This window comes from Janthinobacterium sp. PSPC1-1 (assembly GCF_049897625.1).
Classification (GTDB): Bacteria; Pseudomonadota; Gammaproteobacteria; order Burkholderiales; family Burkholderiaceae_D; genus Janthinobacterium; species Janthinobacterium tructae.
Genome location: NZ_JAFCWP010000013.1, coordinates 1 through 57,671, shown reverse-complemented (window position 1 = coordinate 57,671; position 57,671 = coordinate 1). Strand labels below are relative to the sequence as shown.

General features: G+C 61.1%; 46 protein-coding genes and 1 pseudogene (1 of these 47 running past the window's edge). 20 read left to right on the top strand and 27 right to left on the bottom strand.

What is annotated here, in order from left to right; genetic code table 11:
* A protein-coding gene (locus tag ACP7EG_RS26740) for an allantoate amidohydrolase (protein ID WP_426090099.1) crosses the window boundary here: on the top strand, positions 1 to 333 show its final stretch. The gene continues 1,428 nt to the left of window position 1, outside the view; 333 of the gene's 1,761 nt are visible here — the last part of the coding sequence; its start codon lies beyond the left edge, outside the window; the stop codon is at positions 331 to 333.
* On the opposite strand, the gene ACP7EG_RS26735 is transcribed toward ACP7EG_RS26740, so the two are convergent.
* Entirely contained in the window at positions 330 to 1,736 is a 1,407-nt protein-coding gene (locus ACP7EG_RS26735; protein ID WP_426090098.1) for a tetratricopeptide repeat protein, read from the bottom strand. The genes ACP7EG_RS26740 and ACP7EG_RS26735 overlap by 4 nt on opposite strands.
* A gap of 586 nt (positions 1,737 to 2,322) precedes the next feature.
* On the opposite strand from ACP7EG_RS26735, the gene ACP7EG_RS26730 reads away from it, so the two are divergent.
* The 4 genes from ACP7EG_RS26730 (at position 2,323) to ACP7EG_RS26715 (ending at position 6,490) form a co-directional block, all read left to right on the top strand.
* Positions 2,323 to 3,051: a hypothetical protein gene (locus ACP7EG_RS26730; protein ID WP_426090097.1), complete on the top strand. Its 729-nt coding sequence runs from the start codon at positions 2,323 to 2,325 to the stop codon at positions 3,049 to 3,051.
* Between the two features lie 280 nt (positions 3,052 to 3,331).
* On the top strand, positions 3,332 to 3,535 hold the full coding sequence (locus ACP7EG_RS26725) for a hypothetical protein (protein WP_426090096.1): 204 nt from the start codon (positions 3,332 to 3,334) through the stop codon (positions 3,533 to 3,535).
* Complete coding sequence (locus ACP7EG_RS26720; protein WP_426090095.1) at positions 3,535 to 5,082, top strand: sulfatase-like hydrolase/transferase; 1,548 nt, start codon at positions 3,535 to 3,537, stop codon at positions 5,080 to 5,082. Before ACP7EG_RS26725 ends, ACP7EG_RS26720 begins: the two co-directional genes overlap by 1 nt.
* Positions 5,066 to 6,490, top strand: a complete 1,425-nt coding sequence (locus ACP7EG_RS26715) for a class I SAM-dependent methyltransferase (RefSeq protein WP_426090094.1) — start codon at positions 5,066 to 5,068, stop codon at positions 6,488 to 6,490. The genes ACP7EG_RS26720 and ACP7EG_RS26715 overlap by 17 nt, the downstream gene beginning before the upstream one ends.
* A 68-nt stretch (positions 6,491 to 6,558) precedes the next feature.
* Here the strand turns inward: ACP7EG_RS26715 and ACP7EG_RS26710 are convergent, their stop codons facing one another.
* From ACP7EG_RS26710 to ACP7EG_RS26675, 8 genes are all read right to left on the bottom strand, one after another.
* Positions 6,559 to 6,843, bottom strand: coding sequence for a helix-turn-helix domain-containing protein (locus ACP7EG_RS26710; RefSeq protein WP_426090093.1), 285 nt, complete (start codon positions 6,841 to 6,843; stop codon positions 6,559 to 6,561).
* 148 nt (positions 6,844 to 6,991) lie between these two features.
* Positions 6,992 to 8,227 carry a Zn-dependent hydrolase gene (locus ACP7EG_RS26705; protein WP_426090092.1) on the bottom strand — a complete coding sequence of 412 codons (1,236 nt, stop codon included), beginning with the start codon at positions 8,225 to 8,227 and terminating at the stop codon, positions 6,992 to 6,994.
* Between the two features lie 15 nt (positions 8,228 to 8,242).
* Positions 8,243 to 9,634, bottom strand: a complete 1,392-nt coding sequence (hydA, locus tag ACP7EG_RS26700) for a dihydropyrimidinase (RefSeq protein ID WP_426090091.1) — start codon at positions 9,632 to 9,634, stop codon at positions 8,243 to 8,245.
* Positions 9,635 to 9,655: 21 nt separating this feature from the next.
* Positions 9,656 to 11,140, bottom strand: coding sequence for an NCS1 family nucleobase:cation symporter-1 (locus tag ACP7EG_RS26695; RefSeq protein ID WP_426090090.1), 1,485 nt, complete (start codon positions 11,138 to 11,140; stop codon positions 9,656 to 9,658).
* A gap of 134 nt (positions 11,141 to 11,274) precedes the next feature.
* Complete coding sequence (preA, locus tag ACP7EG_RS26690; RefSeq protein WP_426090089.1) at positions 11,275 to 12,555, bottom strand: NAD-dependent dihydropyrimidine dehydrogenase subunit PreA; 1,281 nt, start codon at positions 12,553 to 12,555, stop codon at positions 11,275 to 11,277.
* Entirely contained in the window at positions 12,555 to 13,922 is a 1,368-nt protein-coding gene (locus ACP7EG_RS26685) for an NAD(P)-dependent oxidoreductase (protein ID WP_426090088.1), read from the bottom strand. Before ACP7EG_RS26685 ends, preA begins: the two co-directional genes overlap by 1 nt.
* Positions 13,923 to 13,969: 47 nt before the next feature.
* Complete coding sequence (locus ACP7EG_RS26680; protein ID WP_426090087.1) at positions 13,970 to 15,472, bottom strand: CoA-acylating methylmalonate-semialdehyde dehydrogenase; 1,503 nt, start codon at positions 15,470 to 15,472, stop codon at positions 13,970 to 13,972.
* Between the two features lie 74 nt (positions 15,473 to 15,546).
* Entirely contained in the window at positions 15,547 to 16,863 is a 1,317-nt protein-coding gene (locus ACP7EG_RS26675; RefSeq protein WP_426090086.1) for an aspartate aminotransferase family protein, read from the bottom strand.
* 199 nt (positions 16,864 to 17,062) lie between these two features.
* On the opposite strand from ACP7EG_RS26675, the gene ACP7EG_RS26670 reads away from it, so the two are divergent.
* The 6 genes from ACP7EG_RS26670 to ACP7EG_RS26645 all read left to right on the top strand — a co-directional run bounded on the left by ACP7EG_RS26670 (position 17,063) and on the right by ACP7EG_RS26645 (position 21,992).
* The gene (locus ACP7EG_RS26670) at positions 17,063 to 18,532 is read left to right on the top strand and encodes a PLP-dependent aminotransferase family protein (RefSeq protein ID WP_426090085.1); all 1,470 of its coding nucleotides are present in this window, start codon (positions 17,063 to 17,065) and stop codon (positions 18,530 to 18,532) included.
* Positions 18,533 to 18,542: 10 nt separating this feature from the next.
* Positions 18,543 to 19,220, top strand: a complete 678-nt coding sequence (locus ACP7EG_RS26665) for a TetR/AcrR family transcriptional regulator (protein ID WP_426090084.1) — start codon at positions 18,543 to 18,545, stop codon at positions 19,218 to 19,220.
* A gap of 91 nt (positions 19,221 to 19,311) precedes the next feature.
* On the top strand, positions 19,312 to 19,827 hold the full coding sequence (locus ACP7EG_RS26660; protein ID WP_426090083.1) for a hypothetical protein: 516 nt from the start codon (positions 19,312 to 19,314) through the stop codon (positions 19,825 to 19,827).
* A gap of 137 nt (positions 19,828 to 19,964) precedes the next feature.
* Complete coding sequence (locus ACP7EG_RS26655; protein WP_426090082.1) at positions 19,965 to 20,234, top strand: hypothetical protein; 270 nt, start codon at positions 19,965 to 19,967, stop codon at positions 20,232 to 20,234.
* Positions 20,235 to 20,394: 160 nt separating this feature from the next.
* Positions 20,395 to 20,817 carry a VOC family protein gene (locus tag ACP7EG_RS26650; protein ID WP_100875702.1) on the top strand — a complete coding sequence of 141 codons (423 nt, stop codon included), beginning with the start codon at positions 20,395 to 20,397 and terminating at the stop codon, positions 20,815 to 20,817.
* 11 nt (positions 20,818 to 20,828) lie between these two features.
* The gene (locus ACP7EG_RS26645) at positions 20,829 to 21,992 is read left to right on the top strand and encodes a dipeptidase (RefSeq protein ID WP_426090081.1); all 1,164 of its coding nucleotides are present in this window, start codon (positions 20,829 to 20,831) and stop codon (positions 21,990 to 21,992) included.
* Here ACP7EG_RS26645 and ACP7EG_RS26640 read toward each other — a convergent pair.
* The 7 genes from ACP7EG_RS26640 to xapA form a co-directional block, all read right to left on the bottom strand.
* On the bottom strand, positions 21,989 to 23,200 hold the full coding sequence (locus ACP7EG_RS26640; RefSeq protein WP_426090080.1) for a nucleoside deaminase: 1,212 nt from the start codon (positions 23,198 to 23,200) through the stop codon (positions 21,989 to 21,991). The genes ACP7EG_RS26645 and ACP7EG_RS26640 overlap by 4 nt on opposite strands.
* Positions 23,201 to 23,210: 10 nt before the next feature.
* Complete coding sequence (locus ACP7EG_RS26635) at positions 23,211 to 23,618, bottom strand: cytidine deaminase (protein ID WP_071079271.1); 408 nt, start codon at positions 23,616 to 23,618, stop codon at positions 23,211 to 23,213.
* Positions 23,619 to 23,700: 82 nt separating this feature from the next.
* Complete coding sequence (gene deoA / locus ACP7EG_RS26630) at positions 23,701 to 25,023, bottom strand: thymidine phosphorylase (protein ID WP_426090079.1); 1,323 nt, start codon at positions 25,021 to 25,023, stop codon at positions 23,701 to 23,703.
* A 75-nt stretch (positions 25,024 to 25,098) separates the two neighbouring features.
* Positions 25,099 to 27,480: an aldehyde dehydrogenase family protein gene (locus tag ACP7EG_RS26625; protein WP_426090078.1), complete on the bottom strand. Its 2,382-nt coding sequence runs from the start codon at positions 27,478 to 27,480 to the stop codon at positions 25,099 to 25,101.
* Between the two features lie 12 nt (positions 27,481 to 27,492).
* Complete coding sequence (gene deoC, locus ACP7EG_RS26620) at positions 27,493 to 28,452, bottom strand: deoxyribose-phosphate aldolase (RefSeq protein WP_426090077.1); 960 nt, start codon at positions 28,450 to 28,452, stop codon at positions 27,493 to 27,495.
* Positions 28,449 to 29,642, bottom strand: a complete 1,194-nt coding sequence (locus ACP7EG_RS26615) for a phosphopentomutase (RefSeq protein WP_426090076.1) — start codon at positions 29,640 to 29,642, stop codon at positions 28,449 to 28,451. The genes deoC and ACP7EG_RS26615 overlap by 4 nt, the downstream gene beginning before the upstream one ends.
* A 118-nt stretch (positions 29,643 to 29,760) precedes the next feature.
* The gene (xapA, locus tag ACP7EG_RS26610; protein ID WP_426090075.1) at positions 29,761 to 30,600 is read right to left on the bottom strand and encodes a xanthosine phosphorylase; all 840 of its coding nucleotides are present in this window, start codon (positions 30,598 to 30,600) and stop codon (positions 29,761 to 29,763) included.
* Between the two features lie 368 nt (positions 30,601 to 30,968).
* On the opposite strand from xapA, the gene ACP7EG_RS26605 reads away from it, so the two are divergent.
* From ACP7EG_RS26605 to ACP7EG_RS26575, 7 genes are all read left to right on the top strand, one after another.
* The gene (locus ACP7EG_RS26605; protein ID WP_426090074.1) at positions 30,969 to 32,126 is read left to right on the top strand and encodes a PfkB family carbohydrate kinase; all 1,158 of its coding nucleotides are present in this window, start codon (positions 30,969 to 30,971) and stop codon (positions 32,124 to 32,126) included.
* A 3-nt stretch (positions 32,127 to 32,129) separates the two neighbouring features.
* The gene (locus ACP7EG_RS26600; protein ID WP_426090073.1) at positions 32,130 to 33,059 is read left to right on the top strand and encodes a pseudouridine-5'-phosphate glycosidase; all 930 of its coding nucleotides are present in this window, start codon (positions 32,130 to 32,132) and stop codon (positions 33,057 to 33,059) included.
* Positions 33,060 to 33,142: 83 nt separating this feature from the next.
* Positions 33,143 to 34,045, top strand: a complete 903-nt coding sequence (locus tag ACP7EG_RS26595) for a LysR family transcriptional regulator (RefSeq protein WP_219132978.1) — start codon at positions 33,143 to 33,145, stop codon at positions 34,043 to 34,045.
* A gap of 479 nt (positions 34,046 to 34,524) precedes the next feature.
* On the top strand, positions 34,525 to 35,520 hold the full coding sequence (locus ACP7EG_RS26590; RefSeq protein WP_096233951.1) for a BMP family lipoprotein: 996 nt from the start codon (positions 34,525 to 34,527) through the stop codon (positions 35,518 to 35,520).
* An 81-nt stretch (positions 35,521 to 35,601) separates the two neighbouring features.
* Positions 35,602 to 37,131, top strand: coding sequence for an ABC transporter ATP-binding protein (locus ACP7EG_RS26585; RefSeq protein ID WP_426090072.1), 1,530 nt, complete (start codon positions 35,602 to 35,604; stop codon positions 37,129 to 37,131).
* On the top strand, positions 37,128 to 38,207 hold the full coding sequence (locus tag ACP7EG_RS26580) for an ABC transporter permease (protein WP_426090071.1): 1,080 nt from the start codon (positions 37,128 to 37,130) through the stop codon (positions 38,205 to 38,207). The genes ACP7EG_RS26585 and ACP7EG_RS26580 overlap by 4 nt, the downstream gene beginning before the upstream one ends.
* 4 nt (positions 38,208 to 38,211) lie before the next feature.
* On the top strand, positions 38,212 to 39,183 hold the full coding sequence (locus ACP7EG_RS26575; RefSeq protein ID WP_086145100.1) for an ABC transporter permease: 972 nt from the start codon (positions 38,212 to 38,214) through the stop codon (positions 39,181 to 39,183).
* A gap of 423 nt (positions 39,184 to 39,606) precedes the next feature.
* Here the strand turns inward: ACP7EG_RS26575 and ACP7EG_RS26570 are convergent.
* Positions 39,607 to 40,191, bottom strand: a pseudogene (locus tag ACP7EG_RS26570) (NUDIX domain-containing protein); the annotation flags it as partial.
* Positions 40,192 to 40,276: 85 nt separating this feature from the next.
* Between ACP7EG_RS26570 and ACP7EG_RS26565 the strand changes: the two are divergent.
* The gene (locus tag ACP7EG_RS26565) at positions 40,277 to 41,041 is read left to right on the top strand and encodes a DeoR/GlpR family DNA-binding transcription regulator (RefSeq protein ID WP_426090070.1); all 765 of its coding nucleotides are present in this window, start codon (positions 40,277 to 40,279) and stop codon (positions 41,039 to 41,041) included.
* 35 nt (positions 41,042 to 41,076) lie between these two features.
* On the opposite strand, the gene ACP7EG_RS26560 is transcribed toward ACP7EG_RS26565, so the two are convergent.
* The 10 genes from ACP7EG_RS26560 to puuE all read right to left on the bottom strand — a co-directional run bounded on the left by ACP7EG_RS26560 (position 41,077) and on the right by puuE (position 56,959).
* On the bottom strand, positions 41,077 to 42,144 hold the full coding sequence (locus ACP7EG_RS26560; RefSeq protein ID WP_426090069.1) for a S1/P1 nuclease: 1,068 nt from the start codon (positions 42,142 to 42,144) through the stop codon (positions 41,077 to 41,079).
* 8 nt (positions 42,145 to 42,152) lie between these two features.
* Entirely contained in the window at positions 42,153 to 43,382 is a 1,230-nt protein-coding gene (locus ACP7EG_RS26555) for a phospholipase D-like domain-containing protein (RefSeq protein WP_426090068.1), read from the bottom strand.
* A gap of 16 nt (positions 43,383 to 43,398) precedes the next feature.
* The gene (locus ACP7EG_RS26550) at positions 43,399 to 45,084 is read right to left on the bottom strand and encodes a bifunctional metallophosphatase/5'-nucleotidase (RefSeq protein WP_426090067.1); all 1,686 of its coding nucleotides are present in this window, start codon (positions 45,082 to 45,084) and stop codon (positions 43,399 to 43,401) included.
* 159 nt (positions 45,085 to 45,243) lie between these two features.
* Positions 45,244 to 47,463 carry a TonB-dependent receptor gene (locus ACP7EG_RS26545; protein ID WP_426090066.1) on the bottom strand — a complete coding sequence of 740 codons (2,220 nt, stop codon included), beginning with the start codon at positions 47,461 to 47,463 and terminating at the stop codon, positions 45,244 to 45,246.
* 673 nt (positions 47,464 to 48,136) lie between these two features.
* Complete coding sequence (locus ACP7EG_RS26540; RefSeq protein ID WP_426090065.1) at positions 48,137 to 49,624, bottom strand: adenosine deaminase family protein; 1,488 nt, start codon at positions 49,622 to 49,624, stop codon at positions 48,137 to 48,139.
* Between the two features lie 43 nt (positions 49,625 to 49,667).
* On the bottom strand, positions 49,668 to 50,984 hold the full coding sequence (gene guaD, locus ACP7EG_RS26535; RefSeq protein ID WP_426090064.1) for a guanine deaminase: 1,317 nt from the start codon (positions 50,982 to 50,984) through the stop codon (positions 49,668 to 49,670).
* A 9-nt stretch (positions 50,985 to 50,993) separates the two neighbouring features.
* Complete coding sequence (xdhC, locus tag ACP7EG_RS26530; protein WP_426090141.1) at positions 50,994 to 52,073, bottom strand: xanthine dehydrogenase accessory protein XdhC; 1,080 nt, start codon at positions 52,071 to 52,073, stop codon at positions 50,994 to 50,996.
* 10 nt (positions 52,074 to 52,083) lie between these two features.
* Positions 52,084 to 54,429 (bottom strand): xanthine dehydrogenase molybdopterin binding subunit, encoded by a 2,346-nt coding sequence (xdhB, locus tag ACP7EG_RS26525; RefSeq protein WP_426090063.1) that lies wholly within the window; start codon positions 54,427 to 54,429, stop codon positions 52,084 to 52,086.
* Between the two features lie 10 nt (positions 54,430 to 54,439).
* Entirely contained in the window at positions 54,440 to 55,906 is a 1,467-nt protein-coding gene (gene xdhA / locus ACP7EG_RS26520) for a xanthine dehydrogenase small subunit (RefSeq protein ID WP_426090062.1), read from the bottom strand.
* 99 nt (positions 55,907 to 56,005) lie between these two features.
* Complete coding sequence (gene puuE / locus ACP7EG_RS26515) at positions 56,006 to 56,959, bottom strand: allantoinase PuuE (protein WP_426090061.1); 954 nt, start codon at positions 56,957 to 56,959, stop codon at positions 56,006 to 56,008.
* Between the two features lie 121 nt (positions 56,960 to 57,080).
* On the opposite strand from puuE, the gene uraH reads away from it, so the two are divergent.
* Entirely contained in the window at positions 57,081 to 57,434 is a 354-nt protein-coding gene (gene uraH / locus ACP7EG_RS26510; RefSeq protein WP_071079294.1) for a hydroxyisourate hydrolase, read from the top strand.
* The last annotated feature ends 237 nt before the right edge of the window (positions 57,435 to 57,671 follow it).

The window sequence follows — 57,671 nt, the reverse complement described above, 5'->3', positions numbered from 1 at the left end:
GGCATCGCCGCCATCTGCGCGCGGCGCCAGATCGACTACCAGCTGGAACTGCTGCTGTCGGCGCGTGCCGCGCCATGCGCGCCATGGCTGATGGCGCAGCTGGCACAAGCCGTGGAATCGGTCGGTATCGAACCATACGCGCTGCTGTCGGGCGCCGGCCACGACGCCATGGCCATGGCAGCCATCACCGACGTGGCCATGCTGTTTACGCGCTGCGGCAATGGCGGCATCAGCCACAACCCGCTGGAAACCATGACGGCCGACGACGCCGACATCGCGGCGCGCGCGCTGCTGGCGTTCCTGCGCGATTTCCAGCCCAAGCCCAAAGACTAAGAGTCACTCCCGGCAGGGAGCGTCTTCTGGCGCCAGTGCATCAGTTGCTCGGCCACCTGCGCGATCAGCGGTGCCCAACCGCCTGGCGCAGGCTGGTGGAACAGGCGCATCGCACGATACCAGGGACTATCGCTGCGCCCCGCCAGCCAGCGCCAGTCGGGCCGGTAGTGCGGCAGCAGCAGCCAGCACGGCGTCCCCAACGCGCCCGCCAGGTGCGCCACGGCCGTATCGACGCTGATCACCAGGTCCAGGTTGGCGATCAGCGCCGCCGTATCGGCCATGTCGCCCAGCGCTGCGCCGCCGCCGACCAGGGCCAGTGACGCCGAAGTATCATCCTCGCCGGCGCCCTTCTGCAAGCTGACAAACTGCACGCCGGCCACCGCTCCCAGCGGCGCCAGCGTGTCGAGCGCCGCCAGCGAACGCTCGCCATCGTTTTCAAATGCGGGATTGCCTTTCCAGACCAGGCCCACGCGCAGCGGCGCTGGCGGCAAGCGCGCGGCCCAGGCGGCCACGGCGCGCGCATCCGCGTGCAGATACGGCACGTTCGACGGTATCGTTTCCAGGACCGTACCGCACAGGCCGGGAATGCTCAGCAGGGCGACCCAATAATCGCGTCCGCCCTGCGCGACCGCCTCGCCGATGGCCAGCACCTCGTCGATGCCAGGCACGGTCCGCAGCAGCGCCTTGAGCGGCGCATGGCACAGTAGCGACACGCTGGCCGCGCCCAAATCGCGCAGCAATGGCACGTAGCGGCACAGCAGCAGCATATCGCCCATGCCCGCTTCGGGGCAGATCAGCAGCGACTTGCCGGCCAGCGACTCTCCCTGCCAGCGCGGGAAGTGGAAGTAGTCGCCAAACGCGGACGGTTGCGGCCGCGCTTCGAGCATTTGCCAGCCTTCCGCCAGGCGGCCCTGGCGCAGCAGCAAGTAGGCGAGGTTGTAGCGCGCGTTCGCGTAGGCCGGATCGAGTTCCATGGCACGGCGGTAACAGCGCTCGGCCTGTGTTTCGCGCTGCAGGCTGGCCTGCAACACGCCCAGGTTCGACCAGGCGGAAGACCGTTCAGGCTCCAGCGCCAGTACGCGGCGCAAAATTTGCTCGGCTTCGTCCATGCGACGCATGCGCAGCAGCAGCGCGCCCAGGTTTTGCAGCAGATGCGCGTCGTCCGGCATGTGCGCCAGTGCGCGCACGTACAAGGCCACGGCCTGTTCCAGCGCACCCTCCTGCTCCCGCATCCAGGCCAGGTTGGCCAGGGCAAACACGTTGTCGGGGTCAAGTACCAGCGCCTGCTGGAAACACGCCTGCGCACCCGCCACGTCGCCCATGGACAGCAGTTCGCCGCCACGCGCGGCATGCAGCGCGGCCGGACGCCGCCGGGTATCGGTATCGGTATCGGAAATGCTCATCGCTGGGCCGCCTGTTGTCGCAAGGCGCCCAGCATAGCACCGCCGCGCAGCGGCAGCTAACGGCAGTTTGTTAAGTGCGGAGATACAGGTTAATGCCCTGGCCGCTCGCCAGCGTCTTGAGCAGTTTGGCAAGTCGGGCTGGCGGAGGCGTGTCGGAGAACACGTTCCAGCAGCGTGTCAGCCAATATGCCGGCACCAGCCACGCCCTCACGGCACGCAGCGCACGCGGCCAGCAAGAGGTAACTAGGTGCTTGCCCGTGCCGATTTTTTTTTCGCACAGGCGTAGCCGCTTGCCTGGATGCGTTGACACTGACCGCAGCCCGGTATGTCTCATGCCATCAGCAAAACGTCCATGCGCACAGCACCAGCGGCCGCAACAGCCCGCTCAGATCCGTGCGGAAACCCTGTCGTTGCGCCAGCGTCTTGAAGAGCGGATCAAATTGCGCCGCATGGATTTCCAATGGCCCTGCGCTGGAGGGCACGAAAGACGAGTGGCCATGATGTGAAACCTCCCATGTTTTAGACAGGCAGGTTCAATTGTGGTTCAACAAACTACCGCTAAGTAACCCCCAATTCGATGGCGACCATGGCGCTGCTTAAGTGTCCTTCTTCGAGGCGCACGCTGGCGCCGGACAGTGCCGAAATCTGGGCCAACATAGCTTTTTTGAAGGAACGCAGCGACTTGCTGGCCGAAGCCGAAGCTTGTTACCGTCACGCTTTGCTAATGCTGCCCGACAACCAGAAAATCCTGCAAAACCTCGGCTTGCTGTTGTTGAAAATGCGGCGCTTCGGCGAAGCCGAGTTGCTGTGCCGCCTGGCGGTGGAACTGGCCAGAGCCTGGTCCAACCTCGGTGTGCTGTTCGTTGGCACCAAGCGCGAAACGGAGGCCGAGTGCTGTTGCCGCGACACCATCGCTGTTGACCCCACCTATGCGAAGGCGCATTTCAACATGTCTTATTTGCTGTTGCGCCAGGGGCGGATGGAAGAGGGCTGGGCGATGCTCGAATACCGTGCCAATTCGCCAACACTGGCCGAGTATTTCACTTGCCCGCGCTGGTCGGGCGAAGCGCTCGATGGCCGGTCGCTGGTGATCGTCCTTGAAGCGGGCCATGGAGGCCTGATCCATTTTTGCCGCTATGTGCCACTGCTGAAGTCCGTCTGTAGCACACTGATTTGTCATCCAGTATTGAAAACCCTGCTGGCCATGCTGTCTGGCGTTGACCGTTTATATGCGCTCAACGAAGTCATCGGTGCGGTGGCGGCATCGCTGCAGAGGACAAGCGGAAATCATATGTCTGGCGATTACAAATATTAAATGGCGCGCATACTTGCGAGGACATGGTCAGGAGACGGCAGTTGACGTCGCGGCAGCATAACCGGAAAATCGCAGTGTTGCATTAACGCCATCCCTTGTGATGCCGAAGAGCATTCGGGGAGGAGGCGGAATCAGCCCAGTTGCGTATATAATAGTCAATCAGCAGGAAGAAGTCGCAGCCTCGCTTGAATCAAGCGCCACTCCACATTATTCATATTTGAATTTAATTTCATTGATTGAAATTTTTATTTAATGGGATAACCTCCGACAAGGTAATACCATGCTTGACAAAAAATCAATTTTGATGGCCACTTTTATTCTCCTTTTCCCCGGCACTGCATTCGCCTATGTCGATCCGGGAACCGGGGCCTATCTGCTGCAGCTGTTGATCACCGTCTTCGGCGCGGTGATGTTTTATATTTCACGCCCTGGCCAATTATTCAAGTTGATCCGGAATTTTTTTTCAAGAAAAAATAAAAAATAATGACGCGTCTGAATACGGCAACAGGTTTGTCCCTACTTTATGCATCGGCTTATTTTCTGAATTTTTTAAATCCGTTGACGCTTTATTTTGTGCCATCGTTTTTTGATTATATTGTTTATCCCTCGCTGGTCACCGTTTTTTGCCTGGTACCGGTTATTTTGCTGGCGACCAGTTCCCTGCCAAGTGCCGGCATCAAGCGCAAGTTGATGTTTTTTGGTACTGCGGCGTTCACACTGGTGGCGATAAAAAGCGCTTTTAATGCGGCGGATTATCCATGGGGTAATCTCGTACAACTCATCATGCCATCGGTTTTTGAATCGACGAATCGATTTGGCATCGGAAAAATCATGCTGGTCGGCGCTACGCTGGCGATTATCTTCGGATGTTTATATCTGACCCGAAACAACTTGTCAAAGTGGATACGCGCTCTGTCAACGATGGGGTATGCCTTTGTCTTTCTTGCGCTGTATCGTTGTATCGCTCTTGACTTCTTTTTTCAACCCGCGGCACCTGCGGCGGTCACGCCGGATCACGCGGTGACTACCGTCGATCGACGCGTGGTATGGGTTATTTTTGATGAAATGGACTATGCACTGAGCTTGAAGCCGGGTTCCGGCATGGCCGCTGCCATGCCAAACTTTTCGGCGTTGACGGCGCGTGCGATCAGTGCAGACCAGGCGTTTTCACCTGGCCAGGACACGTCATATTCCATCCCTGCGTTATTGACGGGCACAGCGCTATCGGGGGTCACGATCAGATCCCAAAACAGACTCGATTTGGTGGATCAGCAGCACAAGATGGTACGTTTTGGCCCGGATAGCGCCATATTTTCGCAATTGCCCGGCGGGCCACAGGCCGCAACAGTGCTGGGTTTTTATCACCCCTATTGCAAGATGTTCCCGTCATTGCAATCTTGCAATAGCACCTATGCAGTCAATGCGGGCAGATGGTTTGACGGCCTGACTTTTTTCAGCACAGCACTGATTTCAGCGATCAAGAATATCAAAGGGGCCACCCGAATTTTGCCGGAGTTCGTGTTATATCATTTTGATCATATGTACCGTGCGTCCGATAACGTGCTGTCTCACCTCGACGCAACACTTGCCAACCAGCGCAGTTCATTCGATTTCATCCATATGAATTTGCCGCATTTGCCCAATATCTATGTGCAGCGCCTGTTGAAGCAGCCGGTAGAAAATGATACCGATGCCTACAGACAAAATTTGATCGGCGCCGACATGGTGCTTGGACGTGTCGTCAAAGATCTGCAAGCGCTTGCCGACAAACAAAATATTCTCCTTGTCGTTTCTTCCGATCATTGGTTGAGGACACATTCCAAGCAGCCGGCCGCGATTCCCTTTGTCGTCTGGAAGGTGGGCGCCAGTGAACCCATTGTCTTGCCGGACCGCATCAGCACTGTCCATAGCAAGCAATTGGCGCTGGATTTTTTGTCCGGAAAACTCGATACCCAGCCTGAATTGGCCGATGCGTTGCGGCGTACACCTTATTATGAAACCTGGAGCGCGCCGGATGGCTACAAATTTTGAAATTCTGAAAAAAGTTTCCTGGCGCGACCCGTCCGGTTTTGTCGCAAAAAAAAATGGCCGGATTTTTCGCGCCGTCAGTACGCAAAAAGTCGATGATGTAGAAACGTTAATCAACGCGCCCTGGTATCGACAAGGAGTCGCCGATGGTTGGTTCCCGCAGTCCGAGTGGGTCGCCGGCCGCGTCGAATCTGTCACTGATACGGAGCATTTACGCTGGCTGGAACACCGCGCTGTCGATTTCCCATGCTATCCGCATGAAATTACCGCTTTGCAGTTGTATGACGCGGCAAAAATGACACTGCAAATCGCCAGGACAGCTTTGGCACACGGCTGGATCATCAAGGATGCATCGGCGTGGAATATCCTGTTCGAACATGGCAAGCCGAGGTTTTGCGATATCCTGTCATTCGAGCGCATGGATGAGTCTGGCGTTTGGATCGCGTATGCACAGTTTTGCCGGCATTTTCTGATCCCCTTGTTGCTTTATCGCCACACCGGCATGCAGACGTCCGCTCTGTTTGTCCAGTACCGCGATGGCGTGCAGCCCGAGCAGGCCAGACGCATTATCGGTGGCTGGCGCGCCTATGTGCAGCCGGCGTTGGAAGCGGTGACCTTGCCGACGTTTTTCGGCGGAATGGGCCAATCGCGTACCAGCGGCGGCGCCAGCGCGCCGAAAGCCAGGTCAGCCGAACTGGCGATGTTCTTGTTGGCGCGTACCTTGAAGCGGCTGGAGAAACATGTCGATGCGCTCAAGCCCGCCGCGTCGGCCAAACCGTCCAAATGGGAAAATTACGAGGCTGACCGGGACCACTACAGCGCGCCCGACGTCGTGGTGAAAACTGCTTTCGTGCGCGCTGCAGTGGACCGGCCCGACATCGCCACAGTGCTCGATCTTGGTTGCAACGCTGGCGAGTTCAGCAAGGTTGCGGCCAGTGCCGGAAAAACAGTGGTGGCGGCCGATTACGATCATGGTGCGTTGTCGCGGCTGTACCAGCAATTGCGCGGCGTGGCGTTGCCGATTTCCCCGATCCTGCTCGACATCGGACGCCCCACGCCGGCGGTGGGCTGGATGAACCAGGAGGTGGATAGTTTCATGGCGCGGGCTGCGGGCAAGTTCGATTGCATCATGGCATTGGGTCTGGTGCATCACTTGCTCGTTTCCGAACGCGCCAGTCTGCCGATGATCCTGGAATTTTTCCTGTCGCTAGCGCCGCGCTTCCTGGTATTGGAATGGATAGAACCGCAAGACCGGCGTTTTGCCGAAATCGCCGGCATCAATGAAGAACTGTATGCGGGGATGTCGATCGACAGTTTTGAACGCGTATTTTGCGAAAAATACACCATCGAGAAAAAACAGCCACTCGTCGCCGGCAACCGGACACTGTACTTTCTTGAAAAGAAGAATTGACGACATGCCGCCCTGAGCGTGACCTGGAGCAAGTTCCAGCTACGCGATAGCGGCGGCCGGGAATTAATCTAGCCTCCATAAGCGGCGCGCTGCTGTGCAGCTGTCCACTTGCGCTTGCGCCCAGTGTGACGTCCTTGGTACAGGCCCATCAGGCCTTGCTTGTTCCAGCGCTGCCGCCACGCTTCGATGCTGTTCAGATGGACATGGAATTCGTTCGCGGTTTGTGGCAACGTCAATCCTTGGCTCAGCCGAACTATCGCTTGGGCGCGTATGCGTACACGTGGGTGGGGATGAAAAATACCCATCTCGCGCAATGTCTGCTGTTCAACCTGCCACAATATCAGTAGTTTCATCACATCAACTCCTGCGTCGTTGCCTATCAGGCTTTGACAGCAAAAATTGACGAACTACTTAGCAGTGCCTGCACTGCGTCGCGGCGGGCGCCTTGCATCGCATCCGCTTCTGTTCGCTATAAATTCACAATAATTCCCCGAGGATTACTTAGACGGCCACGGCCCGCTCCAGCATCGCGTGCAGCAGCACATTGCAGCCCGCTGCCAGGTGCTCGGGCTTGGCATCCTCGATTTCATTGTGGCTGATGCCGTCCTTGCAGGGCACGAAGATCATGCCAGCCGGCGCCAGCCGGGCCGCGTAGATGGCGTCGTGACCGGCGCCGGACACCACGTCCATCACGGAATAACCCAGCTTTGCGGTGGCATTGCGCACGGCGCCCACGCAATCGGGGTGGAACGGGCATGGCGGGTAATAGGACACCCTTTCCAGTGAAATGCCCAAGCCTGTTTTTTCGCGCGTGGCGTCGATGAAGGCCGTGATCTCGCCATGCATGGTGTTGAGCAGTTCGTCGTTCACATTGCGCAGGTCGATGCTGAATGTCACTTCCCCGGGGATCACGTTGCGGCTGTTCGGGAACACCTGCACCATGCCCACCGTGCCGCGCCCATACGGCGGGTAGCGGTTGGCAATGGCGACGACTTCCTGCATGATGACAGTGGCCACCTGCAGCGCGTCCTTGCGCAAGCCCATGGGCGTCGGTCCCGCATGCGCTTCCATGCCCGTCACCACGCAGTCGTACCAGGACAGTCCCATCACGGCAGGCACCACGCCGATGACTTTATCGGCGTCTTCCAGCACAGGACCCTGCTCGATATGCGTTTCGAAATAGGCGCCGATCGGATGGTCGCCCGGCACCTGGTCTCCACGATAGCCGATGCGCGCCAGCTCCTCGCCCACCGTTTTGCCTTCCGTGTCTTTCGCCGCATACGCGGTTTCGAGCGAGAAAGCGCCGCAAAATACGCCGGAACCCATCATCACGGGCACGAAGCGCGAGCCTTCCTCGTTGGTCCAGAATGCCACCTCGATGGGTGCCCGCGTCTTGATCTGTAAATCGTTCAGGGTGCGCACCACTTCCAGTCCGGCCAGCACGCCGTAATTGCCATCGAACTTGCCGCCCGTGGGCTGCGTGTCGATATGGCTGCCCGTCATCACGGGCGGCAGGGTATTGTCCGTGCCGTCGCGGCGCATGAAGACATTGCCGATCTGGTCGATGGTAATGCTCATGCCAGCCTCGCGGCCCCAGCGCACCACCAGGTCGCGCCCCTGTTTGTCGAGGTCCGTCAGGGCCAGGCGCTTGACGCCGCCCTTCACTGTCGCGCCGATCTGCGCCAGTTCCATCAGGGCTACCCACAGCCGTTCGCCATTGATGCGTAGATCATCCATTATTGTCTCCTGACTTCATGCTGTGGTGGCGGCAAACGCCGGGCGCTCGATATAGCGCCCGGCCCCTTCGACGGCCGTCAGCTCGCCCTGGTGAAACACCACCTTGCCGGCGGCAATCGTGGTGTGGGGGATGCCGCGCACGGTGCGCCCTTCGAAGACGTTGAAGCCCCCTTTGGCGAACTGCGTGGCGGCGGAAATGGTACGCGTGCCCTGCGGGTCCCACAGCACGATGTCGGCATCGCTGCCTGCGGCGATGAGGCCCTTGCGCGGATACATATTGAAGATCTGCGCCGCATTGGTCGACGAGACCTTGACGAATTCGGAGGGCGTGAGCATGCCGGAATTGACGCCCGCATCCCACACCACGGCCATGCGTTCCTCGACGCCGCCGCAGCCGTTCGGGATGCGCGTGAAGTCGTCCTTGCCGGCCGCCTTCTGCTCGGCGCAAAAGGTGCAGTGGTCGGTGGCCGTCGTGTGCAGGTTGCCGCTTTGCAGGCCGTGCCACAAGGCCGTTTGATGGTGCTTGCCGCGAAACGGCGGGCTCATGACGTGGCCCGCCACATAATCGAAATCATCGCTCTGGTAGACGCTGTCGTCGATCACCAGGTGGCCCGCCAGCGCTTCGCCATACACGCGCTGGCCGTTGGCGCGCGCCCGCGTAATGGCGTCGAGCGACTCCGCGCACGAGACGTGCACGATGTACACGGGGGTATTGAGCACATTGGCAATCGCAATGGCGCGGTTGGCCGCCTCCGCCTCCACGGCGGGAGGACGCGACAAGGGGTGCGCCTGCGGTCCGGTAATCCCCTTTTTCAGCAAGGCTTGCTGCAATTGAAAAACCAGCTCGCCGTTTTCCGCATGCACGGTGGGCAATGCCCCCAGCTCCAGCGAACGGGTAAAGCTTTTCACCAGCGTTTCATCGTCGGCCATGATGGCGTTTTTGTAGGCCATGAAGTGCTTGAAGCTGTTCACGCCATGCTCGCGCACCAGCACTCCCATTTCTTCATGAACCTGCTCGCTCCACCAGGTGATGGCCACGTGGAAGGTGTAGTCGCCGGCCGCCTTGGCCGACCATGCGCGCCACTGGTGATACGCCTCGATCAGCGACTGCTTCGGGGCAGGAATGACGAAGTCCATAATGGTGGTGGTACCGCCCGCCAGTCCCGCCGCCGTGCCCGTGAAAAAATCGTCCGACGTCACGGTGCCCATGAAGGGTAAATTCATGTGCGTGTGGGTGTCGATCCCGCCCGGCATCACGTACAGGCCGCCCGCGTCGATCACGGTGGCGCCCACCGGCACCGGCAAGTTCTCGCCAACGGCGGCAATCGTGTCGCCCTCGATCAGCACATCGGCGCGAAACGCGCGGTCGGCGTTGACGACGGTACCGCCACGTATCAATGTAGTCATCTTGTCTCCTTCTCGAAAAGATCAGGACTGCGGCACCTGCTGCACGCGTGCCGCCACCTTGCCCTTCATCATGACGCCGTATACGACTGCGGCGATGGCCACGCCCACGAACCAGGCGTAGGTGTAAATGGTTTTAAAGCCTTCGGCCACGCCGGGAAACGCCGTGGGAAAAGCCGCGTTCAGAAAGCCCGGGATATTCGGCAGCACGGCGATGACAAAGGCGATCAGCGCCGCCATGTTCCAGCCATTGCCATACGAGTAGATGCCGTCATCGCGGTACAACTGCCTGACGTCGAGCTGCGTCTTGCGCACAAAATAATAGTCGACGATGAGGATGCCGGCGATGGGGCCCAGCAGGGCCGAGTAGCCGATCAGCCACGTGAAGATATAGCCCTGCGTCGACTCGAGCACTTTCCACGGCATCATGACGATGGCGATGAAGGCCGTGATGTAGCCGCCCATCTTGTACGAAATCTGCTTCGGCGCCAGCGAGGAAAAGTCATACGCCGGGCCCACCAGGTTGGCCGCCAGGTTGACGCTGACCGTGTCGATCAGCAGGATGATCAGGGCGACCAGCACGGCGGCGCCCGTCATGCGGCTGGCCAGGTCGACGGGGTCCCAGATGGCCTTGCCGTACATGACTACGGAACCGGCAGTGACGATCACGGCCAGCATGGCCAGCAACCCCATGGGCACGGGCAAGCCGACGGACTGGCCGATCACCTGGTCGCGCTGCGTCTTGGCGAAGCGCGTGAAGTCGGGAATGTTCAGTGCCAGGGTGGCCCAGAAACCCACCATGGCCGTCAACGATGGCCAGAAGACGCTCCAGAACTGGCCCGCCTTCTTGCCGCCGGGGATGAATTGCGATGGCTGGTCCAGCAGCGCGCCCACGCCGCCGGCCTTGCTGTGCACCCAGTACAGCAGCACGAAGCAGATGAGGATTTTCAGCGGCGCCGTATAGGTTTCGAGTTTGCGGATCGACTCCATGCCATGCAGGATGTAATAGAACTGGATGGCCCAGAAAGCCAGGAAGCACAGCAACTGGCTGCCGTTGATGCCCAGGCCCGCGATCTTCTCGCCGCCCAGTTCATGCCCCATCAAGACGCCCATCAGGGTATAGATCATCTGGCCGCCGAACCAGGTCTGGATGCCGTACCAGCCGCAGGCGACGATGGCGCGCATCAGCGCTGGCAGTCGCGCACCCATGGTGCCGAACGAGGCGCGCGCCAGCACCGCATACGGGATGCCGTATTTGGTGCCCGCATGGCCGATCAGCAGCATGGGCAGGAGCACGATGGCGTTGGCGAGAAATACCGTGAGCACGGCCTGGTAGCCGGACATGCCGCTGTCGATCAGGCTGGCCGACAGCGTGTAGGCGGGAATGCACATCACCATGCCGACCCACAGCGCGGCAAAGTGATACCAGCGCCAGGTACGCTGCGCCGCCGTGGTGGGCGCCAGGTCTTCATTCCACAGCTGCGTATTGCCTGAATAGTCGTGGTTCACAGGTATTCTCCATCGGTTAGGCCGCCGGCATCTTGAATGACGCCAGGGATACGGCATTGTGTAAACTGCGGCAGTCTAGCTTACTGCAAAGACAGGCTACAGTTTATAAAATAAACGTACGCAAAAAACGTGCCCTACACCGTTTCCACCAATGCCCGAGGATTCCTGGGATCCTGCGTCCAGTTCATGTATGGCTTGCCCGTGGCCTGCGGCACCATCGTGATGCAGCCCTGCACCGGACAGGTGATTTCGCACAGGTTGCAGCCCACGCATTCCTCCTTGATCACCTCATACGTGCGCATGCCGGCGGCGTCGATCAGTTGCGCAATCGACTGGTGCGACGTGTCTTCGCAGGCCACATAGCACTTGCCGCACTTGATGCAGTCATCCTGGTTGATGTGCGCGATGACCTGGTAATTCATGTCCAGGTATTTCCAGTCCGTCGTGTTGGCCACGGCCTTGCCGGAAAAATCGCTGATGCTTTCATAGCCCTTCTCATCCATCCAGCGTGACAGGCCATCCTTCATCTCTTCGACAATGCGGAAACCATGCAGCATGGCGGCCGTGCACACCTGCACGCAGCCGGCGCCCAGGGCGATGAATTCGGCCGCGTCGCGCCAGTTGCCGATGCCGCCGATGCCGGAAATGGGCAAGCCGCGCGTCTGCGGATCGCGGGCGATTTCCGCCACCATGTTCAGGGCGATAGGCTTGACGGCAGACCCGCAATAGCCGCCATGGGTGCTGGCGCCGCCCACGATGGGCAAGGCCACCATGCGGTCCAGGTCCAGCGAGGTGATGGAATTGATGGTGTTGATCAGCGAGACGGCGTCCGCGCCGCCCGCCTTGGCCGCGCGCGCCGGCATGCGCACGTCCGTGATGTTCGGCGTGAGCTTGACGATGACGGGTAGCTTGCTGTGCTTCTTGCACCAGGCGGTGACCATCTGCACATACTCGGGCACCTGGCCCACGGCCGCACCCATGCCCCGCTCCGGCATGCCGTGCGGGCAGCCGAAATTGAGTTCGATACCATCCGCTCCTGTCGCCTCCACCTTCGGCAAAATGTCGGCCCAGTAGTGCTCTTCGCACGGCAGCATCAGCGAGACGATCATGGCGCGGTCGGGCCAGTCCTTTTTCACCTGCGTGATTTCGCGCAGATTGATCTCCAGCGAGCGGTCGGTGATCAGTTCGATGTTATTGAAGCCCACCACTTCGCGGTTCTTGCCATACAGGGCGGAATAGCGCGACGATACGTTGACGGCGGCCGGGTCTTCACCCAGGGTTTTCCACACCACGCCGCCCCACCCCGCCTCGAAGGCACGCACCACGTTATAGGCCTTGTCGGTGGGTGGCGCGGACGCCAGCCAGAAGGGATTCGGCGCCTTGATGCCGCAAAATTCGATGCTGAGATCAGCCATTATGCAGCCTCCACTTTATTCAATAAATCGGAATGGATGGCCAGTGCGGCCAGCTTGCCATGCTGGACGGCTTGCACCGTCAAGTCCTGCCCCGGCGCCACGCAGTCGCCGCCCGCATAGATCCCCGGCAGCACCGTGCGAAAGCCTGCATCGACGGCGATCTTGTCGCCTTCGCGCTGCAGCAGCGACGCCATCGGATCAATCAGCACGCCGGTGTCGAGATTCTGGCCGATGGCCTTGAAGATGACGTCGGCCGCCACGTCGAACGTTTCCCCCGTCCCTGCCAGACGCGTGCCCTGCATGCGCGTTTTCTCGAAACGCATGCCGGCGACATGGCCAGCCGCGTCGAGCAGCACCTGTTGCGGCTGGGCCCACGTCAGCATGCGCACCTGGTTGGCCTTGGCGATTTCCTGCTCATGGTGGGTGGCCGTCATGGCGTCGAAGCCGCGCCGGTAGACCAGGGTGACTTCCTCGGCGCCCAGGCGCTGGATCTGCACGGCCATGTCGATGGCCGTATTGCCGGCGCCAATCACGATGGCGCGTTTCGGCACGGGCAGCGCGGCCAGGTCGTCCGCCTGGCGCAGCGCGGCGATGTAATCGACGGCGGCCAAGAGACCCGGCGCATCTTCGCCCGTCAGGCCCAGCTTGCGGCTGGCGCCCAGGCCCAGGCCGAGGAAGACGGCATCGTACTGCGCGTGCAAGTCGCGCAGCTGCAGGTTCTCGCCCAGCACCCGGCGACATCGGATCTCAATGCCGCCGATGCCCAGCAGGAAGTCGATTTCCTTTTGCGCGAAGTCGTCCGTCAGCTTGTACTTGGCGATACCGTATTCGTTCAAGCCGCCCGCCTTGCCTTCCTTTTCAAAGATCACCACGTCGTGGCCCAGCATGGCCAGACGGTGCGCGCACGACAGGCCGGCCGGGCCCGCGCCGACGATGGCGATGGTCTTGCCCGTGGCGGCCGCGCGCTGGAACGGGTGCGCCGCAAAATGCATATGGTCGACGGCGTAGCGCTGCAACAGGCCGATTTTCACAGGCTGGCCTTCCGCGTCGTGGTTGCGCACGCAGACGTCCTCGCACAGGATTTCCGTGGGGCAGACGCGGGCGCAACTGCCGCCCAGGATGTTCTGTTTCAGGATACCGGCGGCGGCGCCGTTGATGTTCTTGTCGTGGATGTTGCGGATGAAGCTGGCCACGTCGATTTCCGACGGACAGATGCGGCTGCACGGCGCGTCGTAGCAGTACAGGCAGCGGGCGCTTTCGATGGCCGCCTGGCGCGCCGTCAGGGGCGGCGCCAGGTCCGTGAAATGGCCCGCCAGTTCCTCATTGGGCAGGGCGGGATGCGGCAAATAGTTCAGGGACTCGATCATCGCGTTTTCCTTCGTTGATCCTGCGGTGGACTTTTAGTTTTAAACCGTCACTTCATCTGGGGAAAAGCAAATTCCACACCAGCGCTTGCCGTGTTCGGCCAGCGCTGCATCACGGCCTTGTGGCGCGTGTAGAAACGCACGCCTTCGGGTCCATACGCGTGGTGGTCGCCGAACATGCTGCGCTTCCAGCCGCCAAAGCTGTTGAAGGCCATCGGCACGGGCAAGGGGATGTTGACGCCCACCATGCCGACCTGGATCTGGCGCACGAATTCGCGCGCCACGCCGCCATCGCGCGTGTAGATGGCCACGCCGTTGCCATACTCGTTGGCGTTGATCAGCTCCACCGCATGCACCACGTCAGGACACCGGAGCACGCACAGCACGGGGCCGAAAATCTCTTCCTTGTAGATGCTCATGTCGCGCGTGACGTGGTCAAATAACGTACCGCCGACAAAGAAGCCGTTCTCGCGTCCCGCCACCACATGGTTGCGGCCATCGACCACCAAAGTCGCGCCCTGCTCCACGCCCGAGGCGATGAGTTTTTCGATCCGCTGCTTGGCGGCCAGCGAGACGACCGGTCCCATTTCCGCACCATCTTCCATGCCGTCGCGCACTTTCAGTGCGGCCGTGCGCGTTGCCAGTGCGTCGATCAATTTGTCGCCTGCGTCGCCCACGGCCACCACCACCGAGATGGCCATGCAGCGTTCGCCCGCCGAACCATAGGCCGCGCCGATCAGCGCGTCGACCGTCATGTCCATGTCCGCGTCGGGCATCACCACCATGTGGTTCTTCGCGCCGCCCAGCGCCTGCACGCGCTTGCCGCTGGCGCTACCGCGCGCATAGATGTATTCGGCAATCGGCGTCGAACCGACAAAGCTGATCGCCTGCACCACGGGGTGGTCGAGCAAGGCATCAACGGTGACTTTATCGCCCTGCACCACGTTGAAGACGCCGTCGGGCAAGCCCGCTTCCTTCAGCAATTTCGCGTGCAGCAGGGAGGCCGACGGATCGCGCTCGGACGGTTTCAAGACGAAGGTATTGCCGCAGGCGATGGCGACGGGGAACATCCACATCGGCACCATCACAGGGAAGTTGAATGGCGTGATGCCGGCCACCACGCCCAGCGCCTGGCGCATGGACCAGGCATCGATGCCGCGCGAAATCTGGTCCGTGAATTCGCCCTTTAACAACTGCGGGATGCCGACGGCAAATTCCACCATCTCGATGCCGCGCGCCACTTCGCCCTGGGCATCGGCAAAGGTCTTGCCATGTTCGCGCGTGAGCATGGCGGCAAATTCATCCGTGTGCTGCTGACACAGCTGCAGGTAGCGAAACAGCACGCGCGCGCGCGTCAATGGCGGCGTGGCCGACCACGAGGGAAAGGCGGCGGCGGCTGCCTGTACGGCAGCGTCGACATCTTCCACGGTACCGAGCGCCACGCGGGCCACGGGTACTCCCAGTGCGGGGTTGTAGACGTCGCCGTAGCGGCCACTTTGCGTGTCGACCTTGGCGCCGTTGATGTAGTGGGTGATGGTGTCGAGATCAGTCATTGGTATTCCTCTTTATAAACCCAAAAAAATGCTGGGGTCAGACCCAACGGGTCTGACCCCGGGTTGACGCCGTCTCAATCGAGATTCTTTAAAACCTTCGCCAGCTTGCCAAACAGCTCGTCGACATGCTGTTTTTCCAGCACCAGCGGCGGCGACAGGGCGATGATGTCGCCTGTCGTGCGTATCAGCACGCCGTCGGCGAAAGCCTGCTTGAAGGCGCTGAAGGCGCGCGTGCCCGGCTTGCCGGCGATGGGATCGAGTTCGATGCCGGCGATCAGGCCGATGCTGCGCAGGTCGATCACGTGCGGCAAGCCTTTCAGCGAGTGCACGGCGTCGCTCCAATACGCCTGCATCGCTTTGGCGTGGCCCAGGATGTCCTGCTCCTCGAACACTTGCAAGGTCGCCAGCGAGGCGGCGCAGGCCAGCGGGTGGCCGGAATACGTGTAGCCGTGGAACAGTTCGATGCCCGGTGGCGCATCCATGAAGGCGTCGTGGATGTACTTTTTGCTGAAGACGGCGCCCATCGGCACCATGCCGTTGGTCAGGCCCTTGGCCGTCGTCATCAGGTCCGGCTCGACGTCGAAATAGTCAAAGGCGAACGGCGTCGTCATGCGGCCGAAACCCGTGATCACTTCATCGAAGATGAGCAGGATGCCGTGTTTGGTACACAGCTCGCGCAAGCGTTTCAGATAACCTTTCGGCGGAATCAGCACGCCCGTGGAGCCGGCCACCGGCTCGACGATGACGGCCGCAATCGTCGAGGCGTCATGCAGGGCGACGATGCGTTCCAGTTCATCGGCCAGGTGGGTGCCGTATTCGGGTTCGCCCACCGTATAGGCGTTCTGGTCCAGGTTGTGCGTGTGCGGCAGATGGTCCACGCCTGGCAGCAAGGGGCCGAAGGTCTTGCGGTTGCCGCCGATGCCACCCACGGAAATGCCGCCGAAGCCCACGCCGTGATAACCGCGTTCGCGGCCGATCAGGCGCGTGCGTGCGCCCTCGCCGCGCACGCGGTGATAGGCCAGCGCGATTTTTAACGCCGTGTCGACGGCTTCGGAACCGGAGTTCGTGTAGAAGACGTGGCCAAATTTATGCCCCGTGTAGTCCATCAGTTTTTCCGCCAGGTCAAAGGCGGCCGGATGGCCCATCTGGAAGGTGGGTGCGAAATCGAGCTGGCCGACCATCTCGCGGATGGCGCCGACGATCTGCGGCTGCGCATGGCCGCATGGCACGCACCACAGGCCGGCCGTACCATCGAGGATGGCGTTGCCATCGACATCCTTGTAATACATGCCTTCAGCCGACACCAGCAAGCGTGGATTGGCCTTGAAATCGCGGTTATTCGTAAACGGCATCCAGAATGCCGACATCGATTCCGGCCTTGTTTCGTTCATGATCTTCTCCTTGGGATGGGCTGGCGCGGCGCCAGGATCGTTTTTGACGAAGCGTAAAATAATTTACCAGTTGGCAAAAAGCTGATGTAATAATAGACAGGCCATCTGCAATGGCACAGATACACAAACGGCAAAGTACCCCAACCGTACAGGTCGAAAAACCACTACAGTTTTGTGCAAGGCAGCATAAGGAGCCACCGTGAAGCACAGCGACAGCACAGACGATGCCCCCGAGCAAGGCAGTGGCTGGCCCGTGCTGGACATCGACCGCCAGAAAAAGGGCGGCCTCGTCGAGCAGATCGTCATCGCCATCAGCGTCATGGTGGGCAGCCGCGCCCTGCGCATCGGCACGCGCATGCCGTCCGTGCGCCAGTTCGCCCGCTGCAATGGCGTCTCGACGTTCACCGTCGTCGAATCGTATGACCGCCTGGTCAACCTCGGTTTGCTGTCATCGCGGCGCGGCTCCGGCTATTTCGTCGCGCGCCACGATATCGCCGCCTCGCCGCAAGCCGCACTCATTGCCAACACCCTTGCCAGCCCCACCGCCATTGATGCCCTCACGCCGGACCTGTATTCGGGCGTATCCGATGCCCTGCCCGTGGGCGCGGGCTGGCTGCCGCCCGAGATGTATGGCGAAGCGACCGTGCTCGATGCCGTACGCCAGGCCATGCGCATACCCGCCAGCCGGCTGCGCGGCTATGGCCATCCCTTGGGCTTTGCCTCGCTGCGCCAGCACCTGGCAAGCAGCCTGTCGGAAGAGCTGTTCCAGGTGGAGCCGGACCAGGTCTTGCTGACGCATGGCGCCACGCATGCCTTCGATCTGATCCTGCGCAGCCTGACCAAGCCGGGCGACACGGTGCTGGTGGAAGACCCCGGCTACAGCAATCTGCAGTCGCTGATACGCCACCACGGCTGCATCCCCGTGGGCATTGCGCGCAGCGAGGCGGGCCTCGATCTCGATGCGCTGGCCGTTGAAGCCGCGCGCACGCAGCCGAAGCTGATGTTCGTCAACACGGTACTGCAAAATCCGCTCGGTACTTCCTTGAGCCAGGCGCAGACGCACCGTCTGCTGGCGCTGGCCGAGCAGTTCGATTTCTGGCTGGTGGAAGACGATATCTACCGCGAACTGGCGGCGCGCGGCGAAGCATCGCTGGCGGCGATGGACGGCTTGCGCCGCGTGATCCGCGTGGGCAGTTTTTCCAAGACCCTGTCGCCCGTGCTGCGCGTGGGGTCGATTTGCGCCTCGCCGCCGCTGGTGGCCGAACTGGTGCGCGTGAAAATGCTGGCGGGACTGACGACGTCGGAAATCAACGAGCGCGCCGTCTACCACGCCATCTCCGCGCGGCCCTACAAGCGCATGGTGGAACGCCTGGTGGCGCAACTCGAGGCGGCCCGCGAGCGCAGCATCGACTGCCTGGCACAGGCGGGCATGGCGCCCGTGGCGCGACCGCGTGGCGGCATGTTCGTCAGCGCCGGCTGGCCCGACCTGCAGACACCGGAATGGAATGGCAAGATCATCGCCGACATGGCATTGAAGGCCGGTATCCTGCTGTCGCCGAACGAATTTTTCATGCTGCGCGCGCCCGAGACGGTGTGGTTCCGCTTCAACGTGGCCTACACCGATACCCCCGTGCTGCAAGCCTTCCTGCAATCGATCCGCCCACGCTAAAGAATCCGCCATGGCCAGCGACAAATCCCCTGCCCGTCCCGTGAAAAATGCCGGCGGCCGGCGCCTGCAAAACCGCGACCGCCTGGAAGCGGACATCCTGGAGCAAGCCGTGCGCGTGTTCGCGGAAAGCGGCTATGAGGGTGCGTCGATCGCCACCATCGCCGAGCGGGCCGGCCTGTCGAAGCAAAACCTGATGTATTACTTCCCGTCCAAGCAGCTGCTGTACCAGCGCGTGCTCGACGACGTGCTCGACGACTGGCTGGCGCGCATGGAATCGCTGGCCAATGAACACGACGAGCCGCGCGACGTGCTGCGCGCGTACATCGGCGCGAAGCTGCGTTTTTCGCGCGAACAGCCGTGGGCTTCGCGCGTGTATGCGCTGGAAGTGATCAATGGCGCGCCTCTGTACGGCGCGCAGATACGCGACCGGGTCGTGCCGCTGCTGCGCAAGGATATCGCCGTCTTCGAAGAATGGATCGCGCAAGGCCGGATCGCCGCCGTGAACGCCACGCACCTGATGTTCGCCATCTGGGCCATGACGCAATCGTATGCGGATTTTTCAGCGCAGATGGCCCTGGTGCTGGATCGCAAGCAGCTCACCCGCAAGGATTACGAGGACGCGGAAATCCTGCTCACGCACATGGTGCAGGCGGCCATCGCCCTGCCTGCGGCGGCGCCCGGCGCGTGATGAAATTTCCAAGGAACAAACGAGCAGTGATAGCATGGCGCGCTGGAGCGTTTGCAATCGCGGCGCCATAGCGACAGGACAAGGAACAGGCATGAAACAATGGTCATCGGCGCGCACCGCGTCATTGCTGGGCAAAGCTGCCTGCGCGGCGCTGCTGGCACTGGCATCCACGGCACAGGCGCAGACAGTGGGCATGATAGACAATCAGCCGCTGAGCGAAACCTGGCTCAACGCGGGCTTTTATTCGTATCACTTTCAGCGCGACAAGAACCTGAACGACAGCAACCCGGGCCTGGGCGCCGAATACCGCTTTTCCACGGTTGCCTCGGTCACGGCCGGCCGTTTCTACAATAGCGACCGCGCCTACTCGAACTACCTGGGCGTGTACTACCAGCCCATCAAGGTAGGCCCGCTGCGCATCGGCGCCGTCGTTGGCGGCTTCAGCGGCTATCCGAAGATGCGCGATGGCGGCTGGTTCCCGGCCCTGGTCCCCACCATCAGCTATGAATACCAGCGCGTGGGCGTGAATATCGCCATCGTGCCGTCCTACAAGGACCGCCTGTATGGCGCCCTCAGTTTCCAGCTGAAACTGAAGGTGTTCGAGTAACCGTTTGTCCCTGCCCGTCGCCGTTCGCTCCGCCATTCCTGCCATTCGTCGCATACACGATGTCTGGCAGCAAGGTTTTACCTATAGTGGATTCATCGCCAGCCTGCATACGGCAGCGGCAACCACAGGAGAACGGCATGAAAGACATCAATTCGGCACCGGGCAGCACTTCCTTCAGCGCTTTCTGGAGCGAACTGTGCGCTTACGCGCACCAGGGCATGGCCGCCCTGCGCGCCATGTCCTGGCCCATGCTGCTGGCGTGCTGCCTGGGCCTGGCGTTCGTGATCACCATCTTGCCGTTGGCCATCATGCTGTTTGCCCTCGTCATGCTGCTGAAATGGGCAAGCAGCAGCGACGATACGGGCACGGACACGAAGGCAGCGAACTCTTCGCAGTCGCCGCAATAAAAATTTGCGTCGTGGCAAGAGTGCAATGATGGTTCTATGGCACTATGAGTGCGCGCAGCATTGACGGGCATCAAACCCATCCCGATGGAAGGGTTGGAGACGGAACGCTACGCTGAATAGACGATCAAAGCTACTCCCCCTCAGCCATAGGAGTTTTCTGATGACCACGACAGCAAAAGCTACAACCGGCACGACCATTCCCTGCCTGCGCTACCGCGACGCCCCCACCGCCATCGAATGGCTATGCAAGGCGCTCGGTTTTGAAAAACAATTGATCGTGCCTGACGGCAACGGTGGCGTTGCCCATGCGCAACTGAGCTTTGGCAACGGCATGGTCATGGTGGCACCGGCCCTCGACAGCGACTATGGCCGCCTGATGAAGCTGCCTGGCGACATCGGTGGCGCCAACACGCAAAACTGCTACCTGGTCGTCAGCGATGCCGACGCCGTCTACCGCAGCGCGCGCGAGGCGGGCGCCGAGATCGTGCTCGACATCAAGGATGAAGATTACGGCGGACGGGGCTTTACCTGCCGCGACCCGGAAGGCCATATCTGGAGCCTGGGCACCTACGATCCATGGTAAAACGGAGAACAATGATTATCAGTACCTTCGCCGCCGCCAGCCTTGCGCTGATCGGCGGTTTCCTGTCCGCTCCCGTCCTCGTGGACGAGCACCTCAACCGTGTCCACCCTCCCTCCGGCAAGACGCCATCGACATCCACTGTGGCCCTGCACCAGAGCCTGTGGATCGCCGACCTGCACGCCGACAGCCTGCTGTGGCAACGCAATCTGAACCGCGACAGCCAGCGCGGACATGTCGACTTCCCGCGCCTGCAGCGGGCCAACGTGGCGCTGCAAGCCTTTTCCGTCGTCACCAAGACGCCGCGCAAGATGAATATCGAACGCAATGGCAGCGACACGGACAACATCACGGCGCTGGTGGTGGCGCAAGGCTTGCCGCCGGCCACCTGGAACAGCCTGCTGGCGCGCGCTAGCTACCAGGCCGACGAGCTGCGCCAGCAAGCGGCCAAGAGCGATGGCAAGGTGCGCGTGATCGGCAGTCGCGCCCAGCTGCGCAGCTTCATCGCCGCGCGCGAAAAGAATCCGAACCTGCTGGCCGGCTGGCTGACACTGGAAGGCGCACATGCGCTCGAAGGCAAGCTGGACAACCTCGATACCTTGTACCGAGCCGGCTACCGCATGGCCGCGCCCACGCATTTCTTCGACACGGAATTATCGGGCTCCCAGCACGGTTTGAAAAAAGGCGGCTTGACGCCGCTGGGCCGGCAATGGCTGCGCGCCATGGAGCAGCGCAAGATGATCGTCGACCTGGCACACGCCTCGCCGGCCACCATCGACGACGTGTTAACGTTGGCGAAACGCCCCGTGATGGTCTCGCACACGGGCGTGCGCGGCACCTGCGCCAATGGCCGCAACCTCAGCGACGCACAATTGAAACGCATCGCTGCCCAGGGTGGCCTGGTGGGCATCGGCTTCTGGAATACGGCCGTCTGCGGCAAGGACGTGGCGTCGATCGCGCGCGCCATCAAGTACACGGTAAAACTGATCGGGGCGGAACACGTGGCGTATGGCTCGGACTTCGACGGCGCCGTCACCACCGCCATCGACGCCACCGGCTTGCCGCGATTGACGCAGGCACTGCTCGACGCAGGCTTGTCGGAGGCACAAATCCGCCGCGTGGCGGGCGAAAACGTGCGCGACTTTTTACTCAAGAACCTGCCCGACGACGACGCCTAGCCCAGTGCGCTGATCAAAGCCTGGTCCGCCACCTGGCGCGGCCGGATGCGTATCAGCTTGCGGTACAGCGGCGGCATGGCGTCGCACAGCGCCAGCAGCGCGTCTTGCGCCATGGCCGGGTGCACGTACTGGAATTGTGCGGGATTATTCTCCGGCAGCGCCCCTTCCATGGTGGAGCCGTAGGCGCCCAGGGTCATGAAACTGGCGGCGCTGTCGTCCGGGCCGATGGCAAGCACGAAAGTGCCGTGCTTGGGGTGGCTCAGATAGCTTTTGATTTCTTCCTGCAGCGCCGGCTCGGCGCCAGCCATCAACTCATAACGCAATTGCGCGTACTGGCGCGTACATTCCATGAACGGTGTGCGGATGACAGAGCGCGCCAGCTGGCCCGGCATGCATAGCAGCAGGTTGCCAAAGGAATCGAGCAAGGCGGCTGCGTCGCCCTGGCCGCCCTCGCGCACATCCTGCTCCATGGCTGCCTGCAGGAATGGCGCCAGGCCCGCGTCGGGCGCATGCGGCGCGCAGCGGTAAGTCAGGGCATCGGGATAGCGGCGGCGCAGGGCGCGCACCACGGCATGCTCGGACGGCAAGGTGGCAGGATCGCGCCGGTGCACGTCGTCGCCGGCGTTCAGCAACTGCATCACCTGCGCCGATGTCGCTTCGAACACCAGCGAGCATAGTGCCTGGGTCGCCTCGTGGATGCTCTTGCCGATGAAAAAAGATTTGGGCGCGGCTCCGGAAGGCAGGCGCGCATACTCGGTGGCGCCGCGCACGGCAGGATAGCAAAAGCTGCGGCCGGCCTGCGCCTGCAGCGGCGCCGGTAAGGCCGTGAACGTGGCGACGCCATCGTAATTGATACCCGCCTTGACGTCGGGCGCGGCCACCACCACGTTGAAACCAGCCGCCAGAATCGCCCCCGTGCACATGCAGCACGGGTCGAGCGAGGTGACGATGGTCAGTTCGCCCGGCGGCGGCAAGGGCGTGCCCTTGGCCCGCTCGGCGAAATACCAGTCCACCAACTGGCGCTCGCCATGCGCGGTGGGATCGAATACCAGGCCCTGGCGCACGACGTTGTTGTGCATCGATTGCAGCACGTTGCCGGCGCCGTCGAGCAGCACGCCGCCCACGCCGAAGGTGCCCTGCGTCTTGGCTGCCATGGCTTCGGCCGCGGCAATCGCCACGGCGGCCTGGATGTCGATCGTCTTGTTCAAGCGTATCCTGTTACTGCATATCCAGGTCGGAATTGCCGAAGCCGTGCGGCAGCAGCCAGCCCGCCGTCACTTCCATGACATCGTTTTTCAGGTTCGTCAGGATTACCGGCAGGTCGGTGCCCCCCATCTCGAAGATCACCTGGCGGCAGGCGCCGCATGGCGAGATCGGTTCCGCCGTATCGCCCGTGACGGCCAGCCTGGCGAAATCGCCCGGTTTGTAGCCATGCGCGATGGCGCTGAAAAACGCCGTGCGCTCGGCGCAGTTGCATAGGCCATAGGCGGCATTTTCCACGTTACAGCCACGGAAGACGCGGCCATCCTTGCACAGCAAGGCTGCGCCCACCTTGAAACGCGAATACGGCGCGTAAGCCAGTTCACGGCCGGCATTGGCTTCGGCGATCAGTTCTTGGTTGTTCATTTGCTTATCTATCTGTAAAACCCGCGAAAGGCCGGGGTCAGACCCTCAGGGTCTGACCCCAGATTTTGCTTCTAGGGTTAAGTTATGGACGAATGGTACGGTAAATCACCGGATTGGCCGCCAGCGCCACCGCGCTGATGGCATACGCTTCCTGGATTTCCTTGACGGCTTGCTGCGCCGCCGCTTCCGTGCGCGCATGCACCATGGCCAGCGGCTGGCCGACGGCCACTTGCTCGCCCAGGCCCACCAGATCCGTCAGGCCGACAGCGAAATCGATGCTGTCGGTCGGACGGCGGCGCCCGCCACCGAGAGCGACGACGGCCAGACCGATGCCGCGGCAATCGCGCACGTTGGCAAAGCCGGCGGACAACGCCGGTGCCGGCACGACGAACGGCGCTTTGTCCAGATGCTTGTCCGGATGTTCAAGCAGGTCGGCCGGGCCGCCCAGGGCGGCGACCATGCGCGAGAAGCGCTCGGCCGCTGCGCCCGAATCGAGGGCCGCCATCAATGTCACGCGCGCTTCCTCTTCGGTGGCAGCCAGGCCGCCCAGCACCAGCATCTCGGCGCACAGCGACAAAGTGACTTCGTGCAGGCGCGCGGGACGCGAACGTCCCGTCAGGTAATCCATGGCGCCGCGTACTTCCAGCGCATTGCCCGCGTATGGCGCCAGCGATTCGTTCATGTCCGTCAAAATCGCCGACGTCTGCATGCCCGCGCCATTGCCGACGGCGACGATGCTCTCGGCCAGCTCCACCGATTTGTCGTAGGTCGGCATGAAGGCGCCCGTGCCCACTTTCACGTCCATCACCAACGCATCCAGCCCGGCCGACAGTTTCTTCGACAGGATGGAGCCGGTGATCATGGCCACCGATTCCACCGTGGCGGTGACGTCGCGGATGCTGTAAAAACGCTTGTCGGCCGGCGCCAGTTGGGCCGTCTGGCCGATGATGGCCACGCCAACTTCCTTGACCACCTTGCGGAACAGTTCATTGTCCGGCACCGTGCAATAGCCGGGAATGGCGTCGAACTTGTCCAGCGTGCCGCCCGTGTGGCCCAGGCCGCGGCCCGAGATCATCGGCACATAGCCGCCGCAGGCGGCGATCATGGGGCCCAGCAGCAGGGAAACCACGTCGCCCACGCCGCCCGTCGAATGCTTGTCGACGACGGGGCCAGGCAGGTTCAGCGAACGCCAGTCCAGCACCTGGCCGGAATCGCGCATGGCCAGGGTAAACGCCACGCGCTCGTCCATGTTCATGTCGTTGAAATAGACGGCCATGCCCAGCGCCGCGATCTGGCCTTCGCTGACGCTGCCGTCAGTGATGCCGCGCACGAAAAACTGGATTTCCTCGGCGCTCAGCACGCCCTTGTCGCGCTTCTTGCGGATGATTTCCTGGGTTAACAACATGGAATAACTCCAATCATGAGATCTGGGGTCAGAACCGACGGCTCTGACCCCAGCTTTGCCAGCACTACTTATCGATCAGACGCCGTAAGGAATCCACACGTTTTTCACTTGCGACGCATGCGCCAGCACGGCACGGCCGCCGCTTTGGGCGGCACTGTACCAATCGCGGCCTTTGGCGCCACCGACCCAGGTGCGCTTCAGGGTAGCGGCCGACAGGCGCTCGACTTCCGCGCAACCGTCAAGCGAGCCGTCATGGCGCCAGACGGCGTCGATGTCGGCGTGCGTGGCCAGGGTGCGCGCCAGTTCATCGGCGTTACCGCTGATGATGTTGACGACGCCGCCCGGCAGGTCGGAGGTGTCGAACACCTGGTACAGGTCCAGCGCGGAGAGCGGATGCGCTTCCGACGGCACTACCACCACGCGGTTGCCCAGCGCGATGGCCGGGGCGACGAGCGAAATGAAGCCGAGTAACGGCGCTTCGTTCGGGCAGACGATGCCAATCACGCCGATCGCTTCATTCAGCGCCACGGTGATGCCCTTGGTGGGCGGCTGGTGCGCCAGGCCGTCGTATTTGTCGGCCCAGGCTGCGTAGTAGAACAGGCGTTCGATCGATGCCTGCACTTCCTTCTCGGGATTTTTACTGCCTGTCATGGCGGCGATGCGGGCGGCGAATTCGTCGGCGCGCGCAGCGAGGTTTTCGGCGATGTAGTACAGCACTTGCGCGCGGTTGTGCGCCGTGGCGCTGGTCCAGCCGGACGCCTTGTGCGCCGCTTCGACGGCGTTGCGGATATCCTTGCGGCTGCCCACGCCCACTTCGGCTAGCAGGGCGCCATTCGCGCCAAATACGGGCGCGCTGTAGGCGCTGTCAGGGCGTGCCTGCTTGCCGCCGATGTACATCTTGGCCGTGCGGTCGATGGCGAATGGGTCGGCTGCCGCCGGCTTCACATTGGCCTTGGCTTTCGCTTCCACCAGCGGCAAGGCCGGGCGCGCATCTTCGGCCAGGGCCGTCATGTATTCCAGCATGCCTTCGCGGCCGCCTTCACGGCCGAAGCCCGATTCGCGGTAGCCGCCGAAGCCGCAGGCCGCGTCGAACTGATTCGCGCTGTTGATCCACACCACGCCAGCCTTGATGGCGGGAGCGATGTCCAGCGCCAGGCTGATCGACTCGGTCCACACGCTGGCGGCCAGGCCGTACACCGTGTTGTTCGCCAGTTGCACCGCTTCTGGCGGCGTGCGGAAGCTCATGGCCACCAGCACGGGGCCGAAGATTTCAGCCTGCGCCACGGCGGCCGAGGTCGACGCGCCCGTGATCAGGGTCGGCGGGAACCACGAGCCATCAAGCGGCAGTTCGCACGCCGGCTGCCATACGTCGCAGCCTTCGGCACGGGCAGAGTCGACCAGCGCGGCGATGCGCTGGCGCTGCACCGGATCGACCAGCGCGCCTACGTCCATCGATTTGTCCAGGGGCGAGCCGAGGCGCAGGTTTTGCATGCGCGCGCGCACCTTGTTCAGGAAGCGCTCCTGGATCGATTCCTGCACCAGCAGGCGCGAACCGGCGCAGCAGACTTGTCCCTGGTTGAACCAGATCGAATCGACCAGGCCTTCCACGGCGCCGTCCAGGTCCGCGTCTTCAAAGACGATGAACGGCGATTTGCCGCCCAGCTCCAGCGAGAGCTTCTTGCCGCTGCCGGCCGTCGCTATGCGGATCAAACGGCCCACTTCGGTGGAACCCGTAAACGCGATCTTGTCGACGCCAGGATGGTTGACGATGGCCGAGCCCACGCGGCCGTCACCGGTGACGATGTTGACCACGCCAGCCGGCACGCCCGCCTGCAGGCACAATTCGGCGAACAACATGGCGGTCAGCGACGTGAATTCAGCCGGCTTGAATACGACCGTGTTACCGGCCGCCAGGGCCGGGGCGATTTTCCACGACAGCATCAGCAGGGGGAAATTCCACGGCACGATCTGGCCCACCACGCCCACGGCGCGGTAGTCGGCAAATTCTTCCGATTGCAGCTGCGCCCAGCCGGCGTGATGATAAAAATGGCGCGCGGCCAGCGGCAGGTCGATATCGCGCGTTTCGCGGATGGTCTTGCCGTTGTCCAGCGTTTCCAGCACGGCGAACAGGCGCGAGTGCTTTTGCAGCAAGCGTGCCAGCGCGTACATGACTTTCGCGCGGCCGTGGCCACCCATGCCCTGCCATACGGGCAGCGCGCGGCGTGCCGCTGCCACGGCGCGTTCCACATCGGCGTCGGTGGCTTGCGTCAGTTCGGCCAGCTGCGTGCCGTCGGCCGGGTTGGTCGAGGCGAACAGCTCGGCCGGATCGCTCCAGGCATTGTCGATGAACAAACCGAATGTGCGCTGGTGGCCGTCGAGCCACGCCTGCGCTTCTTTTTGACTTTCGGGAGCAGGGCCGTAGTCCATAGTAGTGAGAATCTCGTTAATTGTTGGCATGACGATTGTTCTTTAAGGTTGTGCGTGACGATGATTGGCCGAGTAGCTGCCGGTGACGTAGTGCTCGAGCTGGCGCTCGATGTCGGTCAGCAGGCTGGAAGCGCCGATGCGGAACAGGTGCGGCTGCAGCCATTCGTTGCCCAGTTCTTCCTTCATCAGGGCCAGGTATTGCAGCGCGCTCTTGGCCGAGCTGACGCCGCCGGCCGGCTTGAAGCCCACCTTAAAGCCCGTCTGCTCGTGGTATTCGCGAATCGTGCGCACCATCGTCAGGGCCACGGGGATGGTGGCGTTCACGCCCTCTTTACCGGTGGATGTCTTGATGAAATCGGCACCGGCCATCATGCACACCCACGACGCCTTGGCGACGTTTTCCATGGTCAGCAAGTCGCCCGTGGCGAGAATCGCCTTCACGTGCGCTTCGCCGCAGGCCTTGCGATAGGCCAGCATTTCGTCGTACAGCACTTGCCAGTTACCGTTCAGGACGTGCTGGCGCGTGATGACGATATCGATCTCGGAAGCGCCCGCGGCGACCGACAGTTCGATCTCGCGCAGCTTCGTTTCCATGCTCGTCAGGCCGGCTGGGAAACCCGTCGACACGGCAGCGATGGGCAAGCGGCCCTGGATGACCTTCACGGCTGGCTGGATCATCTCGTGGTACACGCACACGGCGCCGGTGCTCAATTGCGTCAGGCCCAGTGCATCCATCAGGTCCGCGCGCAGCGGGCGCATGGCCTTCATGCACAGGCGTTCCACGCGGCCCGGCGTATCGTCGCCACCGAGGGTGGTCAGGTCGATCATCTGGATGGCTTTCACCAGCCAGGCAGCCTGGTATTCCTTTTTCACCGTACGGCGGTTCGCCAGGCTGGCCGCGCGGCGGTCCGTCGCGGCGCGGTTGACGCGGATCTGGTTGATCCAGCCCAGGTCGAGGCCAACGGCCTCGTTACGCTTGAATTCGGGGTGCATGAGTGTCATAACAAGCTGGTTCCATTAGCAAGTGGTGGTACGCCAAGGTGCTTGGCGAGGGTTTGGCCAATATCGGAGAAGGTCTCGGAAATGCCCAGTGCGCGCGGGGCAACGCCGGGACCGAAGAAGATCATCGGAATGTGTTCGCGGGTGTGGTCGGAGCCGTGCCAGGTCGGGTCGCAGCCATGGTCGGCGGTGATCACGACCAGGTCGCCTTCCTTGAGCTTGGCCATGAATTCCGGCAGGCGCGCATCCATTTCGCGCAGCGCGTCGGCATAGCCTTCGACGTTGCGGCGGTGGCCGAACGCCTGGTCGAAATCGACGAAGTTCACGAAGGTGAGCGACTTGTCCTGCACTTCATCGGCTGTTTTCAACAGCGCTTCGAACAGCGCCATGTTGTCGACGCCCTTGACGACTCTGGAAATGCCCTGGGTAGCGAAAATGTCGCTGATCTTGCCCAGGCCGACGACTTCGCCGCCAGCATCCTTGACGTGATCGAGCAGGGTCTTGCTTGGCGGCGCCACCGCATAGTCGTGGCGGTTGGAAGTGCGCATGTAGTTGCCATTGCTGCCCGTGAACGGGCGGGCGATGACGCGGCCGATGTTGTACGGTTCGACCAGCTTGAAGGCCATTTCGCACACTTCATACAGACGCTCGAGGCCGAACGATTCTTCGTGCGCGGCGATCTGCATCACCGAGTCGCCCGAGGTATAGATAATCAGCTTGCCGGTGGCGACGTGTTCATCGCCATGCTTGTTGATGATGTCCGTGCCCGAGGCATGGCAGTCGCCCAGGAAGCCGGGCACGCCCGACAGGGCTTTGAGCTTGTCGGTCAGGTCGGCCGGGAACGATGGCGTGGTGCGGGGAAAATATCCCCAGTCGAATTCGACGGGCACGCCAGCGATTTCCCAGTGGCCGCTCTGTGTGTCCTTGCCGGTGGAGCGCTCGCGCGCCGCGCCGTAGGCGCCGGTAAAACCGTCGCGCTGGTCGAAGCCCGTGGCCCATTCGCCGCTGGCCAGATGCGCCGCGGAGCCCAGGCCCAGGCGTTCCATGTTCGGGAGTTTCAAGGTCTTGCCGCTTTTGGCGACAGTGCTGGCAATGTGGCCAAAGGTATTGGCACCTGCGTCGCCATACTTGGCGGCGTCTGGCGTCGCGCCAAGGCCGAAGGAATCAAGCAGGAGGATAAATGCGCGTGACATGATAAGGCTCGCTTTATGGATTGATGCGGGGGTGATGCGGACAGTGTAGGCCGGATTTTCCCGGCCTGCCGCGCGGCAGCGCCGGTGGCCGGCGCGCCGCTACTGCGTAAAAAAGTACTTAGGCTTGCGGTTTGGTGGCTACCGTGGCCAGGAAAGCCAGAATCAGCTTGACCAGGTCTTTCGCGCCGATGGCCGCGTATTTCAAGGTTTGCTCGTGCGACAGGGCGAATGGCGACATGCCTTCGGCCAGGTTGGTGATGACGGATACGCCCACCACTTTCAGGTCGCAATGGCGGGCCGAGACCACTTCCGGCACCACCGACATGCCGACCGTGTCGGCGCCCAGGCGGGCCATCATGCGGATTTCGGCGGCCGTCTCGAAGTTCGGGCCAGGGTAGGCGACGAACACGCCTTCGTGCAGGGTGATGCCATTCGAGGCCGCCGTGTCCTTGACCAGGTTGCGCAGATCGGCATCATAGGCGTTGGCCATGCTGAAGAAGCGCGGGCCGAAGCGGTCGTCGTTCGGGCCGACCATCGGCGTGCCTGGCAGCAGGTTGATATGGTCGCTGATGGCCACCAGGCTGCCGGCGTCCACTTCAGGGCGCAGGGAACCGGCGGCGTTGGTGACGAACAGCATTTCGCAGCCCAGCAGTTTCAAGGTGCGGATGGCGCTCGTCATCACGCCCATGCCATAGCCTTCATAGAAGTGGCCACGGCCCTTCATGCAGACGACGGCGACGCCCGACAGGGTACCGACCACCAGTTCGCCGGCATGGCCGTGCACGGTGCTGATCGGGAAGCCTGGCAATTCGTCAAAGCTGATGCTGACGGCGTCCGTCATCTGCTCGGCCAACACACCCAGGCCGGAGCCGAGGATCATCGCCACGCGCGGCTTGAAATTTTCAGGAGCGCGGGCGCGGATGATTTCGGCGGCGTGGAAAGGGGTGTTGTTCGACATGGTTATCCTCTGATTGACTAATGATGATGGTTGCTGCCTGCGCGGCAGTACAAAGCAAGATGCTGCGGCCCAGGTATCGGCTAAGTATGGTGTTACAGGTATATCGAAAAGCGTATTGCCACTATTTGCCGCCACTATGCATCAAACGGAATATGTATGGCAAATACCATTTTTCTTGCCCATTTATACAATTCAAATATAAATGGCCGATATTATAGTCGAGGCTAGCCCAGGCCTGCCATGCCCGGGGAATTCATGCATACAAGCTCCATACGAAGGTTTTTTAACCCTGCTTGACACCGGCTTGACACCGACAAGACAAATGTTTACAGTCGCAAACAAATGTTTAACCCTTCAGCGAACACCTTGTGACCGATACCAATAAAAAAGACCAGCTGTACACGCTGATCCGCAACAACCCCTTCATCTCGCAGCAAGACCTGGCGAGCGAACTGGGCTTGTCGCGCTCGGCCGTCGCCGGCCATATCGCCGGATTGATACGCGAGCGGCGCCTGCTGGGACGCGCCTACGTGCTGCCCGACAGCCGCCCCGTGCTGTGCATCGGTGCCGCCAATCTGGACCGCAAGATGCGCACCCTGGCAACCCTGCAGATGGGCACCTCGAATCCCGTGCGCTCGGAAGAAGTGTTTGGCGGCGTGGGCCGCAACATCGCGGAAAACCTGGCCCGCCTGTCGATTCCCGTGGCCCTGCTGACGGCGCTGGGCGACGATGCGGCCGGCCACGCCCTGCAGACGCATGCGGAAGACGCGGGCATCGACATGCGCGGTAGCTTGCATCTGAGCAACACCAGCAGCGGCACCTATACGGCCGTGCTCGACGAGCATGGCGAAATGCTGCTGGCGATGGCCAATATGCAACTCTACGAACAGCTGACGCCGGCCTTCTTGCACAGCCGCCAGCCGCAGCGCGCCGCCGCCGCCCTCACCGTCTGCGACCTGAACCTGGGCCACGACAGCGTGCAGGCACTGCTGGCCGATGCACGCCAGGATGCTGCCCACGCCACGCCACTGGTCATCGTCGCCGTCTCGCAGCCGAAGATGGCGCATTTGCCGCAAGACCTGACGGGCTTGCATCTGCTGATCCTCAACCGGGGCGAACTGGAAACGCGCGTGGCGCGGGCCTTGCCAACGGCGTTTGATGTGCGCGCCGCCTGCCGCGAAGTGCAGCGCCAGGGTGCGCGCCAGGTGATCGTCACCTGCGGCGGCGAAGGCGTGTACTTCACCGATGGCGACAGCCAGGATGCGCCTGTCGTGCACCTGGCCGCGCGCGAAGTGGCCGCCGTCGACGTGACGGGCGCCGGCGACGCGTTTTCCGCCGCCGTCTGCTGGTCGCTCTACCACGACAGCAGCGACTTGAAACTGGCGTGCCGGCGCGGCCTGAAGCTGGCCGCCATGACCCTGGAATCGGCTGCCACTGTCTCCCCCCAAATTTCCGCCGGCGCGCTCGACGACATCGACGACGCCGACCTTGCGCCCCCTCCCCCTACCCTCTTTCAACAGGATTGACACATGACGCAATTGAATAATTTCCTCTCGTTCTCGCAAGAAGTGCTCGACGCGCGCGCCGCCGGCAAGGCCATCGTGGCGCTGGAATCGACCATCATTTCGCACGGCATGCCGTATCCGCAAAACGTGGAAATGGCGCGCGAAGTGGAACAGATCATCCGTGACGGCGGCGCCGTGCCGGCCACCATCGCCATCATCGACGGCAAGATCTGCGTGGGCCTGTCGCCGGAACAGCTGGAATTGCTGGGCACCTCGCCCGATGCCATGAAAGTCAGCCGCCGCGACCTGCCATTCGTCCTGTCGCAACGCAAACTGGGCGCCACCACCGTGGCCGCCACCATGATCTGCGCGCAACTGGCCGGCATTACCGTGTTCGTCACGGGCGGCATCGGCGGCGTGCACCGCGGCGCAGAAACCAGCTTCGACATTTCGGCAGACTTGCAGGAACTGGCGCAAACCTCGGTCGCCGTCGTCTGCGCGGGCGTCAAATCCATCCTCGACATCGGCCTGACCCTGGAGTACCTGGAAACCCACGGCGTGCCCGTTATCAGCGTGGGCCAGGAAGATTTTCCTGCCTTCTTTACGCGCGAAAGCGGCTTCAAGGCCGATTTCCGCCTCGATACCGCCGCCGAGCAGGCTGCTTTCATCGGCACCAAGTGGCAGCTGGGCTTGAAAGGCGGCGTGATCGTCAGCAACCCCGTACCGGCAGCGCAAGCGATGCCCAAGGAAGAAATCGATGCGATCACCACGCAAGCACTGCAGGAAGCGGACGCGGGTGGCGTGAAAGGCAAGCAAGTCACGCCATTCCTGTTGTCGCGCATCAAGCAGTTGACGGACGGGCGCAGCCTGGCGACGAATATCGCGCTGGTCAAGCACAATGCCCAGGTGGGCACCGCGCTGGCCATTGCCATGCAGGCAGTCGTGGCACGATAATAGGACCGCTGTAAAGAAAGCGCGCGCCTTCACGGGTTCGCGCGCTGTTCCATCGCCTAGCAAGACGCAACGCCAAGGAAAGCATGTCCATCGATCTGAAACAGTTAAAGTATTTTCTTGCCGTTGCCGAGGAGAAAAGCTTCAGCCGCGCCGCCGAGCGCCTGCATATCTCGCAGCCGCCCCTGAGCCAGCAGATCATGAAACTGGAAAGCGAACTGGGCGTGCGCCTGTTTGCGCGCACCACGCGCACCTTCGAGCTGACCGTGGCAGGCAAGGCGCTGATGAACGAGGCAGCCGAGCTGCTGGCCAAGATGCGCATGACCATCGACACCATCCGCCAGATCGACCGTGGCGAAGTGGGCCGCTTGCGCGTGGGCATCGTCGGCTCGGCCATGTGGGGTCCCATCCCCAGCCTGCTGGAAGAGTTCCAGACCAAATTTCCCCGCGTCAGCTGGACCATCCATGAGTTTGGTCCCACGGTGCAATACGAAGCCTTGCGCGCCAAGCAGATCGACGTGGGTTTCTGGCGCGAACCGAAACTCAACGACGACGACTTGCGCCACGACAACCTGCGCCAGGAGCTGTGCTTCCGCGAAAACGTGTGCGTGGCCGTCAACGAACACCATCCGCTGGCGAAAAACACGGCCATCGAGCTGATCGACATCGCCCATGAGCCGATGCTGACCCTGAACCTCGATAAATCCGCGTTTCCCCGCTACCTGGTGCAATGCTGCGTCAATGCCGGTTTCGAACCCGTGATTTTCCAGGAAGCAAGCGAGCCGCAAACCCTGCTGGCCATGGTGGGCGCGGGCCTGGGCGTAACCCTGGTGCCGGAAACGACAAGCCGCATCGGCTGGCCCGGCGTCGTCTTCCTGCCGATCAAGACCAATCCGCCGTCGGCCAACCTGTACATCAGCTACACCACGCTCGACGACGCGCCCGTCGTGCGGGCCTTCCTGAATATCATCAATCCCCCAGCTAATTGAGGCAAAGCCTCAAGCGTCAGCAAGCAACGCTAACCCGAAAAGCAGCAAGACCGGGGTCGGACCCTCAGGGTCCGACCCCGGCCCTTCGTTTTGGGTTTGCATGCCAATTTATATGGCTATCATATAAATAGCTAAACAAAAACGTATTTGTCATACATATCTGGCATGATGCATAGTGATTCGGACGCCCATCGTGGCGCCGGTCATGCGCCTGCCCTGCCCGTCCACTGACGGCGCATCCCAGCCCGCTCCGGCAGCCCCATTCGATGTTGTAACCATAAAAGAGACGGGGTGCAACTGTTGCATGAGCATCACACTGTCGACATAAAAGCACACAAGGCCGGCAATGATCTTGTTCAATACGGTGCAATGTTGATAAGGAATTATCATCTCGTGCATCAAAAACAGGCTAAATCGGCCCCAAATTATATGTTTCACCTATAAAAAATATACAATATCGATCTTCCAGGAGCCAATTCATGAAACTTACACAATTTAGTTTGACGATCGCAGCCGTATTTCTGACTGCTCAAGCGTCCGCGGCTACCCCAAAACTGGGTGTCGTGTATGACGCGGGCGGCAAGTTCGACAAGTCGTTCAACCAATCCGCTTTCGAAGGCGCATCGCGCTTCAAAAAAGACACAGGCATTTCCTTCATCGAAGTTCAGGCATCGAGCGATACGCAAGCCGAGCAAGTCATGCGCGGCCTGGCCCGCAAGAAACTCGACATGATCGCCGCCATCGGCTTTGCGCAAACGCAAGCCGTGCAAAAGGTCGCAAAAGAATTCCCGAACGTGAAATTCGTGCTGATCGACGGCCAGGCCGCCGGCAGCAACGTCAATTCCGTCGTCTTCAAGGAAGAAGAAGGCTCCTACCTGGTGGGCGTGGCTGCAGCCATGGCCAGCAAGAGCAAGAAGGTCGGCTTCATCGGCGGCATCGATATCCCGCTGATCCGCAACTTCGCCTGCGGCTACGCGCAAGGCGTGAAGGCCATCAATCCGAAAGCGGAAATCACGCAAAACATGGTCGGTACCACTTCCGGCGCCTGGAATGACCCGGCCAAGGGTGGCGAACTGGCCCGCTCGCAATTCGAGCGCGGCGTCGATGTCGTCTTCGCCGTGGCCGGCGGCAGCGGCATGGGCACGCTGCAAATGGCCAAGGAAAAAGGCAAGCTGGCCATCGGCGTCGATTCGAACCAGAATGGTTTGTACCCTGGCAGCATCCTCACTTCGATGGTCAAGCGCGTCGACAACACCGTGTATGACAGCTTCATGGAAGTCAAGAACGGCACCTGGAAGGGTGGCGTCAGCTATAAAGGCTTGAAAGAAGGCGGCGTGGATTGGGCGCTCGACGCCAACAACCGCAAGCTGATTACGCCGGAAATCGAAAAGCGCGTGTTGGGTGCGCGTAAGGACATTATCGATGGCAAGATCAAAGTGATCGATTACCGCGTCGGCAGCAGCTGCCCGGTTTAATTTTTCTCCGTATCTTCTAGCGCGCCGCCGGGGCCTGTCTCCGCGCGGCGCGTTTCCATGAAACTATCCAGTTATGAACCTATGCAGCCAGCAGTAGAATTTCGCAGCATTTCCAAGCAGTTTGGACATGTGAAGGCGAACGCCGACGTCAGCTTCTCCATCGCCAAGGGCAGTATCCATGGCCTGGTGGGGGAAAACGGCGCCGGCAAATCGACCTTGATGAGTATCCTGTACGGGTATTACCGTGCCGACGGCGGAGAAATCTTGCTCGACGGGAAAGTACAGCCTATCCGCAACAGCCAGGAAGCGATCAATCTCGGCATCGGCATGGTGCACCAGCATTTCATGCTGGTCGAGAATTTCACCGTCCTCGACAATATCATGCTGGGCACGGAAGGCGGTTTTCGCCTGGCCAGCCACCGTGCCGAAGCAGAAGCCAAGCTGCGCGAGATTTGCGCGCGCTACCGCCTCGACGTCGACCCGCTGGCGAAGATCGAAGACCTCTCCGTCGGGGCGCAGCAGCGCGTGGAAATCCTCAAGCAGATTTACCGCAGCGCCAATATCCTGATCCTCGACGAGCCGACGGCCGTGCTGACGGCCCAGGAAACAGCGTCGCTGTTTGAAATCCTGCGCCTGTTCAAGGAGCAAGGCAAGACCATCATCCTGATCACGCACAAGCTGCAAGAGATCCTGGAAATCACCGACAACGTCACCGTCATGCGCGGCGGCACGGTGGTGGGCGCCGTTGCCACTGCGACTACCTCGAAAGAGGAACTGGCCAACATGATGGTGGGCCGCCCCATCCAGAGCCACTTGCCCCGCGCACCCTACAATCCGGGTGCCACGGTACTGGAAGTGGCTGATCTACAACTGGCCGACGCGCAACAGGTCAAGCTGCTGGCCGACATCGGTTTCAACTTGCGCGCCGGCGAAATCGTCGCCATCGCGGGTGTTTCCGGCAATGGCCAGAGCGAATTGCTGGAAATCCTGTCCGGCATGCGTTTGCCGACGTCCGGCAAGCTGCGCTTCCTGGACAAGGACTTGCCGTTTGCCAAGCGCACTGACGCCGACGGCTTGCCGCTGGCCTTCCGCGAACTGGGCATCGCCCACATTCCGGAAGACCGCTTGCGCGATGGCGTGGTGAAAAATTTTTCCGTCATGCAAAACACCATCCTCGGCTACCAGGACCACCTGAAAAACCGCTGGGGCCTGTTCAACTTCAAGGCCATCGGCGCGCGCTGCGCGGAGCTGCTGAAGACCTTCGACGTGCGTCCGGCGAACCCGGACCTGCGCATCGGTTTATTGTCAGGCGGTAACCAGCAAAAGGTGGTGATCGCGCGCGAAGTGCTGGCCAAGCCGAAACTGATGCTGGTGGGCCAGCCCACGCGCGGCGTCGACATCGGCACCATCGAAAGCATCCATACGCAATTGCTGGCCCTGCGCGACGCGGGCGTGGCGATCCTGCTGGTGTCCGTCGAACTGGAAGAAGTGCGGGCGCTGGCCGACCGCATTCTGGTCATGTGCGGCGGACGCATTACCGGCGAACTGAAAATTGAAGAATTCGATACCACCCGCATCGGTCTGTTGATGGGGGGAATGCATAAATCATGAATAACGACTTGCCACGCTGGGCGACAGCCTTTGTCATGCCCATGTTAAACCTGCTGTCGGCCTTGCTGGTCGCAGCCCTGGTCATTTATATGCTGGGCGAAGATCCGGCCGAATCGCTGGGTATCCTCGTCAATAGCGCCCTCCTCAACCCGGAAGGCTTGAGCTACACGCTGTTCTACGCCAGCACCTTCATTTTCACGGGCCTGTCGGTCTCCGTGGCGATGCAGGCCGGCCTGTTCAATATCGGTTCCGAAGGCCAGATGTATATCGGCGGCCTGGGCTTGACGGTGGCCATGCTGGCCTTCGACCAGACCCTGCCCGCCTGGCTCCTGATTCCGGCGGCCATGATCGGTGCGGCCCTGTTCGGCGCGCTGTGGGGCTTCTTGCCCGGCTATCTGCAAGCCAAGCGCGGCAGCCACATTGTGGTGACCACCATCATGTTCAACTTCATCGCCGCCAGCCTGATGAATTTCATTATCGTGAAATATCTGATTCCGCCGGGCGAGCAAAACACGGCCAGCCGCGTGTTTGCGGAAAGCGGCGAAATGCCGCGCCTCTCCACCTGGTTCCCATCCTTGGGCGACACGCCGCTGAACATCAGTTTTATTCTGGCGATCGCCGCGCTGGTCATCTACGGCGTGATGGTCTGGCGCTCGTCGTGGGGCTTCAAGCTGCGCGCCACGGGTCTGAACAAGCATGCGGCCCACTATGCAGGCGTGTCGATCAGCAAGATGATCATCATCGTCATGCTCATTTCCGGCGCGCTGGCAGGCCTCGGCTCCGTCAATTCCATCATGGGTTCGACGCATTATCTGTCGCTCAATTTTGTGGGCGGCGCCGGCTTCATCGGCATCGCCATCGCCCTGATGGGCCGCCAGCATCCGGTCGGCATCTTCCTGTCGGCCGTGCTATTCGGCGCACTGATACAGGGCGGTTTTGATTTGTCGCTGGAAAAACCGAATATCCCGACGGAAACGTTCATTTTCATCCAGGGCTTGATCATCCTGTTCTGCGGCGCCATGGAAAACTTCTACGCACCGGCCATTTCCGCCCTGCTCAAGCGCACCAAAGGCTAACACCATGACACTCGACGACTTTCATTTCGCCAGCATCCTGGTATCGACCGTGCGCAATGCGCCCGTCCTGATCTTTGCCGCCATGGCCGGCCTGTTTGCCGAACGCAGCGGCATGATCGACATCGGCCTGGAAGGCAAGATCCTGGCCAGTGCCTTCGCTTCCGCCGCCGTGGCCTACACGACGCAAAACCCGTATTACGGCATGGCTGCCGGCATGCTGGTCTGCGTCGCCCTGGCCCTGCTGCAGGCGTATGTCAGCATCACGCAAAAGGGCAACCAACTGGTGGCCGGCATGGCGATCAACATCGCCATGAGCGGACTGACCTTTGTTCTGGCGCAATTTTTCTTCCAGCAAGGCGGCCGCACGCCCGACCTCGGTTCGGCGCGCCTGTTCGACGTGGTCTTGCCGGGCACGCAGTACGTGGAACACATTCCGTTCATCGGCTGGGTGTATGCCCACCTGATCGGCGGCCATTCCATCCTCGTGTATGTGGCGTTCCTGCTGATCCCGCTCGTGCATTGGCTGCTGTACCACACGCGCTTCGGCCTGCGCCTGCGCGCCTGCGGTGAAAACCCGCATGCGGCCGACTCGGCCGGCGTGAGCGTGGAAGCGACGCGCTACCTGGCCATGCTGGTGGCCGGCATCCTGTGTTCGTTCTCGGGCGCCTATTTGGCCATCGTGCAAAGCGGCTTCTTCCTGCGCGACATGTCGGCCGGCGCCGGCTACCTGGCCCTGACGGCCATGGTGTTCGGCAACTGGCGCCCCGTCTACACTTTCCTCGGTTGTCTGATGTTCGGCTTCTTCGCCGCCATCCAGATCCAGATTGAAGGCGTGGACTTGCCGGTCGTCGGCCGCATCCCCGGCTCGCTGATCCAGATGGTGCCGTATGTCGTCACGGTGATCGTGCTGGCGGGCTTGATGGCGAAATCCATCGCGCCAAAAGCCATCGGTATTCCATTTGTAAAATCTCGTTAAGTCTGACTTTAACTTGATGCAAAAAAGCGAAGCCCGCGGGCTTCGCTTTTTTTACGCCAGTGGAATCTCGTCCAGCGAAAAATACACGGACAAACCGAGATTCTGCGCCACGCTCACCATCTGGTCGGCGCCCTGGGAGGCGCCGCCGAGACGCAACACGGCATCGCAGTGGCTCAATAAACGCGTCGCATGCGCGTGGAACAGTTCCTCGTACACGGCGTCGCCCACCCGGGTGGAACCAGCCAGCGCCAGCATGGGCAGGGCCAGCCATTCACCGAGCACGGGCATGTGTCCCTTGGCATACAGGGGCAGGCAAACGGCTTGCATGGCCGCCACATTCGCCGCCATCAGTGCGGGATCGTCGCCCGTGCCCGAGCGGTAGGGACCTGCGATCAGTATCTGCAGTCCCTGTTTACGCGGCATCAGCTGCAACTGCGCATGCTGCAGCAGCATGATGGTCTTGCCGTCGCAGATACGGCCATCGGCCACCATCTGCAGCGCTTGCGCCAGGGGCAGTTCCAGCACCTCGATATCTTCTCCCTCATGCGCCAGGCCGCCGCCATCGCCGATGCGGCTGGCGGGGTCGTATTCGGCGACAAAGAAATGCAGGCGCTCCGTCACCGAGCCGGGACTCATGAAGGCTTCGAAGACCTTGTGCACCTGCCCCACCCGGTAACCGGTTTCCTCTTCCACCTCGGCGCGGATGCGCTGTTCCGCGCTGGCCTCGTCCAGCAAGCCGGCCGCTGCTTCGATCAGGAAACCATCGTGGCCCTCGCGATACGTGGGAAAGCGGAACTGGCGGATCAGGATCACCGTGCGCTTGATTTTGTTGTAGAGCAGGATGGTGGCGCCATCGCCGCGGTCATAGGTTTCCCGCGTCTGTGTCTGCCATTCGCCATCCTGGCGCAGGTAATCAAACGTGGTCTTTTGCAATAGATACCAGTCGTGCGACAGGGTCTGCACCTGCTGGATGCGGACCCGTTCCTGCTTTGTACTTTCTTCGCGCATTTCATCTCCTTGTGCTTGCGTGTGCTTGCCTTCGCCGACTTTATCATGCAAACTCGTGCAATATCAAGAAAATACAAGAAAAACCATGCTGACACATCAACGCAAACAATACCTGCTGGACTTGCTCCAGCGCGAAGGCCAGCTCGTCGCCAGAGCCGTCAGCGACGCCCTGGGCTTGTCGGAGGACACGATACGGCGCGACTTGCGCGAGCTGGCAAAAGAAGGCTTATTGGAACGCGTGCATGGCGGCGCCCTGCCCTTGCTGCCGCGCTCGCCCGCGCTGGCGCCATTTGCGGGTCGCGAACAGATTTCGCCGGAAGCCAAGCCCGCCATCGGCCGCGCGGCCGGTGCCATGATACAAACGGGACAAGTGGTGTTTCTCGATGGCGGCACGACCGCCGTGCAACTGGCGCGCCAGTTGCCGCGCGAATTGTGCGCCACCATCGTCACGCACAGTCCGTCGATTGCCGTCGAACTGGTGAATCACCCAGGCATCGAGGTACTGATGCTGGGCGGGCGCCTGTACAAGCACTCGATCGTGGGCGTCGGCGCAGCGACAGTGGAAGCCATCGGCCGCATCCGCGCCGACCTGTATTTCATGGGCGTAGCCAGCCTGCATCCGCAAGCGGGCATCACCACGGGTGATTACGAAGAAGCGTGCGTGAAACGCGCGCTGAGCGAGGCGTCAAGTCGCACCATCGTGCTGGCCTCGCCGGAAAAGTTCAACACAGCCTCGCCATTCCAGATCGCGCCTTTGAGCCAGGTCAACGACATCATCGTGCACCGCGACGTGGACGAGGCCCTGCTCGCGCCCTACCGCGAGATGGGAATCAACATCACCCTGGCATGAAAAAAACGGCCCGCAGGCCGCTTTCAAATGACATCTTACTGTGGCCAGATCGCCTGCAGCACGGCGGCCAGGTGATAGCCGCTCTCGATCAGTTGCTGCTTCGCCAGCGCCGAGCTGGGCACGGGATAATTGTCCGGCACCGTCAAGCTCCACACCTTGTAGACCTCGCCCTTGCGGCTGGTCTGCTGTGTGGCCGGACCGGCCACCACGTCCGTGAAAGCAATCTTGGACGCTGCCAGCGCGGCATCGGCCCACTGATACGGCCAGGTGACAGGGTCGCCGTTATTGACGCTCACCACCGGCGTGCTGGCGATCACGGTACGCGCAAACTGCTGCGGCGTGCGCGTGCTCAGGCGACGCATGGCGTAATCGACCACGGTCGTATCCCAATACGAATGCAGGGGCTTGGTGGGCGACTTCGGATAGGCTGGAGCTTTCGCGGCCCCCTCTTCCGCCGGCAGCGGCGCGGGAATCACAGCGTCGGACAAGGCCGTCATCTTCGCATCGTCGAGCAGCAAGTCATTGCCACCGCGTGCATTGAAAATGGCGATGTCATCGATCTGTGCCTGCGTGGCAGGCACGAAAAACTGGCCATCCTTGCCGAGAAACGCATTGCCCACATGCAAAGGCTGGTGGATATCGCCTACCAGGTGTGTAATCAGAATCAGTGCTTCGCGCTGGCTGAAGCCGTGCGGATTGCTGGCGGCATCAGCCTTGCCCTGCAGCACCAGGATCGCCTGTTTGAGCGTTTGCACGATATCGTCGTCAGCCGTGCCCACGCCATGGTCGTGGTAGTGCGCATTCTGGAATGGCACGTTCGTGTAGTGGTATTCGCCATGCTTCGGGTTTGCCGCGACATACGTCAGCATTTCCGGCGATTGCGGGCCACAATACGTGCCCTTCACGCAATCGGGCCAGTTGGCAATCTTTTCAAGGCTTTCACCAGGCAACAGCAACTTGGCCACTTGCGCCTGCGCGGCGCTGCCCTTGAGCAATTGATCGGCGATGGCGCCCACGGCACGGTGGCCGTCATTGCCCCAGGCCAGCACATTGCCGGAGGTAAAGGCTGTGCCCAGCGCCAGCACAGTCAGCAGTTTTTTCATGTTCACCATTACTCCTTGCCTTGCGGCGTGGCCTTGGCCGGTTTCGGATACTGCTTGTTGATGTCGATCGGCTGCGCATACGCCGAGCTCCACGTCTGCTCATGCAGCGCGGCGATGCGCTGCGCCATGGCATCGTTGCGCAGCACCACTTCCAGGTTGCGCGACAAATCGAAATAGCCGCCCGCCCAGTTGCTCGTGCCGACCCAGGCCAGCTTGCCATCGATGCTCATGGTCTTGCTGTGGATCACGCGCGCGAAGGGAATGAAACCCGTCGAGGCCGTGGGAATCGTCACGATGCGGATTTCCACGTTCGGCACCAGGGCCAGGCTTTTCAGGTAGGCGATGGCCGGCGCTTCCGTGTTCCAGCTTGACACCATCAGCTTGATCTTCACGCCACGCTGGGCGGCCGCGCGCACGGCGTTGTCGATCACGGCGTAGTACGGACGCGTGCGGTTCGGACCGTAGGACAGCGGCGCGTAATCGAGCAGCTGGATGCGCACTTCGCTTTTCGCTTCGGCCAGCAAGGCGGGCAAGCCCGTTTCCGAGTCGCCCACGCCAGCCGGGTTATACGCATTCGGGCTGGCCAGCAGGAAAGCGTTTTGCGCGTAGTTGGCGGGTACCACCTTGCTGTTGAGCACCGTGGCGCGGCTGCCTTGCGACGTCAATGCCTGCGCTTGCCAATCCTGTTCGAAAATGGCTTGCACCTGGCTGACCATGCTTGGCTCCGTGATTCTCAAGCCCGTTTCATGGATGTGCTCGAACGAGCGCCAGTCGAAATTCTGGCTGCCGATGTACGCGACCTCACCATCGACGGCCAGGTATTTCGCGTGCACGATGCCGTTGCCCGTGATTTTATTGAAATCGATGAGGCGCAAGTCCAGATTCGGAATCGCCTTGATCCGGGCGATGGTCGCCGCTTCCGACAGGCCCACGCCCTTCTGGTCCAGCAGGAAGCGGATTTTCACGCCACGCTGGCCGGCGGCCGTCAGGCTGGCCAGCACCTTTTCAAAAGCCGTGCCCGGTTTGCTGACGGCATAGAACTGGGCGATGACGATCTCTTTTTTTGCCGAATCGAACAGCTCGCTCCACACGGCGACGGGCTCGCGCAGGTCGGGATTGGTCAAGCTCGTTTCCACGGGCGAGGTGTGCACCAGCTCAAAGCCGGGAATGGTGAAATCGGCGTGGGCCGTGCCCGCGAACAGGGTAGTGACGAGCAGGGAGACAGATAAACGACGCATGGTTATTCCTTGTAAATTATTTGACGCGCACGATGCGCCCTGCCGCCGTGGCGCTGCCGGCCGGCTTGCCGGCGCGCGCGCGGGCGATCAGGTAATCGCTGAAGGCGTCGATGTCGCGCACGCCCGTGTCGAGCCGGCGCGTGCCGGCCGCCAGCACGGTGAAACGGTCGCCGCCGCCGGCCAGGAAGCTGTTGGCGGCGACACGGTATTGTTGATTGTCTTCAAGAGCAATGCCATTGAGCATGATGCTGCCCGGCAGCACGCGCTGGCCCTGGGGCCGCGTGCTGTCCCAGCGGTAGCTGAAGCCGTCCGATATCTGCAGCAGATTATTCTCCTCAGCTTCGGCACCCGGCCACTGCTGTTCGAGCAAGGTACGAATTTGCGCGCCAGAAAGACTCACGACGATCAGGGTATTGCCGAACGGTACAACTGCCTGGTTCTGGCCCACGTTCGTCATCAGGCCGGCGCCCGCTTCCAGGTCCTTGCGGATGCCGCCATTATTCATCAGGCCGATTTGCGCGCCAAAGGCGCGCGCGCCGAACAAGGTGCTGTCGGCCACCAGGTCGCCCAGCGGCGATGCGCCGCCGCCCTTGGTACTGCGGCCCACGTTCGGCACGGCGATAATGGCCACGGGACGCGACAACTCGGCCGCACTGCGCTGCTTGACCGATTCCAGGTAGGCTGCCACGGCCGGGTCCGGCTCATACATGCCTGGCAGCATGACGACGTTTTGCGCGCTGGCATCGATCAGCGCATTCTTGACGGGATCGACCTTGAGTTTGATGCGCGTCAGCATGTGCCCGCCCATCTGTGCCTGCGTCACGAGGCGGCCATCGACACGGCACAGATAACCCTGGTGCGAATGGCCGCTGATGACCAATTGAATGGCCGGGTCGAGGCGCTTCACCACATCGACCACTTCGCCCTTCAGGTGGCTGCAATCGGCCTGGTCGACGGCTTCCTTCGTCTCGCCGCCCTGATGCAGCAGCACGACGAATACGCCCACGCCTTGCGCGCGCAACTGCGGCAAGGTGGCATTGATGGCGTCGGCCTCATCGCCAAACTGCAGGCCGGCAATGCCGGCGGCCGTCACCACGGATGGCGTATCTTTCAGCACGGCGCCGATCAGGCCCACCTTGACGCCATGCGCCTCTTCGATGCGGTAGGCAGGCAGCAGGGACTTGCCCGTTTGCGTGTCGATCACATTGGCCGCCATATAGGTGTAGCTGGCGCCCTTGAAGTCGGGCGTGAACTTGCACGCCTTGTCGGCGCGCGACGACTCGCAACCGCCGCGCTGCTGGCGCAGCAGTTCCGCCTTGCCCTGGTCAAATTCATGGTTGCCGACGGAACTGGCCTTCATGCCCAGCATGTTCATGGCGACGATACTCGGTTCATCGGCCCACAGCGCCGACATGGCGGGGCTGGCACCGACCAGGTCGCCATTGCCGACAAAAATCAGCTGCGCATCTTCGCGCCGCCACGCCGTCAGGGCGCCGGACAAGGTATCGATACCGCCCGCCTGCACCGTCTTGCGCTCGGCATCGGCGACGCTCGTGTAGGTAAATTTGCTGCGCTCGAGATTGCCGTGGAAGTCGTTCAGGGCGACCAGGTTGATATCGACGGGCGCCGCGGGATGGGTGGCGCAACCGGTCATGGCGGCGGCGATAGCCACCGCGATCAGGGATAAGGGCAGTGTTTTCATAGGCTTCGCAGCATAGCGCAACGGCCGGGATAACGGCATTGCGCAAACGGGTTAAACAAGGTCCGGCTGTACAACGCCGGCTGAAAAGAAAAACGGGCCCTAAGGCCCGTTGCAACACATTGCGCGCAACCTGGCCTGCAGGCTGCGCGTCAGCGTCGATTAGATATCGATCGACAGGGTGACCGATACGAAGCGTGGCGCACCCAGGTAGTAACGCTGGGTATCAACCGACGTCGTTACACCAGGGATAGCCTGGGTATTCTTGACGGTGGTCGAGGACGGATTGCGGTACTGCTTGTCCGTGATGTTGCTCAGGTTAACCGTCAGCTTGGGACGCTTGATGTAACCGAAGTTGGCAAAGGTGTAGCCGCCGTCGATACCGAAGGTGGTGTAGCCTGGTGCCGTTTCATCATTGACCATCGATGCTTGCTGCTGGCCGGTGGCGCGCGCTTTCACGCGGGTCCAGAACGAACCATTCTGGTACTCGATCGACAAGCCGGCTTTCTTCTTCGGCGTGTTGATCATTTCCTTGCCAGCAGTCGGCAGGTACACATTCGTCGCGGACAGCATGTCGTCCTTGATTTTGCTGTTATTGAAACCCAGCGAACCGTACATCGCCCAACCATTGATCGGCGTATTGCCGATTTCGAATTCCAGACCCTTGTTGCTGACGCGGCCCACGTTGGTATAGCTGCTCGCTTGGGTGATTGGATCGAAGGTGGTTGCCTGGCGATCCTTGAAGTCGATGAAGAACGCCGTCACCGAAGCGATGAAATTGTCATCCTGGTGGCGATAACCGATATCGGTGTTCCACGACGATTCTTGCTTCACATCACCAACAAAGTTTGCGACGCCATTGACCACTTTCACGCTGGTGCCAATGTTGCCAAACACGAAGTTAGGTGGTGCTTTGACGTTCTTGGCAACCGAAATGAACACTTGATCGTCGTTGGTGATGCGGTAACGCGCACCCAGTTGCGGCAGCAGGGTGCTGTACTTCTTGACCAGGTTGTACGGCTTGACGTTGTTGTTTTCGTCGCCGTAGTTGGTGAAGTCACGCTTCACGTTCGGGCTGCGCACGCCGATATTGATCTTCAGCTTGTCATCGTTCAGGCTGATCGTGTCTTGCAGGAAGAACTGATAAGCGGTCGAAATCGACATCCAGTTACGGCTTTGCGCTGGCGTGCCATCCGGACGCAGGATCTGGCCGTTTTGCAGCCAAGGATCTTGCGAGATACCATCATTGCTCAGTGCCAGCATCGGGCCCGTTTGCTGATGGCGAGCGCGCTCGTACCAGAAGCCACCGAGCACATCGTGGTTACCCGACGACCAGTTCAGCGACGCGGTCACGCCTGGACGGAAGGTCTTGGTGACGCTGGCGTTGGCGACCAGCACGGTATCGAGGGTGTCGCCGTCGCCGTTCAAGTCCACGGTACCATTGCGCGTGCCAGTGGCTGCGTCATAGAAAGCTTTTTCCGACTGGGCGCGCTGTTGCACGCCACCGTTACCATAGCCGTACCAGATGTATGGCAGTACTTTCAGGTCCAGATTCTCGTTCAGGCGGAACTTGGCCGTGGCAGAGGCGATGGCATTCTTGAACGGGTTGATGCCCAGCTTGTAGAAGGCTGGCGACTGCGTGGTTTCCACTTGGGCAGTGCCTTTTACAGGCTTCAGATGGCCTTTGAAGGTATCGGCATAGTCGAAGTTATAACCGTTCTTGTTGATTTCAGACAAGGTCAGGTTATTGATGTTGTTGTTCATCGCCTCGTTGTACAGCAAGGTGGCGTGAATATAGTTGAAACGATCCCAATCGTAGTTGATGCCGGCATCGATATGGTCGCGTTTGGCGCCGCCCTTGCCTTTCCATTTGTCGGCTTCAGCATGCGAAGCGGATACGAACATCTTGGTGCGCTTGTCCGAGAACAGGCCGGTGTCGACGCGCACGAAGGTTTTCTTCATGTTCAGTTGACCGAAGGTCTGCATCATGCGCAGGCGGTGCTTGTCTTCAGGATTGCAGGTGTTGATACCGAAGTTGCCGCCGGTGGCGCCCACTTGTGGCGAATCGGCATCGGTCGAACCCTGGGTGACGGTTTGCGAGCAGGTATTTTCCTGGTCGACATATTCTTGCGGGTAGATGGCAAAACTGCCGGAGTCATTCACCGGCACGCCATTGATCGTGGCGCCGATCTGGTCGGAGTTAAAGCCGCGCAGTGTCAGGCCGCCGCCGAACAGGCCAGTTGCATCGTAGTTGTAGCTATTAACAGCTGGCAACATCTCCAGGGCTTCGTACGCATTGCCCGTTGGACGCTGCTTTTCCAGTTCTTCTGCCGTAATCGTGCTGCGTGCTTTTGGCGCATCTTCCGTCACCATCAGGCCCATACCGGTTTTTTTAGCGGTAATGACCACTTTTGTGGCTTCGTCAGCGGTTTGCGCATGCGCAGTAGAGATGCCGAAGCAAGCCAATTGGCATGCCACTGCGATCATACTTAGTCGCAATTTTGGTTGTTGAATGAACTGCATTTGAACCCCCTAGAGTGTGTTGTAACTTACAAGTATTCTGACTTGCTTATATTGTGGTGAAACACGGAAACTATCCAACTAGACACGGCAGTATAAAGATCGAATATTTCAAATCCGTTACACGGATATGACCGCAATGTGACAGGCGCCGCTAGACATCCTGAATTGTCACAAAAGCGATATCAAAAATGACTTATTCAATTCTTCGCCGTCCAACTATGCATTAAGGTCTGTAGGCTGACAAATACGTTTTTTTTTAATGATTTATATATTAAAAGTATAAATCACCGCTGGAAGCCGCATTTTTTGTATCAACCGAGCAAGCTCACCTCATCGGGGCGAAATTATAGATGAGCGGCAAGACTTGGAAATTGTTTCAGAAAATAATTGCAAGAAAGCACTACCAGCGCATCATTTTTTGTCGTAAAGGCACAACAAAAAGGATAAAAGGAGGGTTTTGTAACTATGAAGATCAGGAGGTTACGCGACCGCTAGTTGCGGTCGCGTGGCAGGCAGGGGAGGTGAAATACTTTTACGGCTTTACAACAGTCGCCTTACGATCACTATTTGCGATCATGGCTTCGAAACGGCTGAAACGGGCATCGAGTGCTTTCAGTAAACGTTGCTTGTCCGCTTCAGCCAAAAACGAATAACGCAGGCTGTTATACGACAGCTTTTTGATTTCCGCATAATCGGTCTTGTACTGGCTGGCAAACAGCACGTACTCATTCGACAGGGTATTACGCGACACGCCCGCGTCATCGGTGGAAATCACGAAGGGCACGCCATATTTGCGGTACAGGGTGATCGGATGGGCCTGGCCCTTGATGCCGAGAATGTAATCGTTGCTGGTCAGGTTCACTTCCACGGGAATATTGCGTTCGCGCATCTTTTGCATGGTCGCCAGCGCATTGTGCTCGTACGCGATATCCATGCCATGGCCGATACGGTCCGCGCCGGCCACATCGACGGCTTCGGCGATATGGAACGCCATGCCTTCCGGCGGCACCATACCCAGCGCCAGCTCACCGGCATGCAGGGCGATCTTGACGTTCGGATATTTTGCCTTGAGGAACTTGAACATTTCCATGTGCAAGCTGTAATCGCGCATGGACACATTCACGCTTTCCTGGCCCACGATGTTCACGCCCACCAGCAGCGGATTCAGGCTGGCCGCCTTGAACGCGGCTACCATGGACGAGAACACTTGCGATGGCGACAGGAAACGCAGCACATACGCCTGGTAACGCATGGTGAAGTTCGCATCGTCGATGCCGGCGCTGCTGGCGTTGACGTTGTCGTTGTAGGCGGTGATGCTTTTCTGGAAGCTGGCGTCCTGCTCCAGGCTGCCTGTCCAGTTGGCCAGCACGGCTTGCAACGCTGCCGGCGGCAAGCCCGGCGCCAGCACTTGCTGGTCGAACTGCGCATTCTGCACGAACGGCGACAGCTCGAAAATCGTCTCGATGTAGCTGAGGTTTTCCGCGATGGCGCGCTGCTTCAGCGTTTTCAGGCCGTCGGCCGTGTTGCTCGATGCGACGGGACCGAAGTAGCCAAACGTATCAAAAAAGGTACGGTCCGGTGGAGTCTGGATGGCGCCATGGTTGTAGAAATCCTTGGTGGACCAGCGCTGCAGCAATTGCGCGTACAGGCCCGCATCGGCGAACACTTCCGTGGACGACAGGCAGCCACGCTGCGCGGCCGGCTTGGCGCGCTCGGCCGCTACGACGTCCTTGTTGCTTTCGATGCGGTACGTCGTCTTGTTGACGCAATAGTTTTCCTTGTCGACCCAGTCGAGGAATTGCTCGGCGTAAATGGCGCCCGAGTAATGGTGGTGCAGGTCGCCGCCCTTGGGCATCATGGAAAAGAACAGGCTCAACTCGGCTGTCTTCGGCTGCGCGCCGGCAAGCAGGGCGGCAAAATGGCGCGCGGTGGCCGCTTCGTTGGAAGACGGGGCGGCCTGCGCCGTTCCGGTCAATGCCAGCGCGGCGACAAGCGCCAGGCCAGTGAGTTTCTTGTGCATTCGCGTTCTCGCTCAGGATAATTCGTATGGAACAACGGGTAGGTCAGCCCTGCCCCCGCACATGCACGCATTGTCCGCCTGAATAGGTGGCGGCCACGGCGCGGTCGTCGCCCAGCAGCGCAAAGGCAAACAGCAATTCCTCCAGGCTTTGACAGCCAGCCGTGCGGCGCGCCAGCAGCGGCGTCGATTGCTTGTCGAGCACGATGAAGTCCGCTTCCGTGCCAGCCGTGAAATTGCCCAGGGTACCTTCCAGTTGCATGGCCCGCGCCGCCCCCAAAGTTGCCAGGTAAAACATGCGCAAGGCGGGCAGATAGCTGCCTTTCAAGCGTGCTACTTTATAGGCTTCGTTCATGGTTTGCAACATCGAGAACGAGGTGCCGCCGCCCACGTCGGTGGCCAGCGACAGCAGCACTCTCGCCGCATCGGCCCGCTCGAAATCGAACAGGCCGCTACCGAGGAACAAGTTGGAGGTGGGACAAATAGCGGCCGCCGAAGACGTCTCCGCCATGCGCGCGCGGTCGCGCTCATCGAGCCAGATGCAATGGCCGAACATGGCGCGCGGGCGCAGCATACCGTACTGCTCATACACATCGAGGTAGCTGCGCGCCTGCGGATGCAGTTCGCGCACCCAGCGGCACTCATCCTCGTTTTCCGACACGTGGGTCTGCAGATACGTATCCGGATAGGCGCGCGCCAGCTCGCCCGCCAGGTGCATCTGTTCATTCGTCGAGGTGGGCACGAAACGGGGCGTAATCGCATACAGCGAGCGGCCGTGCTTGTGCCAGCGCCGGATCAGCTCCTCGCTTTCGCGCGCGCCGGACTCGGCCGTGTCGCGCAGGAATTCGGGGCAGTTGCGGTCCATCATGACCTTGCCCGCCACCATGCGCAAGCCGCGCGCCTCGCTGGCGCCAAAAAAGGCATCCACCGATTGCGGATGCACGCTGCCATACACCATCGCCGTGGTGGTGCCGCAGCGCAGCAGTTCATCGAGGAAAAACTCGGCGACATTGCGCGCATGCACAGGGTCTTCAAACGCGCGCTCGGTGGGGAAGGTATACGTCTCCAGCCACGGCAGCAAACCGGGGGCGGGCGAGGCGATCATTTCCGTCTGCGGAAAATGCAGATGCGTATCGATGAAACCCGGCACGATCAGCTTGCCACGATAATCGACGATCTCGGTGCCTGGCGGCAAAGTCGCTTGCAGCTGCGCGTAATCGCCGGCCGCCACGACCTTGCCATCGGCCACGATCAGCAAGCCATCCGCATGCCAGGCGTGCGCCTCCTCGGTGAAAGCGGGATCGGCGTGGAAGTGCAGCAAGCTGGCACGGTAAGCTTGCAATGTGACGGGAACAATCGGCATGACTTCTTTCTATAACGGGTGAGTGGCGACGCGTGGTTGGCGGCGCGGTGGCGCGCTGGCAGAGGCCAGCCGCAGCGGTGCGGCCAGGGCCGCGCTAGCGGCTTCCTCCCACACCATGAGTAATTGACAGGCAACGGAAGCGGCGATCACAGCCGGCGCCTTGTTGCGGATGCCGGGCATGCCGATCGGGCAGACCATGGCGGCAATGCGCTCGTCCGGCACGCCGCGCGCTTGCAGCCGGTGCTCGAACTGCTTGCGTTTCGTGTTCGAACCGATCAAGCCGAACCAGCCCGCATCCTCGCGCTCCATGATGGCTTGCGTCAAGCGTTGATCGAGCGCATGGCTGTGCGTCATGACGAGAAAACTGCCACCGGGCGGCGCCATGGCGACAAATTCCTCGGGCGTGTCGCTGGCAGCGATGCGCACATTACTTGGCAGCCCCGCTGGCAACGCTGCGGGAAACATGTCTTCGCGTTCATCGACCCAGGTGATAGTGCAGGGCAAATCGGCCAGCGCGCGCACGATGGCGGCGCCCACGTGGCCGGCGCCGAACAAGGTCAGATGGGCGCGCGGCGCCAGGCACGGGTCGACCAGCCAGCGCCGCCCTTCACTGCCCTTCGCGACATGGGTACTGCGTTCGCGTGCAAACGTATCGGGCGCCTGGCCTGGCATGCCAGCGATCAGCGTGCCCTCCGCATCGAACAGAACCGACGCGGGTTCCCCATCGAGTGCCGTCAGGCGCCAACTATCGTGCTGGCGGCGCTCGCGCAAGGCGGCCAGCAATGTTTTCAGGCTGGCATCGACATATTCAAAGGCCAGGTGGACGACGCCGCCGCAGCATTGCCCGAGGCTGGGACCGAGCGCAAAACGCTCGAGCCGCGCATGCGTGTCACCCGTGGCCAGCATGCTCTTGGCGATTTCCACGGCACGCAGTTCCAGGTGGCCGCCGCCGATGGTGTCCATTTGACCATCGAGGGTGACGCGCATCTTCGCGCCCGCTTCGCGCGGCCCGGAACCTTCCACCAGGGCGACCGTCACCAGTACGGATGCCTGCGTGTCATTCTCGATTGCTGTCAGCCAGTCGCTCATCATCAACTCCTTAAGCGGCCACGCCGGCCGCTTGCACGGCCATGACCGCCTTGAGGATTTCCTCGCTGGTGGCGGGGGCATTCAGCGGTGGTTGCACGGCGTGATGGCCCACGCTGGAAATGGCGTCGCGGATGGCAAAGAACACGGAAAACGGCAACAGCAGCGGCGGCTCGCCCACGGCTTTGGAACGGTGGATGCTGTCTTCCACGTTGCGGTTCTGGAACAGCTTGACGCGAAAATCTTCCGGACAATCGGAAATGCCGGGAATTTTATACGTCGATGGCGCGTGCGTCATCAGCTTGCCCGCCGCATTCCACCACAGCTGCTCCGTCGTCAGCCAGCCCATGCCCTGGATAAATGCCCCTTCCACCTGGCCCAGATCAATCGCGGGATTCAATGACTGGCCCGCGTCGTACAAGGCATCCGCGCGCAGCAGTTTCCATTCCCCCGTCAGGGTATCGACCACCACTTCAGCCACGGCAGCGCCATACGCATAGTAGGAAAATGGATGGCCCGTCATCGTCTTCGCATCCCACGACAGGCCCGGTGTGGCATAAAAACCGTCCGACCACAGTTGCACCCGCGCCAGATAAGCCTTCTGTACGAGCTCGGAAAACGCGACGACATGGCCATTCACGTGGACGTGGTTATCGAAGAAGCGCACAGCAGCAACGTCGCCGCCATACAGTTTGACAGCGTAATCGGCCAGGCGTTCACGGATCTGACGCGCCGCATCCTGCGCCGCCTTGCCGTTCAGGTCGGCACCGGTGGACGCTGCCGTGGCCGACGTGTTCGCCACCTTGCTGGTATCGGTGGCCGTAGCGCGTACACATTCCAGGTCCAGCCCCAGCTCGTGCGCCACCACCTGCATGACCTTGGTATTGATGCCCTGCCCCATTTCCGTGCCGCCATGGTTGACCAGCACGGAGCCATCGACGTACACGTGCACGAGGGCGCCGGCCTGGTTCAGATGCGTGACGTTGAAGGCGATGCCGAATTTCAAGGGCGTAAATGCCAGGCCCTTCTTCAGGATGGGGCTGGCCTCGTTGTAGGCGTCGATGGCGAGGCGACGCGCGCGGTAATCGCTGCTCTCTTCCAGTTCCGCGACGAGTTCATGGATCACGTTGTCGACGATTTTCTGGCCGTACGGCGTGACATTGCGTCCTTCCCCATCATTGCGGCCATAGAAATTGAGCAGGCGGATATCGAGCGCATCGCGTTGTAAATGGCGAGCGATTTCATCGATCACGTACTCGATGGCGATGGCGCCCTGCGGCCCGCCGAAGCCCCGGAAAGCCGTGTTCGACTGGGTATTGGTCTTGCCGCAGGCGGCGCGGATATCCACGTCGGACAAATAATAGGTGTTGTCGAAGTGGCAGACGGCGCGCGTGGCGACGGGGCCGGACAAGTCGGCCGAGTAGCCCGCGCGCGTGGTCATGTCGACCTTGGCGGCCAGGATCCGCCCGTCGTCGTCGTAGCCCACTTCGTATTCATAGTAAAAACAGTGGCGCTTGCCCGTCACCAGCATGTCGTCGTCGCGGTCGGCGCGCAGTTTCACGGGGCGTTTCAGTTTAGCCGCCGCAATCGATGCCGCCGCCGCCCACAGGGCCGACTGCGACTCCTTGCCGCCGAAACCGCCACCCATGCGCCGGCATTCGACGGTGATGTTATGCGAATGCACGCCCAGCGCATGCGCCACCACGTGCTGCATCTCGCTCGGGTGCTGGGTCGAACACAGCACCAGCATGCCCTGCGCTTCCTTCGGGATGGCGTAGGAAATCTGTCCTTCCAGATAGAACTGTTCCTGCCCGCCCACATACAGCTGGCCCCTGACCACATGCGGCGCCATCTCGAACGCGGCCTGGTAGTTGCCGCGCGTCAGCTGCATCGGCGGCAGCACATACGACTGTGCCGCCTTGGCTGCCTGCGGCGTCATGATCGCGGGTAACTCATCGTACGACACTTGCGCCAGGCGGGCGGCGCGGCGCGCATGGTCGTGCGTATCGGCCACCACGATAAAGATGGGCTGGCCCACGTATTGCACCAGCTCCGCAGCCAGGATGGGGTCGTCATGGATGATGGGACCGCAATCATTGGTGCCAGGAATGTCCTGCGCCGTGTAGACGGCGACAACCCCTTGTGCACCGCGCACGGCCGACAAATCCATGGCCGTGATGCGCGCGTGCGGCTTTTGCGACAGGCCCAGCGCCGCATGCAAGGTGCCTTGCAGTTCGGCGATATCGTCCGTGTAGGTGGCTTGCCCCAGCACATGCAATTGCGCCGATTCATGGGGACTGGGCTTGCCCACGGCGGCCCAGGCGGCCGCTTGCAGTTCGGGCGTGACAGGATGGTTCATGCTGGTCCTTTCAGGCGCGGCAAGCGTAGGCGTTGACGGCAGTGCGCAGCAGCGGCGCACCGGGGCGTGTTTCCAGCCAGAAGCGGCGCAACAGGTTTTGCGCCGTCGTCATGCGATAGGTATTCGAGGCGCGCATGTCCGACAGCGGCGCGTAATCGTCGGCCAGCAAGCGCATGGCGATGACGAGGTTGTCTTCCGTCCACGCCTGCCCCAGCAAAAATGCTTCCGTTTGCGCGGCCCGTTGCGGCGTGGCCGCCATGCCGCCAAAGGCGATGCGCGCATCGATGATGCGCTCGCCGTCGAGCTGGAAGGCAAACGCGGCGCACACGGCCGAGATATCCTGGTCGAAGCGCTTCGCCAGTTTATACGTGCGGAATTGCACCTCGGCACGCGGCAAGGGCACGCGCACGGCTTCGACGAATTCACCGGGCTGCAGATCTTTCTTTTGGTAACCCAGATAAAAGTTTTCCAGCGGCATGATGCGCTGGCCGGCAAGTCCGAGCAGCACGACCTCACTACCCAGCGCAATCAGCCACGGCATCGAGTCGCCGATGGGCGAACCATTGGCCACATTGCCACCCAGGGTCCCGGCATTGCGGATCGGCAAGGAAGCAAAGCGCTGCCACAATTCCGACAATTCCTGCGGATAATACTCGCACAGCGCCGCATAGGCCTCGTTCAGGCTGGCGCCAGCGCCGATGTGCAGCTTGCCATCATCCACGGTGATGTTTTTCAGCGCGGCCACGTTGCCGAGATAAATGATGTCGCCGAGGTCGCGCAGCTGCTTGGTGACCCACAAGCCGATATCGGTGGAGCCGGCCAGCAGGCACGCTTGCGGCTTTGCCGCGCGCAGCGCTACCAGTTCCTCAATGCTGCGTGGCGCGTGGAAGTGCTGGCCGCCGTGCTCATAAGTGGCCAGGCTAGCGCGCTGCAACGCCTGCAATTGCTGCGCCAGAGCATTGCGGTCGAATGTGACACGCGGCAATTCGCCCATGCGCCTGGCCGCATCGATAATGGGCCGGTAACCGGTGCAGCGACACAAATTACCCGACAGCGTATCGTCGATTTCGCAGCGCGTGGGCGTCTCGCCGTTTTTCGCCAGATACATGCCCCACAGCGACATCACGAAACCTGGTGTGCAAAAACCGCACTGGGAACCGTGGCATTCGACCATCGCCTGCTGCACCGGGTGCAAGGCGCCACTGGGCTGCTGCAAATCTTCCACGGTAAACAAGGCCTTGCCATCAAGCGTGGGCGTCAGCTGGATGCAGGCATTGACGGCCTTCATCTCGACCTGACCATCGACCAGGCTGCCGATGACCACCGTGCAAGCGCCGCAATCGCCCTCGGCGCAGCCTTCCTTGGTGCCCGTGCAATGCAAATCCTCGCGCAGGTGCTGCAACACAGTCTGCGTAGGGGCGGCGTTGCGTACTTCCTGTACGACACCACGGTAATAAAAGCGGATCGGTTCTGACATGCTGGCCTCGGTATAGTCCCAGTATAGGAGATTAACACCGGCATATGGGACAACTATATGCTAAGACTGATTTTACTTATCACTCAATATCAATACAGATCAGGCAGTGCAAGGATGCGTCACATGCCAGTGTTCAGCGATATCGATGCGGCGCGTGATCCACACCTGCTCGTGGCGCTGCACATAGTCGAGAAAGCGCGCCAGCGCCGCCGCCCGTCCCGGCCGCCCGACCAGGCGGCAATGCAGGCCCACCGACAGCATCTTTGGCTGATTCAAGCCGTTCGGATCACCTTCCGCATACAGCACATCGAAGGAATCCTTCAGATAATCAAAAAACTGCGTGCCCGAATTAAAGCCTTGCATGGCGGCAAAGCGCATGTCGTTCGTGTCCAGGGTGTAGGGCACGATCAGCTGCGGCTGCACGGCCGGCATGCCGGCGGCATCCGTGTACGCCACCTGGTCCCAGAATGGCAAATCATCGCCGTAATAATCGGCGTCGTAGCGGAAACCGCCATGTTCGACCACCAGTTTGCGCGTATTCGGTGAATCGCGCCCCGTATACCAGCCTTGCGGGGCGGAACCCGTCAATTCGCGGATGATCTGCACGGCTTCACGCATGTGTTCACGTTCCGTCGCCTCATCCATGTTTTGGTAGGAAATCCAGCGCAAGCCATGACAGGCGATTTCATGCCCCAGTTGCTGGAAGGCAGCCACCGCCTCCGGATTGCGTTTCAAGGCCATCGATACGCCAAACACGGTCAGCGGCAGGCGCCGCTCCTCGAACATGCGCAGCAAGCGCCATAGTCCGGCGCGCGAACCGTATTCATAAATCGACTCCATGCTCAGGTGGCGCGCAGGAAAAGCGGCCGCACCGATCATTTCCGATAAAAACGTTTCCGACGCGGCATCGCCATGCAGCACGTTGTTTTCCGCCCCCTCCTCGTAATTGAGAACGAATTGCAGGGCGATGCGGGCCTTGCCAGGCCATTGCGGATGGGGTGGCGTGCGGCCATAGCCGATCAAGTCGCGTGGATAATGTTCGTAATTGTTCATGCGGAGGCGCGCCTATAGGAGGACAATGTTGGCTATATGCCCAATCATATAGCCCGGCGCAGTCACCGGTATATGATTTGCACGATAAGCACATTCACTCACCCTATATACAGGATAGCAAATGGGAAAACTCAGCACGCATGTACTCGATATCGCCCACGGCAGGCCGGGAGCCGGCGTCAAGGTAGCCCTGTTTTCAGTCGCGCCGGAAGGCAAAGTGTTATTGAAGATGGATATGACCAATAGCGACGGCCGCTGCAGTTCGCCCTTGCTGGAAGGCGACAGCATGAAGGCGGGCCAGTACGAACTGGTATTCAACGCAGGCGACTACTTCGCCGCCCAGGGCGTGGAACTTCCCTCGCCCCGCTTCATCGATCTGGTGACCCTGGCCTTCGGCATTGCGCATACGGATGAGAATTATCATGTGCCGCTGGTGGTGTCGCCGTGGTCGTATTCCACTTATCGTGGTAGCTGATGCCACGACGCCAACAATGTTGTCGGATTACGCTACGCTAATCCGACCTACCGGCTCTGACCGTAGGTCGGCGTAGGTCGGCTTAGCGCTACGCGCGTAAGCCGACAGCCACCACCACCGCCAAACAAAACCACCAGACGAAAAAAAACCCGACCATTGCTGATCGGGTTTTTCTCAAGGAGAAACAGCCGGGGGCTGTTTCACCAAATAACAAGCCTGACGATAACCTACTTTCAC

Bases quoted from the DNA above. Each gene is read 5' to 3' on its own strand.
- ACP7EG_RS26565 (WP_426090070.1), top strand. From the start codon at position 40,277: ATGCTGACACATCAACGCAAACAATACCTGCTGGACTTGCTCCAGCGC.
- ACP7EG_RS26560 (WP_426090069.1), bottom strand. From the start codon at position 42,144: ATGAAAAAACTGCTGACTGTGCTGGCGCTGGGCACAGCCTTTACCTCC.
- ACP7EG_RS26725 (WP_426090096.1), top strand. From the start codon at position 3,332: ATGCTTGACAAAAAATCAATTTTGATGGCCACTTTTATTCTCCTTTTC.
- xdhC (WP_426090141.1), bottom strand. From the start codon at position 52,073: ATGAGCGACTGGCTGACAGCAATCGAGAATGACACGCAGGCATCCGTA.
- xdhA (WP_426090062.1), bottom strand. From the start codon at position 55,906: ATGTCAGAACCGATCCGCTTTTATTACCGTGGTGTCGTACAGGAAGTA.
- ACP7EG_RS26550 (WP_426090067.1), bottom strand. From the start codon at position 45,084: ATGAAAACACTGCCCTTATCCCTGATCGCGGTGGCTATCGCCGCCGCC.
- xdhB (WP_426090063.1), bottom strand. From the start codon at position 54,429: ATGAACCATCCTGTCACGCCCGAACTGCAAGCGGCCGCCTGGGCCGCC.
- deoC (WP_426090077.1), bottom strand. From the start codon at position 28,452: ATGACACTCATGCACCCCGAATTCAAGCGTAACGAGGCCGTTGGCCTC.
- ACP7EG_RS26595 (WP_219132978.1), top strand. From the start codon at position 33,143: ATGTCCATCGATCTGAAACAGTTAAAGTATTTTCTTGCCGTTGCCGAG.
- ACP7EG_RS26710 (WP_426090093.1), bottom strand. From the start codon at position 6,843: ATGAAACTACTGATATTGTGGCAGGTTGAACAGCAGACATTGCGCGAG.
- ACP7EG_RS26585 (WP_426090072.1), top strand. From the start codon at position 35,602: ATGCAGCCAGCAGTAGAATTTCGCAGCATTTCCAAGCAGTTTGGACAT.
- deoA (WP_426090079.1), bottom strand. From the start codon at position 25,023: ATGTTGTTAACCCAGGAAATCATCCGCAAGAAGCGCGACAAGGGCGTG.
- ACP7EG_RS26685 (WP_426090088.1), bottom strand. From the start codon at position 13,922: ATGATCGAGTCCCTGAACTATTTGCCGCATCCCGCCCTGCCCAATGAG.
- ACP7EG_RS26600 (WP_426090073.1), top strand. From the start codon at position 32,130: ATGACGCAATTGAATAATTTCCTCTCGTTCTCGCAAGAAGTGCTCGAC.
- ACP7EG_RS26555 (WP_426090068.1), bottom strand. From the start codon at position 43,382: ATGCGTCGTTTATCTGTCTCCCTGCTCGTCACTACCCTGTTCGCGGGC.
- ACP7EG_RS26730 (WP_426090097.1), top strand. From the start codon at position 2,323: ATGGCGCTGCTTAAGTGTCCTTCTTCGAGGCGCACGCTGGCGCCGGAC.
- xapA (WP_426090075.1), bottom strand. From the start codon at position 30,600: ATGTCGAACAACACCCCTTTCCACGCCGCCGAAATCATCCGCGCCCGC.
- ACP7EG_RS26580 (WP_426090071.1), top strand. From the start codon at position 37,128: ATGAATAACGACTTGCCACGCTGGGCGACAGCCTTTGTCATGCCCATG.
- hydA (WP_426090091.1), bottom strand. From the start codon at position 9,634: ATGACTACATTGATACGTGGCGGTACCGTCGTCAACGCCGACCGCGCG.
- ACP7EG_RS26575 (WP_086145100.1), top strand. From the start codon at position 38,212: ATGACACTCGACGACTTTCATTTCGCCAGCATCCTGGTATCGACCGTG.
- ACP7EG_RS26545 (WP_426090066.1), bottom strand. From the start codon at position 47,463: ATGGGCCTGATGGTGACGGAAGATGCGCCAAAAGCACGCAGCACGATT.
- uraH (WP_071079294.1), top strand. From the start codon at position 57,081: ATGGGAAAACTCAGCACGCATGTACTCGATATCGCCCACGGCAGGCCG.
- preA (WP_426090089.1), bottom strand. From the start codon at position 12,555: ATGGCTGATCTCAGCATCGAATTTTGCGGCATCAAGGCGCCGAATCCC.
- ACP7EG_RS26655 (WP_426090082.1), top strand. From the start codon at position 19,965: ATGAAAGACATCAATTCGGCACCGGGCAGCACTTCCTTCAGCGCTTTC.
- ACP7EG_RS26705 (WP_426090092.1), bottom strand. From the start codon at position 8,227: ATGGATGATCTACGCATCAATGGCGAACGGCTGTGGGTAGCCCTGATG.
- ACP7EG_RS26590 (WP_096233951.1), top strand. From the start codon at position 34,525: ATGAAACTTACACAATTTAGTTTGACGATCGCAGCCGTATTTCTGACT.
- ACP7EG_RS26615 (WP_426090076.1), bottom strand. From the start codon at position 29,642: ATGTCACGCGCATTTATCCTCCTGCTTGATTCCTTCGGCCTTGGCGCG.
- puuE (WP_426090061.1), bottom strand. From the start codon at position 56,959: ATGAACAATTACGAACATTATCCACGCGACTTGATCGGCTATGGCCGC.
- ACP7EG_RS26735 (WP_426090098.1), bottom strand. From the start codon at position 1,736: ATGAGCATTTCCGATACCGATACCGATACCCGGCGGCGTCCGGCCGCG.
- ACP7EG_RS26540 (WP_426090065.1), bottom strand. From the start codon at position 49,624: ATGCACAAGAAACTCACTGGCCTGGCGCTTGTCGCCGCGCTGGCATTG.
- ACP7EG_RS26650 (WP_100875702.1), top strand. From the start codon at position 20,395: ATGACCACGACAGCAAAAGCTACAACCGGCACGACCATTCCCTGCCTG.
- ACP7EG_RS26635 (WP_071079271.1), bottom strand. From the start codon at position 23,618: ATGAACAACCAAGAACTGATCGCCGAAGCCAATGCCGGCCGTGAACTG.
- ACP7EG_RS26665 (WP_426090084.1), top strand. From the start codon at position 18,543: ATGGCCAGCGACAAATCCCCTGCCCGTCCCGTGAAAAATGCCGGCGGC.
- ACP7EG_RS26625 (WP_426090078.1), bottom strand. From the start codon at position 27,480: ATGCCAACAATTAACGAGATTCTCACTACTATGGACTACGGCCCTGCT.
- guaD (WP_426090064.1), bottom strand. From the start codon at position 50,984: ATGCCGATTGTTCCCGTCACATTGCAAGCTTACCGTGCCAGCTTGCTG.
- ACP7EG_RS26645 (WP_426090081.1), top strand. From the start codon at position 20,829: ATGATTATCAGTACCTTCGCCGCCGCCAGCCTTGCGCTGATCGGCGGT.
- ACP7EG_RS26660 (WP_426090083.1), top strand. From the start codon at position 19,312: ATGAAACAATGGTCATCGGCGCGCACCGCGTCATTGCTGGGCAAAGCT.
- ACP7EG_RS26720 (WP_426090095.1), top strand. From the start codon at position 3,535: ATGACGCGTCTGAATACGGCAACAGGTTTGTCCCTACTTTATGCATCG.
- ACP7EG_RS26675 (WP_426090086.1), bottom strand. From the start codon at position 16,863: ATGAACGAAACAAGGCCGGAATCGATGTCGGCATTCTGGATGCCGTTT.
- ACP7EG_RS26715 (WP_426090094.1), top strand. From the start codon at position 5,066: ATGGCTACAAATTTTGAAATTCTGAAAAAAGTTTCCTGGCGCGACCCG.
- ACP7EG_RS26680 (WP_426090087.1), bottom strand. From the start codon at position 15,472: ATGACTGATCTCGACACCATCACCCACTACATCAACGGCGCCAAGGTC.